This is a genomic window from Evansella halocellulosilytica (assembly GCF_002335745.1).
GTDB classification, from domain to species: Bacteria; Bacillota; Bacilli; order Bacillales; family Salisediminibacteriaceae; genus Bacillus_CA; species Bacillus_CA halocellulosilytica.
Genome location: NZ_NIST01000001.1, coordinates 3,468,025 through 3,525,695 on the forward strand (window position 1 = coordinate 3,468,025; position 57,671 = coordinate 3,525,695).

The 57,671-nt window shown below is 37.0% G+C and carries 49 protein-coding genes and 2 riboswitches (1 of these 51 running past the window's edge); of the genes, 34 read left to right on the plus strand and 15 right to left on the minus strand.

Annotated elements, in window-relative coordinates; translation table 11 throughout:
- Together CD001_RS16620 and CD001_RS16625 are read left to right on the plus strand one after the other, a co-directional pair.
- A protein-coding gene (locus CD001_RS16620) for an AAA family ATPase (RefSeq protein ID WP_096188759.1) crosses the window boundary here: on the plus strand, positions 1-596 show its 3' portion. Its footprint begins 2,794 nt before the window's first position; only the last 596 of its 3,390 coding nucleotides appear in the window; the start codon falls outside the window, past its left edge; the stop codon is at positions 594-596.
- Positions 596-1,117 carry a DinB family protein gene (locus CD001_RS16625; protein WP_096188760.1) on the plus strand — a complete coding sequence of 174 codons (522 nt, stop codon included), beginning with the start codon at positions 596-598 and terminating at the stop codon, positions 1,115-1,117. The genes CD001_RS16620 and CD001_RS16625 overlap by 1 nt, the downstream gene beginning before the upstream one ends.
- Before the next feature lie 74 nt (positions 1,118-1,191).
- Here the strand turns inward: CD001_RS16625 and CD001_RS16630 are convergent, their stop codons facing one another.
- Positions 1,192-2,790 (minus strand): ABC-F family ATP-binding cassette domain-containing protein, encoded by a 1,599-nt coding sequence (locus tag CD001_RS16630; RefSeq protein WP_096188761.1) that lies wholly within the window; start codon positions 2,788-2,790, stop codon positions 1,192-1,194.
- Between the two features lie 229 nt (positions 2,791-3,019).
- Here CD001_RS16630 and CD001_RS26045 point away from each other — a divergent pair, with 229 nt between their 5' ends.
- Entirely contained in the window at positions 3,020-3,304 is a 285-nt protein-coding gene (locus CD001_RS26045) for a hypothetical protein (protein ID WP_142303603.1), read from the plus strand.
- 77 nt (positions 3,305-3,381) lie between these two features.
- Here CD001_RS26045 and pepF read toward each other — a convergent pair whose 3' ends face one another.
- The gene (gene pepF, locus CD001_RS16635; RefSeq protein ID WP_096188762.1) at positions 3,382-5,187 is read right to left on the minus strand and encodes an oligoendopeptidase F; all 1,806 of its coding nucleotides are present in this window, start codon (positions 5,185-5,187) and stop codon (positions 3,382-3,384) included.
- 255 nt (positions 5,188-5,442) lie between these two features.
- On the opposite strand from pepF, the gene CD001_RS16640 reads away from it, so the two are divergent.
- The 7 genes from CD001_RS16640 (at position 5,443) to CD001_RS16670 (ending at position 11,187) form a co-directional block, all read left to right on the plus strand.
- Positions 5,443-6,288: an ABC transporter ATP-binding protein gene (locus CD001_RS16640; RefSeq protein WP_096188763.1), complete on the plus strand. Its 846-nt coding sequence runs from the start codon at positions 5,443-5,445 to the stop codon at positions 6,286-6,288.
- Complete coding sequence (locus CD001_RS16645) at positions 6,221-6,985, plus strand: ABC transporter permease (RefSeq protein WP_096188764.1); 765 nt, start codon at positions 6,221-6,223, stop codon at positions 6,983-6,985. Before CD001_RS16640 ends, CD001_RS16645 begins: the two co-directional genes overlap by 68 nt.
- An 18-nt stretch (positions 6,986-7,003) precedes the next feature.
- The gene (locus CD001_RS16650) at positions 7,004-8,035 is read left to right on the plus strand and encodes an aliphatic sulfonate ABC transporter substrate-binding protein (RefSeq protein ID WP_096188765.1); all 1,032 of its coding nucleotides are present in this window, start codon (positions 7,004-7,006) and stop codon (positions 8,033-8,035) included.
- A 199-nt stretch (positions 8,036-8,234) separates the two neighbouring features.
- Positions 8,235-8,822, plus strand: coding sequence for a TetR family transcriptional regulator (locus tag CD001_RS16655; protein WP_096188766.1), 588 nt, complete (start codon positions 8,235-8,237; stop codon positions 8,820-8,822).
- A 73-nt stretch (positions 8,823-8,895) separates the two neighbouring features.
- Entirely contained in the window at positions 8,896-9,804 is a 909-nt protein-coding gene (locus CD001_RS16660; RefSeq protein ID WP_096188767.1) for a cation diffusion facilitator family transporter, read from the plus strand.
- A gap of 18 nt (positions 9,805-9,822) precedes the next feature.
- On the plus strand, positions 9,823-10,722 hold the full coding sequence (locus CD001_RS16665; protein WP_096188768.1) for a gamma-glutamylcyclotransferase: 900 nt from the start codon (positions 9,823-9,825) through the stop codon (positions 10,720-10,722).
- Between the two features lie 114 nt (positions 10,723-10,836).
- On the plus strand, positions 10,837-11,187 hold the full coding sequence (locus CD001_RS16670) for a hypothetical protein (protein ID WP_142303604.1): 351 nt from the start codon (positions 10,837-10,839) through the stop codon (positions 11,185-11,187).
- Positions 11,188-11,189: 2 nt separating this feature from the next.
- Here CD001_RS16670 and CD001_RS16675 read toward each other — a convergent pair whose 3' ends face one another.
- Positions 11,190-11,714 (minus strand): hypothetical protein, encoded by a 525-nt coding sequence (locus CD001_RS16675; protein WP_096188770.1) that lies wholly within the window; start codon positions 11,712-11,714, stop codon positions 11,190-11,192.
- Between the two features lie 361 nt (positions 11,715-12,075).
- Positions 12,076-12,270, plus strand: a riboswitch (cobalamin riboswitch).
- 138 nt (positions 12,271-12,408) lie between these two features.
- Between CD001_RS16675 and CD001_RS16680 the strand changes: the two genes are divergently transcribed.
- From CD001_RS16680 to CD001_RS16690, 3 genes are all read left to right on the plus strand, one after another.
- Positions 12,409-14,619 (plus strand): ribonucleoside-diphosphate reductase subunit alpha, encoded by a 2,211-nt coding sequence (locus CD001_RS16680; protein ID WP_096188771.1) that lies wholly within the window; start codon positions 12,409-12,411, stop codon positions 14,617-14,619.
- Between the two features lie 21 nt (positions 14,620-14,640).
- Entirely contained in the window at positions 14,641-15,678 is a 1,038-nt protein-coding gene (locus CD001_RS16685) for a ribonucleotide-diphosphate reductase subunit beta (RefSeq protein WP_096188772.1), read from the plus strand.
- A gap of 646 nt (positions 15,679-16,324) precedes the next feature.
- Positions 16,325-25,462 (plus strand): carboxypeptidase regulatory-like domain-containing protein, encoded by a 9,138-nt coding sequence (locus tag CD001_RS16690; RefSeq protein WP_179298790.1) that lies wholly within the window; start codon positions 16,325-16,327, stop codon positions 25,460-25,462.
- A 102-nt stretch (positions 25,463-25,564) separates the two neighbouring features.
- Here CD001_RS16690 and CD001_RS16695 read toward each other — a convergent pair whose 3' ends face one another.
- Positions 25,565-26,188, minus strand: coding sequence for a CGNR zinc finger domain-containing protein (locus CD001_RS16695; protein WP_096188774.1), 624 nt, complete (start codon positions 26,186-26,188; stop codon positions 25,565-25,567).
- Between the two features lie 429 nt (positions 26,189-26,617).
- On the opposite strand from CD001_RS16695, the gene CD001_RS16700 reads away from it, so the two are divergent.
- The 4 genes from CD001_RS16700 (at position 26,618) to CD001_RS16715 (ending at position 29,250) form a co-directional block, all read left to right on the plus strand.
- A complete protein-coding gene (locus tag CD001_RS16700) occupies positions 26,618-27,082 on the plus strand; it encodes a hypothetical protein (RefSeq protein ID WP_096188775.1) in 465 nt (154 codons plus the stop codon).
- A 233-nt stretch (positions 27,083-27,315) separates the two neighbouring features.
- The gene (locus tag CD001_RS16705) at positions 27,316-27,735 is read left to right on the plus strand and encodes an organic hydroperoxide resistance protein (RefSeq protein WP_096188776.1); all 420 of its coding nucleotides are present in this window, start codon (positions 27,316-27,318) and stop codon (positions 27,733-27,735) included.
- Positions 27,736-27,918: 183 nt separating this feature from the next.
- Entirely contained in the window at positions 27,919-28,338 is a 420-nt protein-coding gene (locus CD001_RS16710; protein ID WP_096190652.1) for a DUF4395 domain-containing protein, read from the plus strand.
- 21 nt (positions 28,339-28,359) lie between these two features.
- Entirely contained in the window at positions 28,360-29,250 is an 891-nt protein-coding gene (locus CD001_RS16715) for a serine hydrolase domain-containing protein (protein WP_096188777.1), read from the plus strand.
- A 29-nt stretch (positions 29,251-29,279) separates the two neighbouring features.
- Here the strand turns inward: CD001_RS16715 and CD001_RS16720 are convergent, their stop codons facing one another.
- The 4 genes from CD001_RS16720 to CD001_RS16730 form a co-directional block, all read right to left on the minus strand.
- The gene (locus tag CD001_RS16720) at positions 29,280-30,083 is read right to left on the minus strand and encodes a LysM peptidoglycan-binding domain-containing protein (RefSeq protein ID WP_096188778.1); all 804 of its coding nucleotides are present in this window, start codon (positions 30,081-30,083) and stop codon (positions 29,280-29,282) included.
- Between the two features lie 157 nt (positions 30,084-30,240).
- Positions 30,241-30,399, minus strand: coding sequence for a hypothetical protein (locus CD001_RS26505; protein WP_179298791.1), 159 nt, complete (start codon positions 30,397-30,399; stop codon positions 30,241-30,243).
- A 158-nt stretch (positions 30,400-30,557) separates the two neighbouring features.
- Positions 30,558-31,199, minus strand: a complete 642-nt coding sequence (locus tag CD001_RS16725; protein WP_096188779.1) for a response regulator — start codon at positions 31,197-31,199, stop codon at positions 30,558-30,560.
- A 14-nt stretch (positions 31,200-31,213) separates the two neighbouring features.
- Positions 31,214-32,320, minus strand: coding sequence for a GAF domain-containing sensor histidine kinase (locus tag CD001_RS16730; protein ID WP_096188780.1), 1,107 nt, complete (start codon positions 32,318-32,320; stop codon positions 31,214-31,216).
- A 253-nt stretch (positions 32,321-32,573) separates the two neighbouring features.
- Between CD001_RS16730 and CD001_RS16735 the strand changes: the two genes are divergently transcribed.
- Positions 32,574-33,455, plus strand: a complete 882-nt coding sequence (locus CD001_RS16735) for a 5'-3' exonuclease (protein WP_096188781.1) — start codon at positions 32,574-32,576, stop codon at positions 33,453-33,455.
- A gap of 131 nt (positions 33,456-33,586) precedes the next feature.
- Positions 33,587-33,859, plus strand: coding sequence for a YqhV family protein (locus CD001_RS16740; protein ID WP_096188782.1), 273 nt, complete (start codon positions 33,587-33,589; stop codon positions 33,857-33,859).
- Between the two features lie 119 nt (positions 33,860-33,978).
- On the opposite strand, the gene CD001_RS16745 is transcribed toward CD001_RS16740, so the two are convergent.
- Positions 33,979-34,158 (minus strand): hypothetical protein, encoded by a 180-nt coding sequence (locus CD001_RS16745; protein ID WP_096188783.1) that lies wholly within the window; start codon positions 34,156-34,158, stop codon positions 33,979-33,981.
- 85 nt (positions 34,159-34,243) lie between these two features.
- Here CD001_RS16745 and CD001_RS16750 point away from each other — a divergent pair, with 85 nt between their 5' ends.
- The 3 genes from CD001_RS16750 to CD001_RS16760 all read left to right on the plus strand — a co-directional run bounded on the left by CD001_RS16750 (position 34,244) and on the right by CD001_RS16760 (position 36,905).
- Entirely contained in the window at positions 34,244-35,080 is an 837-nt protein-coding gene (locus CD001_RS16750; RefSeq protein WP_096188784.1) for a cobalamin-binding protein, read from the plus strand.
- A gap of 52 nt (positions 35,081-35,132) precedes the next feature.
- Positions 35,133-36,098 carry a UV DNA damage repair endonuclease UvsE gene (gene uvsE / locus CD001_RS16755; RefSeq protein WP_096188785.1) on the plus strand — a complete coding sequence of 322 codons (966 nt, stop codon included), beginning with the start codon at positions 35,133-35,135 and terminating at the stop codon, positions 36,096-36,098.
- Between the two features lie 93 nt (positions 36,099-36,191).
- Positions 36,192-36,905, plus strand: a complete 714-nt coding sequence (locus tag CD001_RS16760) for a TraR/DksA C4-type zinc finger protein (RefSeq protein WP_096188786.1) — start codon at positions 36,192-36,194, stop codon at positions 36,903-36,905.
- Positions 36,906-37,022: 117 nt separating this feature from the next.
- Here the strand turns inward: CD001_RS16760 and typA are convergent, their stop codons facing one another.
- Complete coding sequence (gene typA / locus CD001_RS16765) at positions 37,023-38,867, minus strand: translational GTPase TypA (protein WP_096188787.1); 1,845 nt, start codon at positions 38,865-38,867, stop codon at positions 37,023-37,025.
- A gap of 553 nt (positions 38,868-39,420) precedes the next feature.
- Here typA and CD001_RS16770 point away from each other — a divergent pair.
- Together CD001_RS16770 and CD001_RS16775 are read left to right on the plus strand one after the other, a co-directional pair.
- On the plus strand, positions 39,421-39,618 hold the full coding sequence (locus CD001_RS16770; protein ID WP_096188788.1) for a cold-shock protein: 198 nt from the start codon (positions 39,421-39,423) through the stop codon (positions 39,616-39,618).
- A 259-nt stretch (positions 39,619-39,877) separates the two neighbouring features.
- On the plus strand, positions 39,878-40,978 hold the full coding sequence (locus CD001_RS16775; protein WP_257009839.1) for a serine hydrolase domain-containing protein: 1,101 nt from the start codon (positions 39,878-39,880) through the stop codon (positions 40,976-40,978).
- Between the two features lie 78 nt (positions 40,979-41,056).
- Here CD001_RS16775 and CD001_RS16780 read toward each other — a convergent pair whose 3' ends face one another.
- Positions 41,057-42,160: an acyltransferase family protein gene (locus CD001_RS16780; protein ID WP_096188789.1), complete on the minus strand. Its 1,104-nt coding sequence runs from the start codon at positions 42,158-42,160 to the stop codon at positions 41,057-41,059.
- A 634-nt stretch (positions 42,161-42,794) separates the two neighbouring features.
- Between CD001_RS16780 and CD001_RS16785 the strand changes: the two genes are divergently transcribed.
- The 9 genes from CD001_RS16785 to CD001_RS16820 all read left to right on the plus strand — a co-directional run bounded on the left by CD001_RS16785 (position 42,795) and on the right by CD001_RS16820 (position 51,706).
- Positions 42,795-44,078 carry a helix-turn-helix transcriptional regulator gene (locus tag CD001_RS16785; protein WP_096188790.1) on the plus strand — a complete coding sequence of 428 codons (1,284 nt, stop codon included), beginning with the start codon at positions 42,795-42,797 and terminating at the stop codon, positions 44,076-44,078.
- Positions 44,071-44,202: a hypothetical protein gene (locus tag CD001_RS26950; protein ID WP_257009840.1), complete on the plus strand. Its 132-nt coding sequence runs from the start codon at positions 44,071-44,073 to the stop codon at positions 44,200-44,202. Before CD001_RS16785 ends, CD001_RS26950 begins: the two co-directional genes overlap by 8 nt.
- A gap of 222 nt (positions 44,203-44,424) precedes the next feature.
- On the plus strand, positions 44,425-45,564 hold the full coding sequence (locus tag CD001_RS16790) for a S8 family peptidase (protein ID WP_096188791.1): 1,140 nt from the start codon (positions 44,425-44,427) through the stop codon (positions 45,562-45,564).
- Positions 45,565-45,867: 303 nt separating this feature from the next.
- A complete protein-coding gene (gene kynA, locus CD001_RS16795; protein ID WP_096188792.1) occupies positions 45,868-46,695 on the plus strand; it encodes a tryptophan 2,3-dioxygenase in 828 nt (275 codons plus the stop codon).
- A 107-nt stretch (positions 46,696-46,802) separates the two neighbouring features.
- A riboswitch (purine riboswitch) is annotated at positions 46,803-46,904 on the plus strand.
- Positions 46,905-47,089: 185 nt separating this feature from the next.
- Positions 47,090-47,983 carry a phosphate/phosphite/phosphonate ABC transporter substrate-binding protein gene (locus CD001_RS16800; protein ID WP_257009841.1) on the plus strand — a complete coding sequence of 298 codons (894 nt, stop codon included), beginning with the start codon at positions 47,090-47,092 and terminating at the stop codon, positions 47,981-47,983.
- 376 nt (positions 47,984-48,359) lie between these two features.
- Complete coding sequence (gene phnC, locus CD001_RS16805) at positions 48,360-49,130, plus strand: phosphonate ABC transporter ATP-binding protein (RefSeq protein WP_096188793.1); 771 nt, start codon at positions 48,360-48,362, stop codon at positions 49,128-49,130.
- 2 nt (positions 49,131-49,132) lie between these two features.
- Positions 49,133-49,951 carry a phosphonate ABC transporter, permease protein PhnE gene (gene phnE / locus CD001_RS16810; RefSeq protein WP_096188794.1) on the plus strand — a complete coding sequence of 273 codons (819 nt, stop codon included), beginning with the start codon at positions 49,133-49,135 and terminating at the stop codon, positions 49,949-49,951.
- Complete coding sequence (gene phnE, locus CD001_RS16815) at positions 49,948-50,754, plus strand: phosphonate ABC transporter, permease protein PhnE (RefSeq protein ID WP_096188795.1); 807 nt, start codon at positions 49,948-49,950, stop codon at positions 50,752-50,754. Before phnE (CD001_RS16810) ends, phnE (CD001_RS16815) begins: the two co-directional genes overlap by 4 nt.
- Before the next feature lie 154 nt (positions 50,755-50,908).
- Positions 50,909-51,706 (plus strand): inositol monophosphatase family protein, encoded by a 798-nt coding sequence (locus tag CD001_RS16820; protein WP_096188796.1) that lies wholly within the window; start codon positions 50,909-50,911, stop codon positions 51,704-51,706.
- A gap of 48 nt (positions 51,707-51,754) precedes the next feature.
- On the opposite strand, the gene CD001_RS16825 is transcribed toward CD001_RS16820, so the two are convergent.
- The gene (locus CD001_RS16825; protein ID WP_096188797.1) at positions 51,755-52,570 is read right to left on the minus strand and encodes a UTP--glucose-1-phosphate uridylyltransferase; all 816 of its coding nucleotides are present in this window, start codon (positions 52,568-52,570) and stop codon (positions 51,755-51,757) included.
- A 273-nt stretch (positions 52,571-52,843) separates the two neighbouring features.
- Here CD001_RS16825 and CD001_RS16830 point away from each other — a divergent pair, with 273 nt between their 5' ends.
- The gene (locus tag CD001_RS16830; RefSeq protein WP_096188798.1) at positions 52,844-53,986 is read left to right on the plus strand and encodes a glycosyltransferase family 4 protein; all 1,143 of its coding nucleotides are present in this window, start codon (positions 52,844-52,846) and stop codon (positions 53,984-53,986) included.
- A gap of 221 nt (positions 53,987-54,207) precedes the next feature.
- On the opposite strand, the gene CD001_RS16835 is transcribed toward CD001_RS16830, so the two are convergent.
- From CD001_RS16835 to CD001_RS16845, 3 genes are all read right to left on the minus strand, one after another.
- Positions 54,208-55,674 carry a glycosyltransferase family 4 protein gene (locus CD001_RS16835; protein ID WP_096188799.1) on the minus strand — a complete coding sequence of 489 codons (1,467 nt, stop codon included), beginning with the start codon at positions 55,672-55,674 and terminating at the stop codon, positions 54,208-54,210.
- Positions 55,671-56,771, minus strand: coding sequence for a CotS family spore coat protein (locus CD001_RS16840; RefSeq protein WP_096188800.1), 1,101 nt, complete (start codon positions 56,769-56,771; stop codon positions 55,671-55,673). Before CD001_RS16840 ends, CD001_RS16835 begins: the two co-directional genes overlap by 4 nt.
- Before the next feature lie 236 nt (positions 56,772-57,007).
- The gene (locus CD001_RS16845) at positions 57,008-57,418 is read right to left on the minus strand and encodes a hypothetical protein (RefSeq protein ID WP_096188801.1); all 411 of its coding nucleotides are present in this window, start codon (positions 57,416-57,418) and stop codon (positions 57,008-57,010) included.
- Between the last annotated feature and the right edge of the window lie 253 nt (positions 57,419-57,671).

The following is a 57,671-nucleotide window of genomic DNA, read 5'->3' on the forward strand; positions in this document are numbered from 1 at the left end:
GTTATGAAACGAGTGTCATCGAAATGAAACATCGTGCAGCAAGGTATGAGGAATTAGAGAAGAAACGAACAAAGTTAAGTGAAGACCATTCAAAATTAGTAAAATTAGACGGAGTCTTTCGTGGAAAAGCATTTGTAGAGTTCATTGCAGAAGAACAGCTTAACCAAGTAAGCCGTCTTGCATCTAAGCGACTTCATCATTTAACGAGAGGCAGGTATGCAATTGAAGTTGATTCAAATGGCGGATTTATTATTCGTGATGATGCCAATGGCGGAGTGAAAAGACCAGTGTCGACATTATCTGGAGGAGAAACCTTCCTCACTTCACTTGCACTAGCATTATCTTTGTCAACTTCGATTCAGCTGAAAGGAGAACATCCATTAGAGTTTTTCTTTTTAGATGAAGGATTTGGTACCCTTGACCAAGAATTATTAGAGACAGTCATAACATCACTTGAAAAGCTCCATTCTGAACAATTATCTGTCGGTGTCATTAGTCATGTCCCAGAGCTCCGTGAAAGATTACCAAGAAAGTTAATCGTAACACCTTCTGAACCTGGTGGAAAAGGAAGCTGCATTCATATGGAGGAGATGTAGTGGAAGAGATTTTACTTTTTCATGATGGAGAAGAAGAGCTTAAAAGGAGGAAGAATATGATGTCCGGAAGTTTAAAACTTTTTCAGTTTTGGAGAAATGTAGCTATTAAGACGATTGAAAAGTCAAGTGTAGAACAAGCAGTGATCATTCCAGACGGTTTTAATAATAATATTCATTGGAATTCTGGTCATATCGTGGCGAACATGGATGAAAAGTTGCATGTATACGTCGGACAAGATCGCGAATTGGACGAGCGCTATTATAATGCGTTTTTAAATGGAACATCACCCAATCAATGGCAAAACAAAAATGTACCTTCGCTTCATGAAGTCATTCAAAAGCTTAATAAGCAAGAACAAACGATCCAATCGAATTTTGAAAAAATTTGTAACGAACCGTTAACTGCAGATTTTCGCGGAATCGAATCTGGAGAAGAACTACTGCAATTTTTAGTCGTTCACGAAAGTTTGCATATAGGTGTCATTAAAGGGATACAGTATGCACTTAATGATAAAAAATAAAAAGTAACGAAGAAGTGGCTCTCACCAACGGTGAGGGCCACTCTATTTTACTGGGGTTTCCCATTACCTTATAGCTATTTCGCTGTTGTTTTTAACTCAACGTACTCATCATATGTGATTTCTTTATCAAATACTCCATCTTCTTGAATTTCGATAATGCGATTAGCAATCGATTGGTTAAACTGATGGTCATGAGAGCTGAAGATAATCGAGCCTTTGAAATTGATAAGGCCATTATTCAGTGCTGTAATCGATTCTAAGTCTAAGTGGTTAGTCGGCTCGTCCAATAGCAAAACATTTGCACCAGACAACATCATTTTTGAAAGCATACAACGAACTTTTTCACCACCAGATAGGACATTTGCTTTTTTCTTCGCTTCCTCTCCTGAAAACAGCATTCGGCCGAGGAAGCCACGTAAAAACGTTTCCGTTTGATCTTCTGGAGAGTATTGACGGAGCCAATCAACTAAATCTAAGTTTCCGTTTTCAAAGTACTTAGAGTTATCTTTCGGGAAGTAGGCTTGTGACGTCGTAATTCCCCATTTGAATGTCCCATTGTCTGGTTCGATTTCACCCATTAATATTTTCATTAATGTTGTTTTCGCAATTTCATTAACACCGACAAGTGCGACTTTATCGTCTTTATTTAACGTAAAGCTTACGTTATTTAACACTTTTACTCCATCTACTGTTTTAGACAGTCCTTCAACTTGAAGTAGGTCGTTACCAATTTCACGGTTAGGCTTAAAATGAACGAACGGGTAACGCCGGGAAGATGGCTTAATATCATCTAGTTCAATTTTATCAAGCATTTTTTTTCGAGAGGTTGCCTGTTTTGATTTTGATGCATTTGCACTGAACCTTGCAACAAAGTTTTGCAGCTCTTTTATTTTTTCTTCCTTCTTTTTGTTTTGTTCCTGAGCCATTTTTAGTGCAAGCTGGCTTGATTCATACCAGAAATCATAGTTTCCGACATAAATTTGAATTTTCCCAAAGTCTAAGTCTGCAATATGTGTACAAACTTTATTTAAGAAGTAACGATCATGGGAAACGACGATGACCGTATTTTCAAAGTTAATTAAAAACTCTTCAAGCCATTGAATTGCTTCGATATCCAAGTGGTTAGTCGGCTCATCAAGAAGTAAAACATCAGGATTTCCAAAAAGTGCTTGAGCTAAAAGCACTTTTACTTTTTCTCCACCTGTAAGCTCTTCCATTTTTTTATGATGAAGATCTTCATTAATTCCTAATCCTTTCAATAAGACGGCAGCATCAGATTCGGCTTCATAGCCATTCATTTCAGCAAATTCACCTTCTAACTCTGCTGCTTTCATACCATCTTCATCAGAGAAATCAGGTTTCATATAAATAGCATCTTTTTCTTTCATGACATCGTACAAACGTTGATGCCCCATAATAACGACGTCAATCACTTGTTCTTGTTCATATTCAAAGTGATTTTGTTTTAATACCGCCATTCTATGATCGGGAGGTAAAGAAACATCGCCTGTCTGTGCCTCGATTTCACCAGATAAAATGTTGAGAAATGTTGATTTACCAGCTCCGTTTGCTCCTATTAAACCGTAACAGTTCCCAGGAGTAAATTTAATGTTCACATCTTCAAACAACTTGCGATCTCCAAATCGTAAGCTGACGTTTGATACAGTTATCATTTTCACTTCATCCTCTTCATTTAAAGTCTAGGAAATTATAACATTTTCAAAGGGAAAAGACGAGTTTTGAAAAAAACTAATCAGATTATAGAACAGAATAAAAAGAAGGGCTGTCTCAAGTCTAACTTTGAGAATAACCCTTCTTTTATTTTATTATATTCTTTGTAAACCACAGGCTCTGCCTGTGTGAAAATAAACCTTCGTGAGATTTCTTTAAAGTAACGAATAGTTGGAAGGTATACTGTGCTTCTTTCTCTGTAAGGTTAATCGAAGAAGAGAATGCGTCGAAGCAGCTCGTAGAGAATTCAGCGAAGAGTCGCTCGTTGCTCCTGCGGTTACTCGTCGCAGAAAAACAGTGCTCCTGCGGTTACTCGTCGCAGAAAAACAGTGCTCCTGCGGTTACTCGTCGCAGAAAAACAGTGCTCCTGCGGTTACTCGTCGCAGAAAAACAGTGCTCCTGCGGTTACTCGTAGCAAAAGCATTTGCTTGCTTTCACCCCAGGGCACAAGTGTAAGATCTACTCATACTGGATTTCGTTGGCTTCCGCTATGTCTTCTTTGCCGCGGACAACGTTTCGACTATCAGTTTCATTTATTCATAGCTTTCTTCAAGTTGGTCAATAAGTGAGCCAACATATGCGACAGCTTGTCTTATGGTATCTTTATTCTCCATATCAACACCAGCATGTTTCATTAATTCCAACGGTTTCATTGTTCCTCCGGCTTTCAATACTTCTAACCAGCGATCGACAACAGGCTGACCTTCTTCAACGATTTTCTTTGATACAATTGTAGATGCGGTCAACCCAGCCGAATACGTGTAAGGATACAATCCCATATAATAATGAGGCTGTCTCATCCAAGTTAATCCTGCATCATCATCCAAGACAACGGCATCTTGCCAAAAACCTGCAAGAACATCATGCTTGATTTTTGTTAATGTGTTAGCAGTATGCGGTTTACCTTGTTCAGCATGGTCGTATACTCGTCTTTGGAATTCTCCTTCAAGCAAATGAGTCACAAAGTTATGATAATAAGTACCTAATAGCTGTAATATAACCCACCTCTTCATTCTAGGGTCTGTCGTTTCACTTAGTAAATGGTGGCTTAAGAGCATTTCATTCATCGTAGATGGGGCTTCAACAAAATATGTTGATGGTCTCGTATCACCGATTCGCTGGTGTTTGTTGGCCAAATAGAAATGCCCTGCATGACCAAGTTCATGTGCTAATATAAATGCACCTCGCATTGTTCCTTTCCAAGTCATAAGAATATACGGATGCGCCCCATACGGACTTGCGCAAAAAGCACCTGTCATCTTCCCGACATTATCCGCTCTGTCAACCCATCGTTCTGTTAATCCTTTCTTCATGATTTCTACATACTCAGGACCCATTATCTCTAAAGATTTTAATATATGCTCAGAAACTTTTTCGTAAGAAGTTTCGGGTTGAAATTCCGTGTCTAAAGGAGCCTTCAGATCGCAAAACTTCATTTCATCTAAGTTTAGTACTCTCTTTTTCAGTTTGGCAAGGCGTTGCATATGTGGTGCTAGTTCATGATAAATAATGTCTAGCTGATTATGATACATTTCTCTCGTGACTTTCTGTGGGTGTAATAACATGTCAGTAACTGAATCATAATTTCGAGCTTTTGCGATAGTGACATGTTTTATCACCTCTGTCGAGTAGGTGGCAGCATATGTATTTTTATATTTATTTAATGTTTCCACAAAAGACTTATATGAGTTACGTCGTTCTCCAGAATGTGGAGACAATTCATACTGATCTTCAAATAAAGCAAAAGATAAAGGCTTTTCGACACCGTTATGATCAATAAATGTTGAAAAACTCATATCTGATAATTTACTCGTAGAATAAATTTTGTAAGGAGCAGAATGTACTTCACCTAAAGAGGCTAACACTTGTTCCGTTTCAGGTGAAAGTGAGTAGGGCTTCTTTTCTAATATTTGATCGATTTGTCGTTTGTAGTTTTTAAGTTCAGTTTCCTGTTCAAAATATACGTTAACCTTAGTATCGGGTAAAGACAAAATCTCTGATTCTATAAAAGACGTTTCTGCTTCAAGATTAGTTTGAATTTGTCTTACTTTGGCAAAATTCGATTGGGATAGAGGATTTGTACCATCTTCAGCTAACTTTAAATTTGCATAAGCAAACAAAAGGATTAATTTTTCTTGTAGTTGTTCTTTTAGCTTTAAGCATGATAATAAATAAGAGGGGCCTTCATGTAACTTACCTTTATAAGACGTAATTTCAGGTAACATTTTGTCAATGTCATTCAATTCGGAATGCCATTCCTGTTCTGTCGTATACAAATCTTCAAGTTGCCATGTTTCTTCAATATTTACTTCGTCACGTTTTGTTAACTCAATTGCCATATTTTCATCTCCTTTAAATTATTTCGCTTAACGAATTAATATTTTTATTGTACAACATAAAGTAATAGAAAAGTATGATATTTCAGAAATCAACTATAAAAGTAACAAATATGTGTAGTAAGAATACAAAAAAAGGATTTCTTTTATGGCACGAAAGAATTGTTGACACTTATATATAAGGCATCATATACTAAAACATATTAATCCGACAAAAATAATATGATTTATAGAAAATGATCATTAAGGGGGAGTTGTATGGAACGCGTTTCGATAAAAGACGTTGAAAAAACGTTCGTTAATAAAAAGGAGAAATATTCCTTTACCGTTTTTGAAAATCTCTCTCTCTCAATTGAAGATAGTGAATTTGTATCACTGTTGGGACCGTCAGGCTGTGGCAAATCAACGTTGCTCAATATCGTAGCTGGATTAGATGAAGCAACAAACGGTGACGTTTACATTGATGGTAAACGAATCAAAGGCCCAGGTTCTGATAGGGGAGTCGTTTTTCAAGAGGCTGCACTAATGCCATGGCAGAATGTATTAGAAAACGTCATGTTTGCATTACGGAAGAAAATGAACAAATCGGAAGCAAGTGAACGTGCGAAAAAGTATATAAAATTAGTTCATTTAAGTAAATTTTTACATTCATATCCACATGAATTATCAGGTGGAATGAAACAGCGTGTTGCAATTGCAAGAGCGTTAGCGATGGATCCACAAGTCTTATTAATGGATGAACCATTCGGTGCATTAGATGAGCAAACAAGAACAATGCTCCATCAAGAAGTACATTACATTTGGGAAGAGACGAAAAAGACGATTTTATTTGTTACTCATAACATTCGTGAATCTATTATGCTATCAGATCGTATTGTTCTGATGGGAACAAGACCAGGCGGAATTAGGGAGATTTTTCATGTGAATCTTCCGAGACCGAGAGTTCCTTCTTCTCCTGAATTTATTAAACTTGAACAGGATATTATGTCTATATTAGGTGGAGAAATTGAAAAAGTGATGAGGGAGGAGATGGGCGATGATTTCAATTCTAAGAAGGCTAGCCTTCTTTACGGTACTCATCGTAATTTGGGAGATCATATTTAGAATTTATTCACAAGAAACAACACTATTTCCCTCTCCGTTAGGTGCAATAGAACAACTGTATATCGGATTCTTTGAAACAGGTATTCTCACTGTTGCATTAGGTGAAAGTTTACAACGGATTGCGATTGGTTTTGCATTAGCTGTGATCATTGGAGCTTTTCTAGGGATATTATTAGGAGTTTCTAAAATAGCTGACGAGACACTCGGTTCTCTAGTAATTGCCTTACAGTCAGTACCAAGTATTGTCTGGTTGCCGATAGCTCTTGTCGTTTTTCAAGGAGGTCCAGCAGCGATCTATTTTGTTGTTATTCTCGGTGGAACATGGGCGATGACCTTGAATATGAGGATGGGCATTAAAAATGTTCAGCCGATATTAATACGTGCTGCTAAAACGATGGGATACAATCATACAGAATTAATTTGGAAAGTGATGATTCCGGCATCTATCCCGTCTGCCTTAACAGGTGCAAGGCTAGCATGGGCCTTTGGATGGCGTGCTCTAATGGCAGCTGAACTTATTGGCAGTGGTGGATTAGGCCGAACATTAATGGATGCTCGTGATTTCTTTAATATGGATCTTGTCGTCGCGATTATGATTATCATTTCAGTTATAGGATTAATTGTTGAATATTTTATATTTAGCAAAATTGAAAAAACAGTTCTTTCACGTTGGGGACTATCAAAATCTGCATCGTAATAAAGAGGAGGAGCATAGATGAAAAAAATGTTAGGTGTATTATTAATAGCCGCAAGTACAGCCGTTTTTACTGCTTGTGGTGAAGGGGAGACATCAGGTGGTGAAGGTGCACAAAGCAATGAATCTGACGGGGAAATCAATATCGGATATTTCCCGAATTTAGATCATGCTGCAGGGATCATTGGGAAAGAAAAAGGTTATTTTGCAGATGAAATTGAAGGATATGACGTTGACTTTATTAATTATCCTAACGGCAATGATTTTGTAGATGCGTTAGATACGGGCGTCATTGATATGGGGTATGTGGGACCAGGACCTGCCATTAATTATTATTTATCTGGTGGTGATGTCGTCGTCGTTGGTTCTGCTGCTAACGGAGCGACATTAATCGTCTCCCGTGAAGATTCAGGAATTCATACGTTAGAAGACTTTGATGGAAGTTCATTTTGTACTCCAGGAAATGGATGTACACATAATGTCCAGTTAGAAATTATGTTACAAGAACTTGGACTAGAATCAAACCGTCTAGGTGGAACAGTTGAACATCAGTCACGCGTAAATCCAGCTAGTATGGTTGCGATGTTTGAACAAGGCCAAATTGATGCAGCAGCAGCACCTGAACCTTGGGGAACGTTGCTCGTTGAAGAGCATAATGCAAATGTTGTCACAGAATGGAATGAAGTATTTTTAGGGGAAGAACTTGCAAGTGTTGTGTTCGTAACGACGAGTGAATTTTTAGAGGAGAATCCTGAAGTAGTGGAGCAAGCGATGAAAGCTCACCAGCGTTCTGTTAAATTTGCACAAGAGAATGTAGATGATACGTTAGAAACAGTAAATGATTTAATTTATGATTTAACTCAATCTAGATTACCTGAGCATGTGTTAGAAAAAGCTTGGGAGCGTATGGTTATTACAACTGAAACACATGGTGATGCTCTACAAGCGTGGGCAACAGCGTCTTATGACCTACAATTTATGGATCAAGAGCCTGATTTAGACGGGTTTGTCGATACAACTATTCTTGATAAAGTTATAAATGAAGATGAGTAAAGTAGTAAAGAAGTCAAGATTTCCTTGGCTTCTTTACTTTTGTTATCGTGATCTTACTTTTCTCTATTACGAAAACTAGATGCAGTTCATCATATTCCCTCCCTTTTCGAGTCATACTTAAATACATCAAACATTTGACCTTTGCAATTAGGAATGATAAAATGACTGACAGTCAGTCACGAAAGTGAGGGGAGTACCATTGCAAAATAAGGAACGTAAATATGAACTGCTACTTGATTCAGCAATTAAGGTGATGACGGAGAAAGGCTTTGAGAAAACAGCTGTTTCCCAAATTGTAAAAGAGGCTGGTGTCGCTCAAGGGACGTTTTATTTGTACTTTTCTTCTAAAAGCGAAATCATACCTGCAATCGCAGAACGAATTTTTAATGAACAAATGAACGAAATTAAAAGTCGTAACAAATCAGAGCATACATTCCTTGAAACGTTAAACGTAATGATAGATGTCACATTTGAAATGACGTACAAATATAAAGAAGTGATTATTTTCTGTTATTCTGGAATTGCATTTTTCCATTCGTTTCATCGATGGGAAGAAATTTATAAACCGTATTACGATTGGGTGGAACAGCGTTTAACATCTTATATTGAAGAACATGGAATTTCGATTGATATTCACACATTTGATTACGTTAAAATGATTGTCAATGCGATTGAAAATACTGCTGAGAATTACTATTTCTCAAACAACGATGAACAAAATGAGGAGAAAGTATCTGAATTAAAAAGGCAAGTGTTTATCTTTTTAGAAAAAACACTGAAAGAATAAAGTTCCTCAATAGACAATGAGGAATTTTTTTAAGGTGAAAAATGACTGATAGTCATTCAGAGAGGTGTTCATAATGAAAAATAAAATGGAAGATTTATTTTTACTTTTATCTGTAGTAGGAGCTCTTATTTTTGCTGTAATCGGTCTGATTTGGGGGGGCCTTGCAAATTCACAAATGATCTTATTTGATGGAGTCTACTCCTTTATTAGTGTTTTACTATCTTTAATGACACTTTTAGCGGCGAAGTATATTCGTAAAAACGATCAAAAACGATTCCCGTATGGTAAATTAATGATTGAACCATTCGTTATTTTAATCAAATACTTTATTATTGCGATCATCGTTTTATCTGCTGGTATTATAGCAGTTATTGACCTGTTTTCAGGCGGGAGAGACGTTTCCCTCAATTCAGCAATCATATATTCGATATTTTCGACAATTGGTTGCTTCGTCTTCGTCATATATATTAAAGTAAAAAACAAACAGAAAATAACTGGATTTATAAGAGCTGAAATGAACCAATGGTTAATGGACGGTTATTTAAGCTTAGGAGTTTTTATCGGGTTCTTCGCAGCTCAATTACTTGCGGGTACAAACTATGCATACATCGTTCCATATATCGATCCTTTTATGGTATTTATTGTTGCAGCTATTTTCCTAAAAGTTCCATTAAGCTCTATCATTTCAAATACACGAGAAATTATCGGAATGGCTCCACCCGAAAGTATAAGTCAAGATATTCAATCAATCGTTAAAAATAGTGAAGCGAAGTATGGTTTTAATGAGTCATTCGTACGAATTACGAAAGCAGGCAGTGGGATGTATATTGATATCGATTTTATCGTGACGAAACATTCGAAAGTATCTCATGTTGCCGACCAAGACTGTGTTAGAGAAGAACTATTAGTTAAACTTCAATCTTTTCATCCTGATCCGTGGCTAACCATTACTTTTACAACTGATCGAAAATGGGCTCTATAAATAAAGGGGAGATTTTCAGTGGGGAATAAACATTTACTATTTGTCTACGGAACGTTAAGAAAACATTGCACGAATCATCACTTTCTAAAGGGAGCAACACTAGTTGCAGAGCAAGCTAGAACAAAGGGCGAGCTTTACGATACTGAATCGGGATATCCAGCTTTACGCTTTAATGGTCATGAAAATGTCTATGGTGAACTGTATGAAGTTGATGATATCCTTTTAGCTTCGATTGATATGTTAGAAGGCTATGAACAATGGAGAGACGAGAATTTATACGAAAGGACAATAAGCAGTATAAGGTCCGATCGAGGTGATTATAAAGCGATCGTTTACTATATGTCTGAAAAAAACGATGAGATGCTAAGGAATAAAATAGATAGTGGGGATTGGAAACGATATGAGTTTGAACGAAATAACACTCCTTATTTCTATTATTTTGCCTTTGGCTCATGTATGGACATGGAAAGGATGAAAATAGCCGAAGTTGATCATCTATTTTCGAATGTAACTGGGGCTGGAAAGCTTCCAAACTATGAAATCTGCTATCGAATCCACCGTCCTGATGGTGGTAGAGCGGATATATCTGAAACGGGGAAAGAGTTAGAAGGAATCGTCTATTATTTACCCTACGAAGCATTACAATATTTATATGAAAGGGAAGGGGTTTACACAGGGATGTATCGTCCGATATTCGTCGATATTACTATCGGTGAAAAACAGTTTATTAATGTATTATCATTTACTGTCATTAATAAGAAAAATGAATTAACCCCGCCTGATCATTATGCGATAGAAATTTTAAGAGGGGCTAAAGGCCGAGTATCAAAGGAATATTTTGCTTACCTCACTCAACACATGGAGAATCTAGGCGTCAATGTTCATCAATTATTAAAAAAAATAGAAGTACCTTCATAGCAAAATCCATGCTGATTTTGAACGTTAAATTGTTCTTTCATGAGTGAACTTTGCATGATCATGATGCATAGTGCCGCTTTAATTGGCGGCACTATTATAATATGACGTTTAAACATGTTCTGCTTCGTTCATACTGCAAAAAAGGCCGAAGTAGAGGTGAGTAAAATGTTTATTTTGTATTTATTGTTATCAGTTACATTTGTTCAAGCAGTCCTTATTTATTTCTCTAAAACTCAATTACCTGCTTCATATAAAACAAATTGGATTCCTTTATCGTTTTTGAGTACTGGGGGAATGAAGCTTATTGTTAGTTTATTGATTCCAAGCACTATTGGGATGGTTTTATTTATAACTGGTTTCATTTTTATCATTTCGTCATTTGCTATATTATTGTTAACAATAGTTGTAAAAATAGTTACGAATGCTAAAGCAAAAAAAGAATATCGCCGCGAATATTCCTTATAAGTTTAAACAGAAGGCTGCCAATAAATAAGGCCAGTTTGTGTTTCGTGTTCGATGGCCACATGAAAATGATGCTTTTCATAAAAATGAACTAACCGATCGAGGTGATCCCAATCGCGCTCAACGAGATCTCCTTTAATGCATGCGATATTTTGATTTAACGCATGCTCTTTTAGAAATTTCATACATATGGATCCGAACCCGCGGTTTTCTTCACCTCGTATGTCATCGATCTTTATATTCATTTGTTCATCATATTGAGCATGGATCGAAAAATCCCAGGAACCATTAAAGGGTGTTTCACAATTATGCAACATAATCTTGCAAATATGACCATCGTCTGCTGAATAGACGATTACCCATTTATCATCTTTTGTTTGGTCTATACCTAATATATTCCATTTTTTCGAGATTTTTTTCATATTTTCTTGCATTCGAAAGATTTGAAACTCAAGATCATCATATTCCTCAATGAGTGTTTCTTTCTTTTTATCTTCTTTTCTTTCAAATGCAGCTGCTGATAAAAACAAAGAAATTCTCCTTTCAAAAACATCATATTACATGTAGATCTCTCTAATGCTTCAATTACGAAATATACACAACATATTTCAGCTCACAAGTTTGCAATTTTACTAGAAAATGAACTAGAATGCAATGTTGTGATTACCGAAAAATACGACTAAGATAATTAGTAGTATGAATTACTATATAGAGTGGTTGTAAAATACAATACAGCTGTTTTATTGAGTGTCGGTTCTCTACTTTCATGAATATTTTTTTAACAGGAATGAAATTTTCCTATTGTAATTAAAAATAAAAAGATGTATGATAGAGTACAATATATAGATGTTAATTCCTTGAAATTACACTATATATAGTGTAACTACAATTCGATATTGAGGAAGAACAGGCGCCTATTCTAGGCATAATAGGGAATCCGGTGTAACTCCGGAGCTGTCCCCGCAACTGTAAATGTGGACGAAATGAATGACCACTGTATAAGTTTGTATAAAAGCAGCTTATACGGGAAGGTTCAGAGTAGTATGAAGCATAAGCCAGGAGACCTACCTGTTTTCCTAAAGTTTCTAGTCTTCGGGGGGTGAGATATTGAAACGGCGACACGATTAAAAAACATCCGTTTTTTACATTCTATTGCCGTATTCTCAACCTTCCATATAGTGGAAGGTTTTTTTATTAAAAATTTTAGTGAAGCAGGTGTTCAATATGTTAAAAACTATCAATCGAATAACTGAATTAACGAATGAATTAGCAAATCAGTATCCCTCACTTTCATGGGATCATTTTCACGAGCGGCTAAAAAATAAAAACATTGAACTAGCGAGTATTCATAACATTTCTGATCAAATCGTCATGACAGCATTAGATCAACTGACTGCTGAGGAGTCTGATTGGACGTTTGTTGCAGCACGATTATTTTTAACTCAACTTTATACTAATGTCGAAAATAGCCGTCGTATGAAAGCTTATGATGACTTTCACAGTTTATTAGTATATTTGACAGAAAAAAAATTATACAGTGATCAATTAATGTCATTATACAGTTCAGATGAAATCCGTACGTTAGGAAATCAATTAAATAGCGAAAAAGATCATTTGTTTACATATATCGGGCTAAAAACGATTGCTGATCGTTATTTATGTAAAGATCATGATGGAAATATTGTTGAGTTACCTCAAGAGCGTTTCCTCATCATCGCAATGACATTAATGATGAACGAAAAAAAAGATCAGCGTCTTGAATTAGTGAAAGAAGCTTATTGGGCTCTTTCGAATTTATACATGACAGTTGCAACACCAACGTTAGCAAATGCAGGTAAAACTCACGGGCAACTTTCCAGCTGCTTTATCGATACAGTTGATGATAGTCTCCGCGGAATTTTTGACAGTAATACTGATGCTGCAACAGTGAGTAAAAACGGGGGAGGTCTAGGAATTTATTTAGGGAAGGTCCGTGCAAAAGGGAGTTCGATTAAAGGGTTTAAAGGGAATTCATCCGGTGTACTCCCTTGGATGAAGCAATTAAATAACACCGCAGTCAGTGTCGATCAATTAGGGCAACGTCAAGGTGCAATCGCTGTTTATCTTGATGTGTGGCATAAAGATATATTCTCCTTTTTAGATGCAAAACTAAATAACGGTGATGAACGACAACGAACACATGATTTATTTACCGGTGTATGTTTGCCTGACCTCTTTATGGAAAAAGTGGAGTCAAGAGAGGATTGGTATTTATTTGACCCACATGAAGTGAGAGAAGTGATGGGCTTTTCACTAGAAGATTATTACGATGAAGAAAAAGGGAGTGGCAGCTTCAGAGAGAAGTATGAAGCATGTGTGTTATCTAATGAACTAACTTATGAAAAAGTCCCAGCGATTGACATTATGAAGAGAATAATGATCTCACAGCTTGAAACGGGTACACCTTATATGTTTTATCGTGATAACGTTAATCGGGCAAATCCAAATAAACATCAAGGAATGGTGTATGCTTCAAATTTATGTACAGAAATTATGCAAAATATGAGTGCAACAACTGTCATTGAAGAAACGATTGACAATGGAGAGATTATTACTCGTAAAAAACCAGGCGATTACGTTGTTTGTAATTTAAGTTCGATTGCTCTTGTAAGAACATTAAAAGCGAACGTATTAGAGCGATTAATCAACATTCAAGTAAGAATGCTTGATAATGTCATTGATATTAATTCGCTTGATGTACCTCAAGCACATTTAACAAATAACAGATATCGCGCGATTGGCTTAGGAACATTTGGGTGGCATCATTTGCTCGCTATAAATAATATAAAATGGGAGTCAGATGAAGCAGTCGCATATGCAGATGAACTATATGAGGAAATCGAATATTACACAATTAAAGCTAGTATGAAAATTGCAAAAGAAAAGGGAGCTTATTCGTATTTTAAAGGTTCTGATTGGGAGAACGGGACTTATTTTGAGCGTAAACATGACAAATCAGATAGATGGAAAGGACTTCAAGAGGAAATAAAAGTACACGGTTTAAGAAACGGCTATTTAATGGCAGTTGCACCTAATTCAAGTACGTCAATCATTGCGGGTTCTACCGCTTCGATTGATCCAATTTTCAATAAAGAATATGCGGAAGAAAAAAAGAACTACAAAATACCAGTAACTGCACCTGACTTATCGCCAGAAACAACATGGTATTATAAGCCAGCTCATCTAATTGACCAAGAGTGGAGCATAAAACAAAACGCAGCAAGACAGAAGCATATTGATCAATCTGTATCCTTTAATCTATACGTACAAAATACGATTAAAGCAAAAGAGCTGCTACATTTGCACTTAACAGCATGGAGTCACGAGCTAAAAACAACTTATTATGTTCGATCGACTTCAAGCAACCTTGAGGATTGCGAGAGTTGTTCAAGCTAAGTGACAAGAGGGGGATTTTCAATGGAAAAATTAAAAGAAAGAAAATTATACGATGTACATGCACCGAATGCGTCAACAAAAATTATCAACGGGGAAAGTTCGAACGTACTAAATTGGGACGATGTAAGGTTTACTTGGGCATATCCGTTATATAAAAATATGCTAGGCAACTTTTGGACACCGTTTGAAATAAATATGTCAACTGATGCGAAGCAATTTCTCACCCTATCTGATGAAGAGCAGGAATCTTTCAAAAAAATTATCGGTCTTCTTGCATTTCTAGATAGTATCCAGACTGACTACTCGATGCATGTCGCACGATATTTAACTGATTCTAGTTTATCGGCCTTAATGACAGTATTATCATTCCAAGAAGTTGTTCATAACCAAAGCTATTCTTACGTTTTATCAAGTCTAGTAAAGAAAAGCGAACAAGATGAAATTTTTGAATACTGGAAACATGATGAAGTTTTAAGAGAACGTAATGACTTCATAGCGGAAGGATACGAAAATTTTGTCCAAAATCCAACACCGAAGACATTTTTACAATCAATCGTATATGATGTCATATTAGAAGGATTAAATTTTTATTCTGGTTTCAGCTTTTTCTATCATTTGGCAAGAGAACAAAAAATGGTCTCTACTTCAACGATGATTAATTATATAAACAGAGATGAACAATTACATGTTTATTTGTTTGCTAATATCTTTAAAGAAGTTCGCAAAGAATTTCCAGAACTTCAAGGCGAAGAAATAGATAAGTTCGTTCAAAGCACGTTTATTAAAGCAGCAGAGCTCGAAACAAAATGGGCGAATTATATAATCGGTAATAAATTCCCTGGAATACCTCTTTCTGATTTAGAAAACTATATTAAATTTATGGCGAATAAACGGGTAAATGAACTAGGAGTTGAAAGACCATTCGATGGTTATCGATCTAATCCAATGCGTTGGATCAAAGTGTATGAAGATATGAACAGTGGAAAAACAGATTTCTTTGAGCAGAAATCAAGACAGTACACAAAAGTATCTGAAGACAATGGCTTTGACGATTTATAAGAAAAACGTAGCTTTCAAAATGATGAAAATGAACGTGCTTCTGGAAAAAACTAGTAAAGTAGAGAGGCTGTCCCAAAAGTGACAGTCTCGTCTTTTTGTCCCTTCATAAAGCTTGATATCACATTTCCTTCAACATATCGAATTTTGTACGCTAGCAAATTTCAACCTTAAATACTTGAATTCCTGTACGCTGAGGACATGGGCTATCTAGTTGAAAGATATGTTATGCTGCAGCTTCTGCCCCTTTGAAATCAGGGATTCTATCTTTCAAAGGGAAGGAAAACGGCCGACTTTTTCTTTCTCCATGTTTCCCCAAACTTCTTCGCGAATGACTTTCTTCGATTGGCTCACTTTGATCTACTCCTAAACAACTTATTTCTATAGTATAGCCCATTCATCGATTATTGGACAAACAGAGTGAATGCCAGCATAACTATGCTTTTAGACCCAGGTCTTTACTTATGCCTTTCGTTAAATGCCACCATTTCTTAAAATTCGACAGTTCCACCATTGCTTCGGGCTTATTTTTATCAGAAAAATCAGAATTTTAGAGGGGATCGTCGTTTTTTCCAGAATTTTTAAATGAATGATAATGAAGGGGGTTGCTTTTTTGCGAGAGGGAGCCGTGTTAAGGAAGTTGATCCTAGTGTTTTTTGTATGTCTACTAACGTTTTCTACGATATTTCCTAATTTAGCAGGAGCTGAGCAAGGAGAGATTGTAGATCTACAGGCTGAAGATGAGAGGGTTGAAAAAGAGCGGGAGGACACTTTTTTCGAGGGAAGTGATGAAGCAGATGCTGTTGAAGAGGATGAATTAGCTACAGTTTTATCAGGCCTTGAGTTGGAGACTCCGGACTTTGAAGACGTGGGTGTGTCGGAAAAGATAGAAAGTGAAGTAGCTGATGTGTTAAAAGAGAGCGAGACAGTGGATGTGATTGTCCGCTTAAAGGATGCCGAAGAGACTATGGTTGAAGGGTTATACGTGCAAGCCCGTGGGTTAGATTCGCGCTCGGAGCGGATCGAGTTTGTTCAGGAAAGGTTGAAAGATAATGCAAAAGCTTCTCAGCAGGGTATTAAGCAGACTTTTCAAAGGTTGGAAGAGCGCGGTCATGGTGAGGTGAAGCAGTCGTACTGGATTATTAACGGGATTGCTGCTTCTGTAACAGAGGATGGGTTAAAGGAATTGCAAAACCGCGAAGACGTGAAGAAGATTACGTTGGACCGGGAAATTGAATTACCGGAAATTACAGTTGAGGACTCCGAGCCGCGATTGCCAGAGTGGGGGTTAGAGAAAATAAATGCTCCACAAGTGTGGGGAGAGTATGGTCTTAAAGGTGACGGGATTGTCGTTGGGATAATGGATACGGGTGTTGAAGGGGATCATGAAGCATTAAAGCATAATTACCGTGGGCGAGATGGTGACCATACGTATTCGTGGGCGGATTTTTCTGGACAAGGGTATGGCACGCCTCAAGATGGTAATGGACATGGGACTCACGTAGCTGGCTCTGCTGTTGGAGGTGGTTCCGGAGAGCCTATTGGTGTTGCACCTGAAGCAGAATGGATTGCAGCAAAAATATTTAATGATGCAGGATCAACTACCACGTCTGCGATTCACGCAGCGTTTGAGTGGTTTATGGCACCTGGGGGAGACCCGGAGATGGCACCGCATGTGGTAAATAACTCATGGGGGAATGCGAATTCGTATAACACAGAGTTTTACGATGGTGTTCAAGCTTGGGTTGCTGCTGGGATATTCCCATTGTTTGCAGCAGGGAATAACGGACCAGGTTCGGAGACGATTGGTTCACCGGCAAGTTTTCCCGAATCATTTGCGATCGGAGCAACAGACGTAAATGATCAGATTGCTGGTTTTTCAAGTCGTGGACCGGTGTTTTGGGATGATGGAGACGGTGAACGGAAGCGTTACTTAAAGCCTGAGGTTTCTGCTCCGGGTCATGAAATATATTCAGCGTGGCCGACCGCTCGCGGAGAGGGGGCGTACAATACAATTAGTGGAACGTCAATGGCAACCCCGCATGTCGCAGGGGCGATTGCGCTTTTACTCCAAGCAAAGCCGGAGCTCTCACTCGATGAGGTAGTTGAGTTGTTAGAGGTTACAGCTCGTGGAGAGGGGCATATGGGGACACTACCGAATGACTTGTACGGTCACGGTATTATGAATATTTATCAAGCCGTTACCGAAGCTTCGTTTTCCGGACAATTAACAGGAACGCTGTCAGATGAAGAGGGGCATCCGCTTGAAGGGATTGTTCGTATTCCTGCGCAGTCTATGGAATATGAAGTAGGCGAAACAGGACAATTTTCCTTTAGTGTTCGTGAAGGAACCTACGATGTGCAGGTTGCGAGCTTTGGATATGAAACGTTAGAAACAGAAGTTACAATCGTTCAAGGTGAAGAAATGGACGTGGCGTTTACACTAGAAGCGTCACCTCGTCATACATTATCCGGTTCGGTTGCGACAATAGAAGGAGAGCCGGCTGCTTTTGCTTATATTAGGGTTGAAGATACACCTTTAACAGCAGTTAGAACCGATCAGTCTGGTCAATTTGAAATCACCGATTTACCTACAGATGACTACGTTCTTCATGTAAGTGGAGAAGGCATTTCTAGGAAAATAGTAGAAGTAACACTAGAAAGCGACGAGGAAATTGACATTATCGTTCATACGGAGCAGACTGCTGCCAAGCGGGATTGGAAAACCGCGAACAATAACTTGAATCGAAATGCCATATCTGCTAATGCGATTGATGTCGATCGTTTGTCTGAAACGTGGAGCTATGACGATCGTTCAAAAGGTCAGATTCTCTTTTCCACCCCGGCTGTTGGGGAAGGCAAGGTTGTGTTTGTGACTGACCGGGGCTGGATTACGACGTTAGATAAACGAACGGGCGATGAAGTATGGAGCGTGCGAATGGGCAACACCAACCGCTCCTCACCTACAATCGAGGAAGGCGTTGTTTATTTATCGGGCGGTAATAATGGTCAAATTTATGCATTAGAGCTTACGACAGGGCGTGTGCTGTGGAGCGTTGATGTAGGATCTCCCGCAATCTATGAATCTCCCTTGTATGATAATGGTACGGTTTATGTAAGCTCAGGACTATCTGATGATGCCGTGGTGACTGCGTTAGATGCAGAGAGTGGTGAGATAAGATGGCAGCAACCTTTAGGTTCCCCTACTTACTTTGGCGGAAGTATCGGAGAAGGTTATTTGTATATCGGAAGCTATGATAACCGGACACTTAGGGCACTATCTTTAGAGGATGGAGAAGAAGTGTGGCAAATCACTTTAGAAAATCAAGGATTTGCATCACGTCCTGTTTATGAAGACGGCAAACTCTATGTCGCTAGTACAAACTTTGGTAACGGACAAGGTACACTTCATGTCATTGATGCGGCTTCTGGTAATGCCATTTGGCAAAATAGTTCGGTCGGTGACACACAAGCGGGATCGCCGATTGTCTATGAGGATCTTGTTGTCATTGGTTCTGCGGCTCAACCGGTCGTTCGTGCATTTGACCGAGAAACAGGAGACGAAGTGTGGGTGAACCGTGATGTCGGGATGTCGTTGCATAATGGTGCAGTTACAGCCGATGGAACGTTATACATTACGAATACAAACGGTATTTTATACGGCTTAGATGTTCTCACCGGGGAACGTATGTATGATATGTCACTTTCTGATTATAGTACTTCGGGGATTGCTGTGACGTCTGGAAGGCTGATTGTTCCGCATCGTTCGGGTATTTATAGTTTTGACGCACCTGGTGTACTAACAGGAGAGATCACATCCTCATCTGGAGAACCAATTGAAGGGTTTACCCTTGTTACAGAAACTGGAAAGAAAGTCGAAGCTGATAAAGATGGAATGTTCCGTTTGGACCATGAGCCTGGAGAGTATACAGTTCGAGTTGGACAATATGGATATCAACAGCGTGAAGAAACAGTTACATTCATTTCAGGATATGAAGAAGAACGATCCTATGAACTTCCTAAAGCAGGTACAGGTTCGGTTATTGTTTCTGCAGTAGACGAACAGAATGGAAAGGCTCTTGAAGGGGTGAATCTCACGTTTAAGGATACGCCGGTTGAAGGAGTAAGCGATAAAGACGGAGAATTTGAAGTTAACAGTATGTATGAAGGAATCTATAAGCTCACAGGCTCGAATGGCGGGTATGTCACCTATGAAGAAGAGGTTGTCATTACCGCTGGTGAACAGACGGAGATTACGGTTTCTCTTGTACCGATCGATATTGCTGTTTTAAATGATTATGAGTCCGAGATGACAACGACGCTTAACGTGAACGGATATACAGCTGAAGAACGAGAGTGGGATGTCATTGATGAAATAGAAAAATATGAGATTTTACTTCTAAACGGTGCATACGGTTCTGGTGGGTGGCAACCGGATGAAGAGTTGTTTATAGATCTTGTAGATGCTGCGAAGGAACGAGATGTAAGCATTGTGTTTGCCGATGCTTGGGGAGGAAATTACGGGTCGATTCGTCAGCTTACAAATTATCTCGGCAACCCAAGAGAGATCGCTCACCATTTCGGGACGGGAAGTGTTCGTATTCAAGTCGATGAACAACACCCGATTTTTGAAGGCTATGAAAATGGCGATCGCTTCACAGTTTATGAGCGTACTGGTGACTTTGCCTGGTTTAATCACTATACAGGACGCCATTTAGCAAGTGTTGGCAGTACATCGCAAGGGTTTATGGGCTCGGGGGTTGCTTATCAAGCGGTTTCTGAAAATAGTGCCCATTTACTATTGGCAAGTCACGGTGCGGCACCGTGGATTTCACCTCTTCAAGGGTGGCTATCCCCACAACAGGATATTTTCTTTAATGGCATTGACTTCTTGTTAAATACTGAATTTGGTGAATTGACGGGTACAGTGGAAAATGAAACTGGGGAACCAGTAGAAGCTCAATTCGAAATTTTAGAAACTGGCGTCACTTTCTCACCAGAGGAAGCGGGCGATTTGATGCAGTTTAACGTCTTTCATGACGAGGGGGCCTATACACTTGAGACACGAGCACCTGGCTATGAGACGGTCACTCAGGAAGTAACTTTTTCTCATGGTGAGCCATCTGAGTTTGAAATCGTGTTAGGTGGCAGTGATGGAGGAACGATTACCGGAACGGTCGTCAATGGTCAAACGAATCAGGTGAATGAAGGAGTAGAAGTAACGTTAACCGATCTTGACGAAGAAGTGATAGAAGAAAGTGTGACCGGGTCGAATGGTCGCTTCACATTCTCTGAATTAACGGACGAACAATACACACTGACGTTTGAAAAAGAAGATTTCTTCAGCTATGAGGAAACGGTAGACCTTAATCGTTTAGATGGAGAACTATCGGTAAAGCTTTATCCGGTACCGGAGATGGCCGTCTTAGGAGATTATTTCTCTTCGGGGACGAACTTCCAAGCTGTTTTTGCTGAGCGCGGTGTTGAGGTCGATCATTTGACGATGAATGAAGCCATTGACGAAATTGGAAACTACGAAGTCATTTTCGTTAATGAAATCTCAGGAAATCCAGCACAAGAAAGGCTTAATGAGCTTTTAAAAAGAGCAGATGAATACGAAACGAGTCTCGTCTTTGGTGATACTTATTGGACACAGTCTGGTGTAAACCAACTGAAAGAACGTCGTGGAGATCCGGGTGTTCGGGAGCAGGTGTCAGATACGTCTTCTGCTGCAGGGTATGTAGTCCATGAAGAGCATCCAATCTTTAATGGAAGGGAAGCAGATGAATTCATTGAGTTGCTGCTTCCGTCGCAAAGCTCGGTTACTTATTTTGATGAGTACAGTGGATATCCGTTAGCTGATATCAAGCATGAAGACCAAGAGGAAGCGTACGGTTTAGGCATAGCTTACAAACCGAGAACCGCAAACAGTGTTGAAGTGTTAATGTCAGGACACGGCTTTTCCTTCACTCATCACGGAGGTCATTACACAGATAACGCGAAAGATCTGTTAGCTCAGACGATGATCTGGGCTGCATATGAACGGTTTAATACGATCCAAGGAACTGTTACTGATTCAGATGGTGAACCTCTCTTGGCATCTGTTGAAGTCGTTGGCGAAGGGTTTGGAACTGAAACCAATTCTGAAGCAGGTACATTTTCAATCGCGATTAACGAAGGAACGTACCACATTGAGGTTAGTGCGTATGGTTATGACACTGTTGTTCAAGAAGTGGAAGTAAGTGAAGAAACAGAGCCATTTACAATCGAGATGGTTGTTGATGCAGATGCTGCAAGTATTTCTGGCGTGATCGTTGATGAATCAAATGGTCAAGCCATTGACGGTGCACATATTGACATTATCAATATTCCACGTGAAACGACAAGTAATGAGAACGGCAGCTACGAACTATCACGAATGATGCCAGGTAACTATGATTTCGTTATTGAAGCAGATGGATACGTAGTAAAAGAATTGAGTGTGGAGCTTTCACCGTCTGAGGAAAAACAGCTCCAGCTCGAATTAAAACCATCGCCTACAGTAGGTGTCATAGTTGATACAACATCGTCAAATGCTGTTTCATTAGACGAATACCTTACAGACAGAGGTTATCTCGTTGAACATTTCTTCTATGATGAAACTGATCAATTGAATGAAGTGGATGTCGTAATCGCAAACTCTGACTATAATAACGATTTAATCCCTTCAGAGGAAGTTTTCAATTTGTTCCTAAGTGAACTTGATGCATCAAGAACGCCAGTGATATGGACAGGGCAGCATGGCGGACGGGGAAGTATTCGTTTCCTTGAGCAATATGAGGGTGATCCTAATGAAGTGACTGGGGGATCACAAGCAGGTATGCAAGGTATCGTTTTGGACGAACATCCTCTAGTTGAAGGTTTGACTGTGGAAGAAACCTTTGAATTGAATGCACGATCCAACTATTATTACACCTTTGACGGATACCGAGGTACGACGATTGCTGATGTATTGAATCGTTCTGATGAAAGAGTCGGAGCGATGGTTGGCTATAAAGGACGGACAATTGATTCTGTTGAAATTTTACTTGCCAATATGACCTTCAGTCATTCGTGGCATCCAGGTCTTGATGAATTTGATGAAAACAGAGAGACAATTTTTCAAAATGCGCTTACGTATGCCCTTGAGCAAGATGAAGCACTCGTCGGTGAGCTTCATGGATCGTTAATTAATGATCAGGAATTAGCTGTTTCAGGCGAGGTGTCAGTGAGTGAGACGGGGCAAACGATAATGACCGATGAAAATGGGGAGTTCTTTCTTGGACTTGAAGAAGGGACTTATGAGCTGACGTTATCAGCATATGGTCACGTTAATAAAACGGTATCAGTCACGGTAGATAATGGTGAACAGCATGAAGAGGCTTACGTTTTACAATCTGAAAATGCCGGTGTTCTATCCGGTCAAGTGTCAGCCGATTCATCCGGAGATACGCTTGAAGGAGCGAATGTGCAAGTGCTCGGAACCCCGAGACAGACAACGACCGATGAAAACGGCGACTTCAGCTTGTCTCTACCTGAAGGTGAATACAATGTAAGAATTACAGCAGCGGGCTACTCACCAGAGCAATTGAACGACATTACCGTTGTGGCAGGAGAGGAGACAGAGGTAACGGTTGCGCTAGGTAACCCAGAAGCGATTGCGATTTTGGCTACATCCTTGAACTACAATCGGTTGAGTGAGTTTTTAGAAGGCGAAGGGTATGAGCTTTCATTCTATGATAGAGGGGAGTATGCTGACCTACAAGAAAGCCTCGCTAACTATGCCCTCGTCATTTATAACGACAAGGACTTGTCAAAGTCAGATGATGAGTTAGAAGCTTTTGTAGAGGCAGCAGATGAAGCAGAAACGAGTATCCTATTCCCGTCTCAATTTGGCAGTGGCACGATCCGTTACCTTGTAAGTACATTTGGGGATCCTGAAAATGTTCGTCAAGGCTTTGAAAGTCAGGCGATTAATGTCACAGTAGAAGAAAGCCACCCTATTTTTAGTGGCTATCATGTTGGCGATGAAGTTGAAATTTTAAATAATGGAACGAGTAACCAGCAATATTCCGTTTATGACAACTACAGTGGAGCAACAATCGGGTCTTTGTCCCACACTGATAAAGGTGTCATTGGTGAAGGTATTGGTTACAGTTACCGGACAGCGAATAGTGTCCACATTTTAATGAGTGGATTTGCCGCCAGTACGTATGGTGCACCAGAAACTCGCTGGACGAATGACGCAAAACAACTTTACTTGAATGCGATTGACTGGGGAATTTCCGCGAGCTTAGGTGAGATAAGAGGGAAAGTAACGAATGAAGAAGGAGAGGCAGTTTCAAGTGCAACGGTCTCTATCTTAGAAAATAATATGGAAACAAATACAGGAAGCAACGGTCAATTTCGTTTTGGTGTCGGTGAAGGCACGTATACGCTTGAAATAAGACAACGAGGGTTTGAATCGACACAATTAGAAGTAACGGTTGAAAACGTCGGTGACACTGTAGAAGTCGATATCATTCTTAAAGCATTGGAAGGTGCAACACTTTCTGGACAAGTCGTGAATAATCAAACAGAAGACAACATAGCAGGAGCAAACGTAACTCTTCGCTCTGTAGCTGAAGATGAGATTGTCGATGAAATGGAAACAGATGAAAAAGGGAACTACCAGTTTGCTAATTTGTGGGACGGTGATTACGAGCTATTAATCGTACGTGAAGGCTATGCTGAAGTGAATGAAACCGTCACAATCGAGGGAGAGGATGTCCTAATGGATATAGGACTACACCCTTATGAGCTTGCGGTCATTGGTGATTTAAATGATGTGTTGGCAAACTTCCTAGCAGATCACGAATTATATGTTGAAGAGCGAGGTTGGGATGTAGCTAGTGATCTATCAGCATACAACACGATTGTTGTAAACTCGAACAAAGGATCTGAGGAAGAGATGGTGGCCTTAGTTGATGCAGCTGACGAAGCAGCAGTGAGCCTCATTTTCTTAGGTACTTACGGTGTTGCTGAAGGGTCAATTCCACTTTACAAAGACGTTTATGGCGCACCGTCTCTTAACCAGCACGGGTATGACGAAGGTGCCGTGTACTTAGATGTTGCTATAGATCACCCAATTTTTGAAGCTTTTGATGATGAAGTGATTCTCATTCATAGTGAGCGAAGTCCCTTTGCGACTTACTTGGGTATGCCAGGCGAAGTTATCGGACAGCTCGTTGTAGATGAAGCTGAAAAAGGAGATGCAATCTCTTATGAATTTAGAGGAGAAGATCATCTTCACGTATTCTTATCTAGCTTTGCAGTTACAAATATGATTGGCCCCGATTACGGCTGGACCGAGGACGGGCGTCAGTTGTTTGTAGAGGCTATTGAATGGACGATGGAAGCAGAAACAGAGATCGAAGAGCCAGAAGTTCCATCTGCACCGGTATGGGATGAGACAAAACGTCGTACAAATGAACGTCCGGTTGCTCTTACTGGAACAGCAGACCCGAATACAACTGTACATGTGTACGAGGAACGAGGACAAAACCGTACACGATTAGAAACGGTCGAATCCGATGAAGGAGGTAGGTTCGAAGCTATTCTCGATATGCAAAACGGGAATCACTTTTTGATTGCCGTAGCGGAAAATGAAGTTGGAAAGACTGAGAATGAAGAACGAATGCAGCTGATCATGACAGGAAAACCGCAAACAAAAGGAGATAGGGATCAAATAGAAGAGGGGAAAGGAGAAGAGGTTGATGAAGCAAGCTAGTGTTCATTAAATAAAGCCCGTCAAGATCGTTTGACTTTAGGCGATCTTGACGGCTTTTTGTGATTGTGAGCATCATATAAGAATACTTTTATACCTCAGCCGTCATTTTTTATTATGATAAAATCGCTTTGCTTTTGCACGATTCCCGCAGTCTGCCATCGAACACCAACGTCTGCTACGATTGCGGGTTGTATCCAAAAACAGCCAACCACACGGATCCCCTTCACACTTTTTCACTCTACTTAGTTCTTTTTCAGAAATAAGAATGTCTATAGCAGATTGAACAATCGGTGGAAGCATTCCGTCTAATGCTTCTTCACAATTCGAAAATTCCAATGAAAAATTTTTTTCACCAGGGACTACTCGCATCATCCCGTAAGCATTGCCTAAGGCTTCATTTAAAATAGAAAGATCTATAGAAGCTAGTGTTTCATTGTTTGATACTAGACTAAAAATTTCGTAAATCGATTCCCGCAGCTCAATAGCTTGTTGGAGCACATCTTTTGCCTTAGAAGGTTGATTTTCTGCTTTTTTTAGTAGTGAAAGCGATTGTTCTTCCTTAAGAATATTTGCATGCATACTCCAGTCAACCAGCTTCTCGTAACTCGTCAACAACTCCTGTGATTTCTCACTGCTATCGTGCCAACTTACTGTATTGGCAAAATCCAAACATAAGCGTCCACCGAGGAGAGCATGCTTGTGTACATCTTTATTTATATCAGACATGTGACTTCTCCTTGTCTTATCGTAAATATTTGAACAGTCCGGGCCATATTTCTTTGAATTTTCTCTTATAACCATTATAAAAGGTATTGACAGTTAGAATCAACTACTTCATAATATAACCATCAAAATAACTATAGAAGGTTATATAAAACGAGAAGCAATGTACTCATTTCACTGGAAAGTCGTTTTGCTAAAGTATCTTTGAAATCTGTTCGTAAAGGATATCGCCTACTAAAGGTAAATCAATTATTTTGAAGTTTTTGAATGAACGGCTAAAAATGAAATTTGACATCCATCCGTTGACTCCAGAACGATAGCATGGTGTCAGTAAACATGGAGCCTGTTAAGGTGTTGGTGTATGTACTGGCGAGAAAGACACAATTGGCAGTTGTATGTATGCATAACAAAATTTATTGGAGGGATTAAAAGATGAGTGAAGCATTAAGAAACTCGATTAAAGCGATGATAAAGGAAACATTCGAAGGCCCCCCGACTCCTGTAGAAGGAACTTGGTTCACAACCGTTGAACCGAATTCAGGAATTTTCGGTGTACTAGAGGGATTGTCTTGCGATCAAGCATCAATGTCAGTTCATGGAACAACATTGGCTGCACATACTGATCACGTCCGCTATCACATGTGGGGAACCAATGGCATCTTAAAAAAGGGGATACAACCGGAAATGGATTGGGGAAAGAGCTGGGATATTCATTCAGTAGATGAACAGCAATGGAACCGTATTCAAGGAGGATTACAAAATGAATACTTAACACTTTTGGAATCGATTGACACCATTGAATGGAATGAACAATCTGCCACCGTGGTAGCATCTTTGGCTCATTCAGCATATCATCTTGGAGCTATTCGACAAATGGTAAAAGTAGTCCAGGTGTAGCTTTGACATAAAGAAATACTTTTGGCAAAACCATCTGAATAAGGTCCCTTAAGGGACTCTGGTGCCGTTATAGGGCGAAATTAAAACGGCCCGTTTTACAGGCGGATAGTTATTAACCGAGTATCGTTACTAGTAGACGTAAAGTTATACCTGTCAAAAGCACATGGAATTCATTATTTGTATGAATACTAAAGATAACTGAAGTAAAAATAAATAAAGGTAGGAGTGAAAAAATGACAGATATTATATTGACAGCAAAAGCAAAGGCATCGGGAGGTAGAGAAGGAACCGTTAAATCTGATAACGGAGTCATTGATTTGCCGCTAGCTATGCCGAAAGGAGGAGTCATACGAGAAGATGCAACCAACCCGGAACAATTATTTGCTGCAGGGTATGCGGCATGTTTCGATGGTGCACTAAATGCGATGGCTGCAAAAGAAAAGAAGAAAATCACTTCTTCTATAGAAGCAGAAGTTAGTCTCGAAAATGATGACAGTGATTGCGGCTTTAAAATTAGTGTTGTACTTCACGCTCAAATACAAGGTGTATCACATGTAGAAGCTGAAGATTTAATGAAGAAAGCACACGATTTTTGCCCTTATTCAAAAGCAACGAGAGGTAATATAGACGTTGAATTACATGTGAAAAAGTGAATGAAATGCTTTTAAAGAAAGCCTTGCTTTACACACTTTGGGTGAGAAGCTTGGCTTTTTTTATTGGTCAACCATCACTAATTAAAAGGATCGGAATAGAATATTATTTAGAAGCAGACGTTTTCTGTTATATTTGTAATATAAAATATTTAATGATCTTTAGATGGGAGGTTATATGTGTCTATGAAGGAAATCCCGCAAACATTAGTGAGAGCGAATCAATGGATGATGGTCATTTTAACGTTGCTCGCAATTATTTTTCAAAGCATTTGGCTACTTGTAATCACTGCCATTTTCATTTATACATCGTTAGCATTTGGACCGAAGGCGAATGTAGCATTTATCATTACAAAACAACTGACAACGATAGACCTGTCAAAAGATGACACAGAATCCGCAGTATTAACTCGATTTAATCAATCAATTGCTGCTTCACTCATTACAATTGCCATCATTTTATACATTTTTACAAATCATTGGTTGACATGGGTCATAACGGGCATGGTAACAGTTGCAGCAACAGTTGCACTGTTAGGGTTTTGTGTCGGATGTTTTTTATATTACCAATTTAAAAAACAATCATATCTCCTAAGATCAAAGTAAATAGAGAAGGATAGGATAAGAATGCCGTATGAAAAATTGAATCAAGTCTTAACGAACAGCCAAGTAAAAACGTGTATCATTCATCAGCATGACGAGACTTTATTTGAATTCAATCAAAGCATGATAAATCAAATCCAGAAAGTAAATTCGATTACAAAAAGCGTTATATCTATGTTATATGGAATCGCCTTAAATAGAGGAGACATAAGTCATTTAAGCAACTCGATTGATCACTACTTCCCGAGCGTCGACCAAGAGAAAAAAGACATAACACTTGAACATTTATTAACGATGCGCTCTGGGTTATACTGGTCAGGCAATGCAAAAATGAAAAACAGTGATCACTGGATAAACTATATTTTAAATCTTCCGATAGTACAAATACCTGGTAAAGAAATGAAATATTGCTGTGCGAATTCACATCTATTAAGTGCAATCCTCCAAATGGAAACAGGCATGAAAACAGCTGATTACGCAAGGGAATTTTTATTTCAACCAATGGGGATCAAAGACTTTAGATGGGATGAAGATCCTCAAGGAATAACGACTGGAGGATTTGGTCTGCATATGAAGCCTGTTGATTTATTAGCATTAGGGAAGCTTTATTTAGATGGCGGGAATTGGAATGGAGAAGAAATTTTACCTACGTTTTGGATATATGAATCGACACAACCTTATACTGAAACGAATATAGGTAGTCAACAATATGGCTATCATTGGTGGTACAGTCCAGCTTTAAAAGAAAAACAGCCTTATTTTTATTATGCTGCAGGGAATGGCGGGCAGTATATTTTTGTCGCGCCAACTGAACAGCTTATTACGATTTTCACTGGGGAGTTTTCTCGAAAGGAAAGTGTTAAGCCTTTCCAGTGGTTTGTACGGTATATTTTAGCCAAAAAACAGACTTACTGAATAAAGCAGTCTGTTTTTTGGCTGGATGGTTAATTAAAATAAATTTTAATTTGTGTTAAATCTTGTATACTGCCATCTTTTGCACTTCGAGTATATACTTGTAAGTACCCAAAAGTCGTTTCTGGTTCTTGTTCAATTTGGAGATCCGTACGAAAAGGAGCAAAGGCAGGACCTGCATAAGCTGCTGTTGTAAATTGTTCTCCAGTTAGAGAATTTCCCCTAGCATCGACAATTTGTAACAGAACATTCGCTTCGAACGCACGTGCATACCCTTCTACATTAACAGTTTGTTGGACGTTATCCCCAGGCAAAGGGGAAAACACAGCAATATTTTCAGAAGTAGGTAGAGGAATTATGAGCTTAATCCCTTCATAAATTAAGTCTGGAGAAATACTAGGACGTCCTTCATTTACTGCTATCATATCGTTAACTGAAACGTCCGTCCTTTCAGAAATATGATTTAGTGTGTCTCCTTCCTGTATGAAATAAATCATAACAGGTACTCTTACTTGTTGATTAGGGAAGATAAAGTTTGCATTTTGTATGCCAGAAGAGATCCCTGCTATAAGGTCAGGATAACTTTGAAACTTATTGGCAATTTGATATATTGTATCTTCTCTTTGAACTACATAAAGAACTTCATTCCTATTTAAATGTGCTACAGAGATTACTAATAAATGTCCAGGATAAATAAGACCAGGATCTGTAAAAGGCGGATAAATGCCATTTGAACGAACAATATCATCAACACTACTATTGTACCTTGTTGCTAATGAATATAATGTATCACCGGTTTGTACAGTATGCAAAATGTGAGTTCCTGGTAAGTTCACTACACAATTCTCCCTTTTTGTTCAAACTAATAATCATGGTTATCAGTACAGTTTATGCTGATCACCATATTCAGTGAGTTTTTCTTAGGATTCTAGGATGTAGAAATTAAAAGGGGAGAAGCTGTCTCGTCAATAAGTAAGGGACAGCCTTTTATGATTAAAGTCGGTATATATTTCTTATAAATATATTGGGATGCTTATCACGAGGGTGAATTCTTTCAGTGTGCTTTCTGTTTTTTTTATCGAAAAAAGGTACATCTGCCATCAACTGTTTCACTTTTCTATGTGAGCCACAAATAGCTAATATTGTTTTCATGTTTTTCCACCTTTCTTTATTTCTTACACATAGTGTAATGAAAGAAAGGTTGCAAATCGTCAGTTTATAAGTGTATTTTTGATCATTCCATCGGTTGAACATTTTTACAACTTAAGTCTGAAATACTTGAATAGATCACGTGAAAAACGGGCAGAAATTTATTTGATTTGATGTTTCACCGCAAATAAAGCAGCTTGAGTACGGTCATGAACAGGTAATTTAGAGAAGATATTTGTTATATGAGTTTTAACGGTTTTTTCGGTAATATATAAACATTCTGCTATTTCTCTATTGTTTTTTCCGCTGGCAATTTCAATTAACACTTCACGTTCACGCCTCGTCAAGCTTTCGATCGCTAAAACTTCTTCATCAGACGGTTTTTGAACATGTTTTAAAAGGTGGGAAGCCACTTTAGGGTCAATATTTTTCTTCCCTTCATAAACGTTTTCAATGGCTGTTACTAAATCTTCAGGAGTAGTATCCTTTATACAATACCCGTCAGCACCAGCTTGAATAGCAGGGATGACATGTTCCTCTCCTTCAAAACTTGTTAAAATGAGAATCGAAATTTCCGGATACTGTGCTTTTAATTTCTTTGTTGTTAAAGTTCCGTCTAAAATTGGCATCGATAAATCTAGTAAAATAACATCTGGCGTCTCACATTCTTCTAAAAGTCCGAGTAATTCTTTGCCATTACTGGCTTCACCAACAATCGAGAAATGACTATTTTTTTCAAGAAAAAAGATGAGGCCTTGTCGAACAACATGATGGTCATCTACTACAATTAATTTTATGTTCAAATTTCTCACCTACTTCATTTTTTAAAGGGAACGATTACTGTAACAGTTGTTCCAGCATTTTCTTTACTTGTAATCTTACATGTTCCTCCAATAGAGGCTGCCCTTTCTTTCATACTTAAAAATCCTAATCCACTATTATTTTCCGATGCGAATCCAACTCCGTAGTCTTTGATGACCATAATCAGCTGAAGTTTTGTTTCTCTTAAGGAGATCAATCCGGTTAAACATTGACTATGTTTTTTTATATTATTTAAGGATTCTTGAGCAATACGGTATAACACTATTTGAATATATTCTGGCAGTGGATCCCGGTATTCAGTCTTGCATTGTATGCTCACACCAATTTTTGAGGCATATGTTTTAATTGATTTTTCAAATCCATCTTTCGATAGATCGGCTTTTAAATTCCAAATAAGTGATTTCATCTCTGTTAATGCATCTTGTGACATCTGTTGAATTTTTCCTAAGCTATGTAAAATATCGTCATTTGATGTTAATGATTTCGTTCCATTAGCAATATACATAATCGAAAAAAGAAGTTGATTCACTTGATCATGCAAGTCACGGGCTAACCGATTCCGTTCTTCGATTAAATGTAGTTTTTTTTCGTTCTCAAATAGTTCCAACCGTTGAATCGCACTACCAACTTGAAAAGCGACTGATTCAAGGACAGCTAATTCTTTATTTGTAAATGTCAGCTTGTTTGGCGAGGCTACGTTTAATATTCCGTACATTTTTTCTCCTGCCTTTAATGGAATAGAGGCATGGTGAGTGATACCTTCTGTGTCACCTCTGTTAAACTTTTCTGCTTCTTCAATTCGCTTACATTCAATAATGTTTGTCGCTTTATTTAACCGTCCACTATTATATTGTTCAACACAGCGGCAACCTCCTTCACACATATAACGTTTATTTTCATAACAAAGTGCCTCAGGAAGGTGAACCGATGATGAAAGTTCCATCTTTCCAAATTGGTCAAAAGTAAAAATCCATCCAGTCTCTAAATGAGTGAGAGAAAGTAAATGTTCAAGTACAGAATGGAGCATCTTTTGACGGTCGGTTTCTTTGTTCAAAATTTCTGATATTTCCTTCAATAAATCCAGCTCTTTAAGTTTTTCCATACGACCTATCACCTCTATTACTTCTGACTGCTACGGACAATTTATAAGTATAATATGAGATTTCTTTTAATAGTACATGTGAAAAAATGGCTTAATACATTTATTTTCATACTAACAGAAGTTGAACCATTCGTTAATATAAATATGAGGGCTCATGACGTATTAGTAGCAAACAATTAAATGATATGCTTGAGATATCATGGTATGATTAAGAAGACTAAAAATAGATATGTAAATGAAGGAGTTAAATTGAATGGAACGACAGACTTTATTATTAATTGATGGCTTTAATTTACTAAGTAGGGGATACTTCGCTACATCTTATGGGAAAAATGATGATGACCTTCAAAAAAATAGTGATGGGAAATATATAAACGGATTAAGAGTATTCTTTCAAAAATTATTTAATTTAATTTCTGAGCACGAAGCGACCCATGTGGCAGTGGCATGGGACGTAAAAAGAAATGAAACAAAACGAAGTCAAATGCACGAATTTTATAAAGCGCAGCGAAATGATTTACCTGAACCTCTAATCGAACAATATCATACATGTACTGAAGTCTTAGATAAGGTTGGAATTACACAATTAACGGTTCCTTCTTATGAGGCAGATGATGTAATTGGAGCCATCTCTTCAAAATGGTGCAATGAAATGACAGGAGCATGCTATATCTATAGTAATGATAAAGACTTGTTTCAACTATTAAAACCAAATGTTTCACAAATACTTTCATTAAAAAAGCAAGAAACGGTTTATACAATTGACCACTTTAAAGAAGAGTATGGAATAAATGCTAATCAATGGATAGATGTTAAAGCTCTTTTAGGAGATAGAAGTGATAATATACCGGGGTGCCCTGGTGTTGGAGAAAAATCTGCCTTACCGCTTATCCAACAATACGGCTCAATAGAGCGCGTATTTGAACAAATTGAAGAATTGGACCAAAAATATAGTCGTTATAAGAAGAAACTTAACGATGGGAAAGAATCGACATTTATAAGTAAAGAATTAGCAAAAATTATTTGCGAAATTGAAGAAATTGAACAATTACTCTTTGATGAATTACATTTTCACAATGATGAATCCATTATACGTCAAGGGTTAAACGACATCCAATTAAATATTCGTCTGTAGCTAATGAATGTGTCTTTAATTATGAAGGCACATTTTTATATGGATCATGACGGAGTAAATGGAATTGAAGCTCTTTTGTCGGCATAAAATGTACAAGCTCTAAATTCAAATGACTATCCAGGAGGGATCGGATGTTTATTTTAATAGATAAAATCATTCTCATTATGGCAGGGTTGCGCTTATTTTCAGGAACGTTAGAAATCCTTGCAGGTTTCTTAATACTAAAATTTAATAGCATCGAAAAAGCTTTAATGGTAAATGCAATACTCGCTATAGCTGGACCGATAATTTTTATTAGCAGTATGACAATAGGGATCATTCATATTGCAGATAAATTATCATTCTCGAAACTTCTCTTTATCGGGCTCGGGGTCGGATTCGTTTTAATTGGTTTAAAAAAATAATTCTAATAATTTGCTAATGTGCTCAAATAGTGACTAAGTAAATATTTAGTATGTTAAACTAATTTATATGAGGGAAGTTAGCTAACGAGTATTTTTTTAATGAGTCGTTCAACGAATATTTAATCATTATTTTTATCTTTATTTATTAACTTTATGACATTTTCTTTTGGGGCCCAACAATTAAATTTGTAAGCTGGTTTCGTTTCGTACCCTAAACGAATACAAAAGTAGTTCATCCCATCTTTCTTTTTTTCTGCATGGAAATGAATACAAGTAGCGCAACAATGATAATTTTTCATAACAAATTCCCCCTTCCTTCATGTATTATAAAAATGATAAAACGAGCTGTAAACATCTTTTTCAAAATAGGGAGGATACTTAAGAATGAATATCATTTCAATCTGCCCAAGTAATACAGAACTCCTTGCATATTTAGGTTTAACTAAATCACTTATTGGTGTTGATGATTATTCCGATTGGCCGAAGGAAATACATGATTTGCCAAGACTCGGTCCAGATTTGAATATTAATATGGATCGTGTCGAATCGCTCAAGCCAGACCTCGTATTAGCATCATTAACTGTACCCGGAATGGAAAAAAACATTGAGAAACTGAAGGAACGTCACATTCCTTATAAAATTGTTCCAAATCCTACAACATTCGAAGAGATCGGAAATCAATTGAAGCTTATAGGTAAATGGACGAATCATGAAGAAAAAGCTAATAAAATTCATGAAAAGTACCTTCGTATTCTTGAAAGATACCGCAAGTTAAGTAAGCAAGTGAAGGAAGTCCGTTCTATCTATTGGGAGTGGTGGCCAAAGCCTGTATTTACTCCTGGCAAAGGAAATTGGCTGACTGAAATGAGTGAATTAGCAGGCGCAAAAAATGCCTTTACAGATTATCAAGAAGCGAATGTTCAAACGAATTGGGATGATGTTAAGCAAAGAGACCCAGACGTCATTTCATTAGTATGGGTTGGTGTACAACAAAATAAAGTGAAGCCTAGTGTAGTCATGAAGCGACCAGGATGGAGTGAAATGAATGCAATAAAAAACAATCAATTGTATGTATTAGAAGAACCGTTTTTTTGCAGACCATCACCACGCCTTATTATAGGCTTAAAAAAAATAGCCCATATTTTACATCCGGATATTTATCCGCCGTTTCATGAAAAAGAAAAAGACCCACTAATAGATCGTCACGTAAATCATACATAAAACTTCCCATTTAAGAAAATGACTATTGATAAAACAGGGGAGAATGATTTTTATGACCTTAGTTAGGCTCGGATATGTAGCTATGAGCGTTGAACTTAAAAACAGTTCACCATCACAAACAATGACTTATACACATTATAAAAAGTATAATGATCTTGACGCTGCACGAAGGAAACTTGAACGGATTGCATTATCAAATTTAGAAAATTGTTTACGTCTTTTAAAACATAATAAAGCACACGATATTACTTTTTTTCGCTTTAGTTCGAAAATCGTTCCACTCGCTACACATCCTGAGTTAAATGGATGGGACTATATAAATCCACTACAAGATAAATTAATGGAAATCGGCGATTTTATAAAACAAAATAAAATGCGAATCGATTTTCACCCTGACCACTTCGTCCTTTTAAACTCACCAAAGAAAGAAGTGCTTGTTGAGTCGCTAAAAACACTAAAACTCCATATACAATTATTAAATGGAATGAACATTGATCTGAAGCACCGATGTGTTATGCATGTTGGCGGCAGATATAATAATAAAGCCTTAGCATTGGAGCGTTTTATTGAAAACTGGCAAACAGTACCAAAAAATATTCAACAAACACTCATGTTGGAAAATGATGATAAAACATTTAATTTGAACGATACACTTTTTTTATGTGAAAAGTTAAATATACCATTAGTATTTGATTATCACCACCACTTGGCAAATCATATGGATGAAAATTGGCAAAAAGAATGGGAGCGTGTTATATCTACTTGGAAATATTCTCCATTGCCACTTAAAATGCATATATCAAGCCCAAAGACAGAAAAACAATTCCGGCATCATGCAGATTTCATTGACATTGACATGTTTATTAATTTTTTAAATGAAATTAATGGAACTGTCCCACGGATCGACTGCATGATCGAGGCAAAACGAAAAGATCATGCCTTATTCCAACTAATGAATGAGATTAAAGAGAAAACTGATTTCGAACTTGTTAATCAATCATGTTTTCAAATGAAATAAGTTTTGGCTTTAAAATGAAAAACTTCCATTATCTATTTAGGGAGAAACTTTAACACCTCCATATACTATGACTGTATTGGAGGTGTTATTGTTTTGTTAAACGAAGAACAGTTTAATGATATAAAAAAGGGATTGATTCAGGAACGTGATTCATTATTGCAAAGATTAAACGAGGACCATTACGATCTCAACCGTGCTCATATACAGGAGTCAGTAGGGGAATTATCGAATTATGATAACCATCCAGCTGATGGTGGTACGGAATTGTATGAAAGAGAAAAGGATATTTCATTAGAAGAGCACGCCGAAACGTATTTACAACAAATCAATGATACGTTGGCAAGAATGGAAAAAGGGGAGTTTGGTGTTTGTGAAGTCTGCGGGGCTGATATCTCTCCCGAAAGATTAGAGACGATTCCAACGACGACACGTTGTATTGAACATGCTGAACACCGCAATTCTCATGATCGACCTGTTGAGGAGGAGGCATTGACACCTCCGTTTGGGAAATATGATTATGATGAGAGTGAAAAAGGTCAAACATTTTATGATGCAGAAGATACGTGGCAAGAAGTAAGTCAGTACGGGACATCAGAAACGCCACAAGAGATGGTTGAATCTGAAAAAAGCTATAATGAAATGTATGTAGAATCTGATGAGCGTATTGGATATGTTGAAGATGTCGAAAATATTCTTACTTCAGATATTCACGGGAATTACAGCGGTGTATCAGTTGGTCATGAGAAATACGAAGATTATTTAGACGAGAATAATGTCCCTTCATTAATCGAACCTGATGAAGACTAAAATTTTCATGATAAAAGTTGGACGAACAAATAAGAAGTAAGTAGATCGTATTATGGTCGATATAGAAAAAAAGCTTAGCGATTTAACAGCTAAGCTTTTCAATATGAACAGTATGATCTAATGAGCGTTTTGTTTTGCTAACTTTTTTCGTTTTTCTTCACGTTCTCTGAAGCTTTTTTCCAATATTTTCTTTCTCAACCTGATTGAATGAGGTGTTACTTCACAATATTCATCGTCATTTAAGTATTCTAACGCTTCTTCAAGCGTTAAAATCTTTGGACGTTTCATTGTAACTGTATTCTCTTTCGTTGCTGAACGAATGTTTGTTTGTTGTTTCATCTTCGTAATATTGACAGTTAAATCATTGTCACGATTATGTTCACCAACAATCATCCCTTCATATATTTCCGTACCTGGTTCAACAAATAGTGTACCTCGATCTTCCACTTGTAACATTCCATAAGGAGTAGCCTTACCTGTTTCCATAGAAACGAGCACCCCTTGACGTCTGCCGCCCACATAGCCTTCAGCTACAGGTCTGTATCCATCAAAACTATGATTTAATATTCCATAACCTTTCGTTTGAGCCATAAATTCAGTTGAATAACCGATTAAACCTCTTGAAGGGACGATAAAGTCCATGCGAACTTGACCATCCCCTTTATTAACCATGTCAATCATTTCGCCTTTTCGTTCACCTAACGACTCCATAATTGCACCTGTATACTCATCTGGGACATCAACTTGTGCTCTTTCCACTGGCTCGCAAAGGACTCCGTCAACTTCTTTTGTAATAACTTCAGGTTTAGATACTTGTAACTCATAACCTTCTCTTCGAAGGTTCTCGATTAAAATTGACAGGTGAAGTTCTCCACGACCGGATACTTTCCATACATCTGGTGAGCTAGTATTTTCGACTCTTAAGCTTACATCAGTTTCAAGTTGTGTTTTTAAGCGCTCTTCAATTTTACGACTCGTCACATAGTCACCTTCACGGCCAGCAAACGGACTGTTATTAACTAAAAATGTCATTTGTAAAGTTGGTTCATCGATTCGTACAGGCTCTAGAGCTTCTTGGTGATCCACAGGGCAGATCGTATCCCCAACCATAATATCATCGATACCAGTTATAGCAATTAAATCACCAGCAGACGCTTCGTCAATCTCCAATTTTTTCAACCCTAAGAAACCGAACAATTTATTAATACGGAATTTCTTAATTGTCCCATCCGATTTAATAAGAGCCGCTTGATCTCCAGTACGGATCGTACCTCGAAACACACGACCTACTCCAATTCTGCCAAGGTAATCATTATAGTCTAACATTGTAACTTGGAATTGGAATGGCTCTTGACTATTATCGACTGGGGCAGGGACATTTTTAACAATAGCTTCAAATAAAACAGTCATATCTTCGTCTTGCTTGTATGGATCTTCACTTGCAGTCCCTTTGATTGCCGAAGCATAAACAACAGGGAAATCAAGTTGATCTTCATCCGCACCAAGTTCAATAAACAAGTCTAATACTTCATCAACAACTTCTTCAGGACGGGCCATTTCCCGATCAATTTTATTTAATACGACGACAGGGGTGAGCTTTTGTTCTAATGCTTTCTTCAAAACAAAGCGTGTTTGTGGCATACAGCCTTCATAAGCATCCACAACTAAAAGAACACCATCAACCATTTTTAAAATACGTTCCACTTCACCGCCAAAATCGGCATGACCAGGTGTATCCATAATATTTATTCTTGTTTTCTTATACTTTACTGCAGTATTTTTTGCTAATATCGTAATACCACGTTCTTTTTCTATATCGTTATTATCCATTGCACGTTCATCCACTTGTTCGTTTTCACGAAATGTTCCTGACTGCTTTAATAGCTGATCAACTAATGTTGTTTTACCGTGATCAACGTGTGCAATAATCGCGATATTTCTTAAATCTAATCGATTAATCATGATCTATTTTTCTCTCCTATCTCACGACTTCCAAATTATTCTTCAACTCGTCAATTATAGCATAAATGAAGAAAAGAAACATACAACAATTACATTCGCAATTATTTATCATTGTTCCCGAGTGAATTTAAATTATTGATTTTCCCTTGAATAGTACGGTTTAACACCATCAATATAAACATCTGCTTGGAGGGGTTATCAGGTTATGAACATTGAATATCTTGAGATTGATTGTTCAAAAAACGTATGCTTTCCCGCAAGCAGAGCGTGAGGTTTATAATGAATGTATCAACAATTTTAAAAAAAGATGTATAATCTTGAAGGGGCTGTTAATACTAGAAGTAAAGCATATGCACGAGTGCGAGGTAAAAGTTATTTTGCAAAAGGTGGTATCTTTTTATGTTTGCATATGCTATACTGAGTTTAATTATTTATGTTCGGATATGAGTGAAGGAAGAAATGGCTTTTTATGAGTGAGTTTCATCTTGAATGAGTATGAGAGCAAAAATAGTAATAAATATGCGGGAAAAACCCGTGCAGGAGGAAATAAGTTATGACTCAAGGTACAGTTAAATGGTTTAATGCAGAAAAAGGTTTTGGATTTATTGAAGTTGAAGGGCAAGACGATGTATTCGTACATTTCTCAGCTATTCAAGGTGACGGTTTCAAAACACTAGAAGAAGGTCAAACAGTAAGTTTTGACATCGAACAAGGTCAGCGTGGACCTCAAGCTGCAAACGTTCAAAAATAATTGTAACTCCAATTAAGACCCTTTCATAAAATTGAAAGGGTCTTATTTTATTCACTGATTGAACTAACTTAATTGCGTATAACCTTTTGGTCTATGAGACCTGACAAGGCCAATCATCAGGATAATTCTTCAAGTTATCAATACTTACACGATATATATCGTTCTTGTTTAAAACCTTATAATTGTGTTACGTTAAATATTCATACATTAATAAAAATCTTTATTTAATGCTTTTTAAACACCCTTTAGTGTAAGAAATATGAAAAGCGATATGATTGAGGAAGGGTTTTTCTTTGTGACTAGAAAGGGACTAACGGCTGTCATATTCGGAATATTGATCCTTATTATTGGAGTGTATATCATTATGATCCAATCACCTCAAATTATGTTGTTCTCAAGCTGGGAGTCCTACGATTCACCAGAAGATGCAGGTTGGTCATCTGAAAAGCTTGATGATGCAAAGGATTATTATCAGTCAATCAACTCTACTTCTGCAATGGCTATTTATAAAGGAAAAGTATTGTTTACATGGGGAAACGTCGCAAAAAATACGAATGCGCATTCTGTCAGGAAAAGTTTTCTCAGCTCCCTGTATGGGATATATGAAAGCAGGGGAGACATCCATTTACAATCCACATTAGATGAATTAAATATTGATGATCGAAATTCTTTAACAGCATTAGAAAGAACGGCAATCATCACCGATTTGCTTTCTTCTAGTTCCGGTGTGTATCATACTGCGGGGGAAGAGTCGTGGACGATGAGACGTGCTAGACCGCATCGTGGGAGCCATCCGCCAGGAACAAATTTTTATTATAATAATTGGGATTTTAACGTACTCGGCACGATTTTTAATGAGCAAACTGATAACGATTTGTTTCGTGTATTTTATGAAGAAATTGCTGATCCGCTTGAAATGGAAGATTTTTCCCTCAATAATACAAAGTATAAACATGAATTAAGAAGGTCTGTTCATCCATCTTATTTATTTCAAATCTCGACTAGGGATATGGCCCGTTTTGGTCAGCTTTATCTACAAGAAGGTGAATGGAATGGTGAACAAATTATTCCGAAAGAATGGATTCAAAAGAGCACGAAGCCTCAGGCAGAAGTAGCTTTTAATGATGTATATGACTACGGTTATATGTGGTGGCCAGCAACAGAAGGCTATTTTGCCGAGTTAGATATGTATTCTGCAATAGGGAGATATGGGCAATCTATCGATATTATTCCAGCTTTGGACTTAGTATTTGTTCATCGCGTAGATTCGAATTCAATGGCATTTGGTTTATTTAATCGCGGAGTAAGTCAAGATCAAAGACTAACGTTATTGAAGAAAGTAGTAGATGCAAAAAAATAAGAAATGAAAGAGATAAATTGTTGATTCCTAAACAAAAAACACCCTGTGATTATCATACACAAGGTGTTTTTTCATAATCTAGGATGTATACTTTAATCCTTCCTCTGCTGTTACATTTTGCTGAGAGGCTGTTTCTTTATTTCTATATTCAACACCAATTTTTCCGACCACATAATTGCCGAACCTCCATTTATTTAAATAAATGATTGTCACAATCGACAAAAATGTACTAAATGCAAATAAAATAATTATATAATTAAATCCTAACGAAACAGGGTAATAGCTGTAAATGAAATCAATGACAGAAATATAAAACATATGAAGCAAATAAATGCCAAATGAATATTGACTAATTTTTATAAGAAAATCTGGGATGCGCCTTAACTGGTGCGTTACATAAAACATAAAGAAAATTATTGCAGTCGTATGAAAAATAATATCTACCCGTTTAGAACTGTGAACCGCAAGTATCTCAGAGTGGTAAAAAAATAGCAATATTCCACTAGATAACACCGGTGCTAACAGGACAGAATAGCGATATTTCTTTAACAACCTGATAAATGACTCATAATAATGGCCACAATAATACCCTAAAGTAAAATAAAAAATCCATCCTAAAAACGGTACCCAATAAAATCGTGTCCAAATATACTCTCCGAATGGGATGTTTGGCGGAGTAGTAAAATTAAATATGGCTAAATATGCGATGTTTATAAACAAAGTAATCATGATCATGTTAATCGGCTTTTGATTCTTTAAGAAACGATGAAAGAGCAAATGAATACAGTAAAATTGAAAAATTATCAAGACAAAATAACCATGAAAATCTCCAATAACAGCGTTTAGAAAAAATTGGTGCCCTAAGTCAGTCACGGAACGAACATGGGGAATTGCATAAAACATCGCCATCAGTAAAAATGGAACAAAAATATATTTGAACCGTTTGTTTAAAAAGTGATGTGGAATCTCCTTATTACGATATGAATATGCAATAATCATTTCAGAAATAAAGATAAACAAAGGTGTTCCAAAATATAAAAATACATTTATAGAATCAAATAAATTGTAGGAAAAAACACTGATTTCAGCGGATGGGATTGTACTTAAACCAGTTGATATTGCATGCAGAAAAACGATGCACAAGCATGCGATACTCCTTAAAAAAAATACCTCTTTTATCATATTTTCCCCACCAATAATTTGTATTATAGATATTCCAATATCGAACTTCACTTAAAAAGGATTTAGAAGCAGCAAATTGGAATACAGTTTCCTATCATCCTATCGTATGAAGCATCAGAACATTTTTCAATTCACAAGCAAACATTTACATCGATTTACACATTTTTATGAAATTGATTGAGATTTCCAGCAGCTTTAAATTGATATTTGAGGAATATATTCGTTTGAGTTAGAAAACATCTCGCATTAGTTTGTTGTTTTTTGAGGAATGTTTGTCAAATAGCAAGCGGATACATGTTTCCTAACAATTCATGGGTATAGCAATTGTAGTTGTTGATTTTATAATGATTTAAAGGATTTTCATTATTTTATCATGAATGTATTAGCGACAATGGGCATACGAGTGAATAAATGTTCAAGATTATCTAGCTTAACACCACAATTAACAATTACTAAAAAATGGTTAATTTTAACATAAATATATGACTAATGATTGTTTTCGATTAGGAAATAGAAGGGCAATATTTATAGATTAAAGGAAAATACAGGATAACTCATAAAAAAGTAGAATAGTTTTCTACAAAGTATTCCTATTAGTTTACTTGAAAATAGTGAATAGGTGGGGGGCTATTATATGCATATTGGAAAACGTCTATTTTTACTAAGAAAAAGGAAAGGACTCTCTCAGGAAGGGATATCAAAAGGGATTATCTCAAGAGGTCATTACAGTAATATAGAATCTGGAAGATATAAAGCCTCTGACGACATTATCGAATTGCTTGCTGCAGAGTTAAATGTTCCATTCGAATATTTGTATGGTACGAAAGATAAACAGTCTAATCTTGCTGAAAATCTTAGAGTCTTGTACCAGTTTATTCAAGACAGAGAGTATGATCACGCAAGGAGAGTCATTTCGAACATTCGAACCAACTTTCCATACATCTTTTCTTATGAACAAGAACTGCACTTTAATATTCTTATCTGTTATTTTTTGATCCAGACGAAGCAACATAAAACGTGTACGAATGTGATGGAAGAATTAAATGTATACGTTGACGATCCTTCTCAATTAACGGCAGAACTTGCTTTTATCTATCATTATGTAATGGGGCTTTGGTATTATTGTCAATCAGTTTTTCCATTAAGCTATGAATCATTTCAGTACTGTCTAAATGAATGTGATAATGAAATCGAAAAAGGTAATATTTATTACAATTTAGCTCTTGCATCATATGGTTGCCTTCAAAATTATCAGGCGATCAATTTTGCGAAACGTTCCCTGCAAATACAGTTGACAGAACATAAATGGTTTGAAGCAACGAAATCTTATTTATTATTAGGAATAAACTATTGGGAAATGAGCAATATTGAAGATGCAAAAAATAACATGAAAAAAGCTTTAGACCTTGGAAACGCTCACGATTATGAAGAACTAAAAGGTAGTATTTACCACAACCTAGCATTGATATATCAATCGGAAAATAACTATGATTACTGTATTCATTTTTTAGAAAAAAGTATCGAAGCAAAATTAAATACAAATTATGAATCAGTTATAATTACTTACTGTAATTTAATAGATCTTTACTTGGAAATTGATCAAATTGACCAAGCTAAAGGAGTATTAATCGGTGCCAGAAATTATGTGAAAAAAGAGGAGGACTCTAAGAATCTAGATATATATGATGCGAAAATCTTATATTTAGAAAACCAATTTTGCGAATATGAGGAACTAATGAACGAGTTGATTCATTATTACACAACGTTAAGAAGTTGGAGGAAAGTAAAAGATTTGACCGAGGAATACTCGCAATATTTAGGTAACAATTTAAAATATAAACTTGCTTTTAACTATTCACAATTAGCGTTAAAGGCAAACCAATATTTATATGAGAAAGGGGGATTATTAAATGATTAAACTGTTTGCGATTTTGATGACTGCAAGTTTACTTGTTATTTCATTAAATTTTTTAGCTTTAAGTGATGAAGCACGACCGTATCCGGATGTGCCAGAACCGACTTCGATTGAGATAGAGTTATAGAATCATCGTATTTTGAAAGAAGTGACCAAAATTCCTTTGTTTGTTTCCGGACAAGCAAAGGAATTTTTTTATAATAAAATTCAACATTTTTAGATCCCTTGCTGAACTTCGTCAATTTTAAAGGTTTCTCGATTGGAAAATACGAAATATGTAAGTAAATCTTTGGCCAAAGATTGGGCACCAAGATACACACGACAAAAAAATACTAAGGAGGAGTTTAAAGTGAAGAGAATTTTGTTTAGTTTTGCTTCTTTATTGATTGTTAGTTTGTTGTTCATTCCAGGTGTTTTTGCTCAAGATTCGACAGACAAACAAAGTGAACGTTATTTAGTAATGTTCGATGGTCCTGCTGAAGCAGGTATTTTAAATGCCTTCGGAGTCAAAGAGAGTGATATTTTACATGAATTTGACTTGTTGCCTGTCATGCACTTAGATTTATCAACTGAACAAGCAAAAGGACTAAAAAACCACCCGCAAATCAAATTTGTGGAAGAAGATGCACGAGCAGAAGCTTTCTCACAAACTACTCCATGGGGAATTACTAGAGTACAAGCACCAGATGCACACCAGATGGGATATAGTGGAAATGGTGTAAAAGTAGCCATTTTAGATACTGGAATCGATGCTTCCCACCCAGACTTGCAAGCGAATGTCCAAGGTGGATACTCAGTTTTTTCAGATAGTGCAAATAATAATCCGTTTTACGATGGAGATGGTCATGGCACACACGTTGCAGGAACGGTAGCTGCAGCAAATAATGGTGGTGGTGTATTAGGCGTTTCTCACCAAGCAGATTTATACGCTGTTAAAGTACTAGATAATAATGGCGGAGGTTCTTATTCTGGTATCGCTCAAGGGATTGAATGGTCAATAAATAACGACATGGATATTATAAATATGAGCCTTGGCGGATCAGCTCATAGTTCTATATTAGAAGCTTATTCTAATTTAGCATACAATGAAGGAATTCTTGTCGTTGCTGCTGCAGGAAACAGTGGGAATGCTTGGGGGATCGGTGATACTGTTGCTTATCCAGCAAAATATGATTCAGTCATTGCAGTTGCAGCGACAGATCAAAACAATAACCGCGCTTCTTTCTCTAGTCATGGACCAGCAGTTGAATTGTCAGCACCAGGAGTAAATGTTTTAAGTACTGTCCCTGGTAACGGTCACCAATCGTATAACGGGACATCGATGGCTTCGCCGCACGTTGCTGGAGTAGCTGCGCTTACGTGGCAAGCTAAACCTTATTTATCAAACAGTCAACTTAGACAAACATTGCAAAATACAGCTCTAAATTTAGGCAATAGTAATTTTTATGGTCATGGACTCGTCCGATCTGTCAATGCTATTCAAAACTAACGAATAATTTTGAATCAATGACTTTCAATAAATATCCGCCCGTATAACGGGCGGTTTTAATTTCGCCCTATAAGGAAATCTCATAGAAGAAAATGAGTTTGGGAAGTTGTATTGTATTTCAATAAATCTTGAATCCGCGGAGCATATGGTGTTCATACGTGAGTAACGGGGAGACGAGTCAACTCAGAGATACTAAAGTAGTTTTCCTGGACTTTTTGAACATTCTCTTAAAGGGTTTTTATTTTGATAATTATCAGTTAAATTAATAGTGTAACCTAATTAAAGGCTTAGGAGGCGCTATTTGTGAAGGAGAATAATGAAAATGGAATACATACCGATTTTACAAACAATATGACTTACGGAGAATATTTAAAGCTAGATCAAATCTTATCTGGACAACAAAGGTTGTCAGATCACCATGATGAAATGTTATTTATTATCATCCATCAAGTAAGTGAACTATGGATGAAGCTAATTTTACACGAGTTACATGCTGCTGTTGATTCTATTGATAAAGGGGATTTTCAAACTTCATTTAAACAATTGGCACGTGTTTCAAAAACGCAATCGCAAATCATTCAAGCGTGGGATGTTTTGTCTACCTTGACTCCATCAGAATACATGGAGTTTAGAGATAAACTTGGACAAGCTTCAGGATTTCAGTCTTATCAATATAGAATGATTGAATTCGCTCTCGGGTATAAAACAGATCACGTTTTAAAAATTTATCAGAAAGATCCCGTATTATTAGAACAATTAACAGAAGCTTATAAGAGACCAGGCTTATATGATGTCGCAATCAATTCATTAGCAAACACTGGATTCGCAATAAACCCAGACCTCGTTAATCGGGATTATACACAAACATATACTGCAGACGAATCTGTAAAAAAAGCTTGGTTAACTGTTTATCATAACATTGAAAAATATTGGGATTTGTACCAGTTAGCCGAAAAGCTTGTAGATATTGAAGATTGGCTTCAGCAATGGAGATTTAGACATATGAAAACTGTCGAAAGAATTATCGGCTTTAAACGAGGTACAGGTGGTTCATCCGGTGTAGGCTACTTGAAAGGTGTTTTGGAACACCGCTTTTTTCCGGAACTATGGGACATACGAACCGAGCTGTAGCTTTAATAAAAGTGTAACATTAACTAGATTTATGTTATATTTTCGTTGGAATTTGTAAAAGTATGTTGACAATTTATGAATAAAGATTAATAATTTGGATAGTAACTTCATAGATGTATTAACCCCGTCGTATATATTTGGGAATACGGCCCAACTGTTTCTACAAAACTACCATAAATAGTTTTTCTACGAGGGGAGGACGATCATTTATAGGTCAGACTATACATAATCCTATAAACAAAATTCGACTCTCACTCCAGGCACCTAAGTTATATACTTTATACGGGCCTGGATATTTTTTGGCCTAAAATACATCTGTAACCATTATGTCACGGCGTTCAGTAACATCTGAAGTTACAAAATAAAAAAATAACAATTTTTTGGAGGGGTCATTTTGTTTAGACGTATCTTTTTAAGTTCAATTTTTGTATTAGGTTTAACGACAATGGTAGCATGCGGTTCTGGCTCGGGAGATGGAGAGCAAGAAGAATTGACAATGGGTTTCATCCCGTCACAAGATGCGAGTGAGATTGCAACGACTGCTGAGCCATTAGCAGAAAAGTTGTCCGAAGAGCTTGGAATTGAAGTAAAAGCAGAAGTCATGACAGACTTTGTTGGACTTGTGGAAGCAATGAGAACACAACAAGTTGATATCGGATTTTTAAATCCATTTGGCTTTGTCCAAGCTGAAGATCGTGCTGATGTTGAAGTTATTTTGAAAGCTGAACGTGATGGTGAGACGTCATATGTAGCCCAATACAATGTAGCAGCTGATTCTGATATCGAAAGCATTGAAGATTTAGTAGAAATGGAAGACCTTGTCTGGGCTTATTCTGATGACTTATCTACTTCCGGATATTTATTCCCAGCTTCTCAATTAAGAGCGATGGGCGTAGAAGATCTTGAAAATCACTTCACACGTACGACTGTCGGAGGACACGATAACGCAATGATCGCAGTATTAGACGGCGCTGCAGACTTTGCAACAACATTTGAAGATGCTCGTGATGCAGTTGCAGATGAATTCCCAGATGTTTATGATGATATCCGAGTCATCGGTTATACAGATCCAATTCCGAATGATACGATCTCTTTACGTAGTGATCTTTCTGATGAATTAAAAGAAGATATTAAACAAGCTTTCTTAAGCTTTAATGATGATGAAGAAATGTTAGAAGTATTACACGACATTTACACTTGGACAGGTATCGCTGAAGCTACATCAGAGGAATACGATATCGTTCGTGACGTTTTCGCTGAGTTTGAAGACGAATTAGCAGAAGAATAAATTCATTTTAAACTTACAAAAACGAAGATATAAAAATCTTAAAGTGTGTGTTCAAAATGAGGATAAAAAGAGGCGAGTAGATCAAGGCGCGGCGAAGTTTTGTGTAGCATAGCGTATGGTGTTCATACGTGAGTAACAGAAAAAACGAGTCAACGCAGAGATACGAAAGCTATTGTTCTCTCGCTTTTTGAACAGCCTCTTAAAAGAAGTTATCTATACATTTACTGTACCCAAGGAGATTTATTACACACTAGGATAAAAGCTTTATATTTACACAAAACCTAGCTGTAATATCCTTGGGTATAGTCATGGTTAGATAATCTTTTTTTATGAACAATATCCGTTCAAGTAATCAAAGTTCAGGAAGGTGAACAGAATGATTGAGTTTAAAAATGTGTCATTAACGTATCCGAATGGCCATCAAGGATTAAAAAACATCAACTTAACGATTAATGACGGTGAATTTATCGTCGTAGTTGGATTATCAGGTGCTGGTAAATCAACTTTAATTCGCAGTATTAACCGATTAGTTACACCAACAGAAGGTGAGTTATTAGTAGATGGTGAAGACATTTTAAAATATAACGAACGAAAATTAAGAAAACTCCGGACGAAAGCGGGCATGATTTTTCAAAATTACAACCTTGTAAACAGGATGTCTGTCCTTCGTAATGTTTTAGCAGGAAGATTAGGTCATACAGGAACTATCCGCAGTATGTTAGGGATGTTCCCTCAAGAAGATGTGAAGCTAGCATTAGACAACTTAGATCGTGTCGGTATTATGAATAAAGCGTATGAACGTGCGGATCGTTTAAGCGGCGGTCAGCAGCAGAGAGTAAGTATTGCACGTGTAGTTACACAAAAACCGTCGGTTATTCTCGCTGATGAACCTGTTGCAAGTCTTGACCCACCCACGTCACACGTCGTTATGAAAGACTTAAAAAGAATAAGCAGAGAAGATAATTTAACGACTCTTGTTAATCTCCATTTCATTGATATGGCCCAAGAATACGCGGATCGTATTATCGGTTTAAGGGACGGGGAAGTCGTTTTCGACGGTCCGGCAGATCAAGTAACCGAAAAAACGTTCGAAGATATTTACGGTAGACCGATTAAAGAAGATGATTTACTCGGAGGAGATGAATAAGGATGACCAAAGAGAATAATCTGGTGAAAGGAAATAATGGGCGGATTCCAGTTACTCCTAAAGGGTTGAAGTGGTATTTATCTTCAATTCTCTTTTTAGTAGTAGCTTTATACATAATAGCCGCTTATCAGACAGAAGCATTTCCTGATCGAGTAATTGAAGGCTTTCCAATTATTTATTACTTCGTCGTAGATGATTTAATTCCACCAAATTGGAATTACTTGCCTACTGTTGCCTTAAGTTTGCTTGAAACATGGAATATCGCATTATTAAGTACGACTTTTGCAGCGATACTTTCATTGCCTTTTAGTTTTTTAGCTGCAGCAAATTTAAATAAAAATAAATATTTTTATCAATTTATTCGTAGTTTCTTGAATTTTTTACGTACGATTCCTGAAATTATTTTAGCAGTTCTATTCGTAGCGGTCGTTGGTTTAGGAGCTGTTTCAGGTATCCTTGCCTTAACTGTTTTTTCTTTAGGGATTTTAGCAAAATTGATTAGTGAAACAGTAGAATCTATTGATCCAGGTCCAATTGAAGCAATTCGGGCTTCTGGCGGTAATGTTTTTCAAGTTATTGCTTTTGGGGTGATGCCACAAATATTACCACAATATGCTTCGTATACGTTATATGTGTTAGAAATTAATGTAAAAGCTTCCGTTGTTTTAGGTTTTGTTGGAGCTGGGGGTATCGGACTTATTTTACGCCAGCAATTAAATATGTTTAACTTTGCTAATGTATCAACGATTATTATTATGATTTTTATAACGATTACAATTATTGACTTCATAAGTAATCGCGTAAGGGAGCGGTTAGAATGAATAATAATACAACTAAGTTACCTGTACAGAAACCGAAAAACACCAAGTTACGTATTAGATTTTTGCTCGTATTATTGTTCTTAAGTGGTTTATATATCGTTGCGTTAATTTCTACAGATTTTGATGTCCGTGCATCATCTGCTTCATCTTTAGAAACGTTAAAAAGAATGTTTATAGATCCGATAATTGATCCGTCTTTGTATAGTGAATATCCAATGTATATTGGTTACATGTTGGAGACAATCGCGATTGCTTATGCAGGTTTAAGTATTGCAGCAATTCTTGCGATACCAGTCGGTTTTTTAGCGGCTAGAAACATGGCAAAAAAGTATTCCTATATTGGAAAAGCAATATTAAATGCTATTCGGGCAATCCCTGAACTTATCTTTGCGATTATATTTGTAGCAGCAGTAGGGATGGGGCCATATGCCGGTGTTTTAGCGATTAGTATTAATTCAATTGGTATGCTAGGTAAATTATATGCTGAAGTTATTGAATCGATTGACATGCAAAAAGTTGATGCGATTAAAGCAAGTGGAGGGAATCGTATCCAAGCAATGTGGTACGGTGTTTTACCTCAAGTATTGCCTGAATTTTCATCATATGCAATTTATCGATTTGAAATTGATGTACGTGCTTCAACTGTATTAGGGATTGTTGGAGCTGGTGGAATTGGAGCTCCATTACTGTTGGCGACGAATCAGCGTAACTGGGAAGATGTAGGTATGATTCTTATTGTTGTCATCATTTTTGTTAGTCTCATCGATTATATAAGTGGTTATATTCGTAAGCGAATCGTATAGGCTAACAGTTTGTTCAATTTGCAAAAAAGGAGACTTCTTCAAACATGTCAGTGTGAATCATCACACTTGAAGGACGTTTGCTGAAGTTCTCCTGTTTTTTATTCTATTTCAATAGCTGGCATTATTATAGAAATGAACGAGAGGGGATTGTCTCATGAATAAATACAATGAAGAGATCTATCGCTGTGCGAAAATGTGGGTATTAGAAGCTGGAAAAATGCTAAAGAAAACATTATCTGACTCATTACATGTTGAATACAAAACGTCTGCAGCAGATCTAGTGACAGAGAAAGACCGTCAAATTGAAAAATTTTTCGTTGAAAAAATAAATGATACCTTCCCAGACCATTTTATTTTAGGAGAAGAAGGAACAGCTTCTGAGCAACGGAACTATGATCCGAATAAAGAAGTAGTATGGATGATTGATCCGATTGATGGCACAACAAATTTTGTACATCAAAAGCGTAATTTCACTATTTCTGTAGGTATATTTGATGAAGGAAATCCTCTAATCGGAATTATTTATGATCCAATAGCGGATGAATGCTTTCATACACTAAGTGGAAATGGAGCATTTTTAAACGACGAGATGCTCGAACGATTAAATGTAAGCACCATTGAAGAAACATTGATCAGTATGAATTCTTTATGGTTAGTACCTAATGAATATGTAGATCATAAAAAGTTACAATGTATGGTCAGTGAAGTGCGTGGTGTTCGCTGTATAGGCTCGGCGGCATTGGAATTAGCATATGTTGCTTGCGGAAGGTTAGATGCTTCTCTTGCGGTCGGCTTAGGTCCTTGGGATTTTGCAGCAGGTTACGTCTTGTTAAATGAAGTAGGGGGGATTACGACGACAATAGCCAATACATTTATAGATCCATTTAATCATTCCTCTGTATTTTCTGCTAAGCCTCGTTTGCATCGTGAACTTTTTAATAAATTTTTATAATAAAAAGACACCACCGAAACTTACTAATCGGTGGTCGTTTTTACGTTCTCAATTGATTTCATCATAATTGTGCATCTCGTTAATTAATTGAAAATAATCTTCCTCTTTGCCAATATCATACCTTTTCCCTTCAATTTGAACGCCAAAACAACCTTCATCACTTAATATATATTGAATCGCATCGGTTAACTGTATTTCACCACCTATTGAAGGTGAAAGGTTTTTTAAATGTTTATAAATGCTTGGCGTAAATACATAACGACCACAAACTGCTAAATTTGATGGTGGAGACGTTTTAGGCTTTTCTATGATGTCTAAAATCTTTGACACATGATTATTCACTTGATTTGCTTTGATGACACCATATTGATGAAGCTCTTCTTGTTTAACTTCTTGGACAGCAATTGTCGTTGATTTCGTTAATTCAAATGATTCAATTAATTGAGATAATGCTGTCCTGTTTTGAACCGAGAATAAATCATCTGGAAGTAGCACCGCAAAAGGTTCATCCTTTGTAAACAATTCCCCTTGAAGAATCGCATCACCTAGTCCATTTGCAAAAGCTTGCCGTACATATTGAATATGGACATCTTTAAAATCTAACTTATTTAACAAATGCTGTTTATTTTTTAGTTCTAGAAATGTTTCTAGTTCAATCGACCGATCAAAATAGTCTAAAATCATATTTTTATTTCTGGAAACGACGATTAATATTTCTTCCACCCCTGATGATACTGCTTCTTCAACAATATAATGAATAGCAGGTTTCCCGGCTATCGGAAACATCTCCTTCGGTAATACTTTTGTAATAGGGAGGTTCCGTGTTCCATAACCTGCAGCTGGAATAATGGCTTTTTTTATCATAATATATACCCCTTTCATCCCTTACTTTTATTTATTCTATAAAGGAGTACAACGTAGTTTGTCCGGACAAAAAAGGGCTATGTAACGGTGATTTTTCATACTATTATCTGACTTTAACTGGTGGTAAAACACCCAATTTTGGTATAAGTGACTACTTCAGCATCACACAAGATTTATGAATCAAATAAACTATTATGAGCAAAATCAGCAAAAGAAAAATCGTCAACAAATCTGAAATATCATTTATAACAAGCGTTAGAGGGAGGTATTCGTTTGAAAATCGCCATGATCTGTACTGAAAGCCTTCCAGCTCCTGCAATTAACGGAGGAGCTATTCAAATCATGATCGACGGTGTATCTAAATTTGTAGCTGAAGCATTTCAATTAACTGTATTTTCGATTACAGATCCTGAATTAGCAGAACATGAATGGGTAGACAGGGTAGAATATATTCGTTTTCCTAAGGATCAGTATGAAATAAAAGTTTACCATTCTATTCAAGAGACATATTATGACTTAATCCACGTTTTTAACAGACCACATAATGTATTAGCATACAAGCAAGCTTCACCGGAAAGTAAATTTGTACTAGGATTACACAATGACATGCTATCAGATGAAAAAATTAGCATTCATAAAGGTACAGAAGTCATTCAAATTGTTGATCACATCGTTACGATCAGTCATTTTATTAAACAAAAAGTTGTCACACGTTTTTCAGAAGCAGTTCATAAAACGACCGTCGTTTACAGTGGAGTTGACCTCGAAAAACATCATCCTTCATGGGACAATACTGGAAGAGAAGTGAGAGAGTGCTATCGTAAAAAATATAACCTTACAGGGAAGAAAGTCTTACTATTTGTCGGAAGGTTAACAAAAACCAAAGGACCACACCTCCTTATAAAAGCAATGAAATACGTGTTGAAAAAGTATTCGAATGCTATATTAGTAATTGTAGGTGGGAAGTGGTTTAGCGATGATGGATTGAACCAGTATGTAAAATCATTGTATTCGTTAGCAAAGCCACTGCAAGATAAAATTATCTTTACGAAATACGTTCCACCAGATGAAATTCCTTCCTTATTATTAATGGCTGATGTATTTATATGCTCTTCACAATGGGAGGAGCCTTTAGCTAGGGTTCATTATGAAGCGATGGCTAGCGGTACTCCAATTATTACAACAAATCGTGGTGGAAATGCTGAGGTCATCACACATAAAATGAATGGATATATTGTAGACGATTATAAAAAGCCTCTGTCATATGCAAAAGCCATCGATTTTTATTTTTCACAACCAGAAATGACGAGCTGGATTATTAGAAAAGGCCGGGAATTCGTTGAAGCAAATTTTCAATTTAAGCATGTATCAAGAAGATTGACAGATGTCTATGAAACATGTTTCCATAAAAATTAATATAACGTATTTTCAATTGTATATATATTAAGGTTATATAGTAGTCGTCATATTTATGAGCTTTAATATTGTTGATTACAAATTTGAAAGGAGCACTTAGAACAATACAATAGAAGTATCGTTCAGAGCATCAAGATATAGAAAGAGGCTGCCATTATGTGGTAGCCTCATCATCTGCAACTGTTTTTTAGATTTTCAAATACCTCTTCTTTTATAACTTATCATCTTCTTCTTACAAGACGTTTTTTTTTCTTTTTATACGAACGAATCATTAAGAAAGGAGAGGTTGGAGGATTGTTTTCATACTGATAAGTTCTTTCTGGAATCGTTTCCTCATTCATTGGTTCATTCAATTCCATGCCTCCATTATGATTATTTGCTAACTCTAAATTAACTTCTAATTCATCTTTAACTGAAGACTCTTCATCCAATGACGATTGTAGCATAGTGTCTGAATTAATTTCTTGTTCATTAATTTTATTTGCTTGAGAACCTTCTTCTAGTGTAACAGTACCTCCTCCAAGTGGCGAATTGTTCGCAATATTAGACTCGACTTCATTCCATACTTCCATTATATCATTCACGACACGACTCCAATGAAATTGTTGTTCTGCAAGTGACCGCCCATATTTACCCATTTTTGTTCGAAAGGAATCATCGGATAATAGAGGCGATAAATGGTCGACAAAGCTTTGTGGGTCTTCAGGATTATCAACTATAAATCCGTTTTTTCCATTTTCAATTACTTCTGGATTACCTCCTCTAGCTGTCGTGATAATCGGTAGCCCTGCTGCCATTGCTTCGTAATGCACTCTAGCAAGTGGTTCTTGCCATTGGGAAGGGCAAACAAATATATCTGCTGCCGCAAACCATTTATGAATTTCTTCTGGTGATACAAAACCAGTAGTAATTACCGGTAACGGCATTCTTTCTGCAAGTGCCCTTACATATGCAACATAGTCAGTTACTTTATCATCACTGAACCATTTACTACCTACTAAAACTACGGCAAGATCGGGGTGTTTTTTTGATAAATCCGGAAGTGCTTGAATAAGAATATCTGCACCTTTATTTGCAGAAAGACGGCCAGCAAATAAAATAACTTTTTTATTTAGCAAGTCATGGGCAGAACGGATTTCATTCCTTATTTTCTTACCTGTCGACGTATAAGCCGGTACGAATTTATCTAAATCAACACCAGAATAAATTGTTTTCGTTTTTCCTTCAGCTTCTGGAAACAAACTTACAATCGTCTCACCAATATAGTTGCTAATCGTAATAATTTTCTCAACTTCTTGAACTGCACGTGCACCTTCTTCTTGACTAATTTTCTCTCGTTTAAACATATCGTTATGCATGCTTAATATAAGCCGAGATGTTGGTGCGACTTCCCTTATCGGACCGACTAAACGAGGACGATTAAATATGTGAATAACGTCAAATTGTTCATTTTGAATATATTTTACTACACCTTGTTGATACGTCTCCAGAAGACCTCCTTGAACACGTACATAGTTAATTCCATCAACTGTTTCATTATTAGGTAAAGATTCATCCGACCTTCCTAAAACAGTAATCTCGTGATTTTTACTTAAAGTGGGGAGGGCACCAGCAATATACGTTTGTATGGCTCCACCACGAATCGGTGGGACTGGTAATTTTTCCGTACAAACTATTAAAACTTTCATTCAAATGTGCCTCCTTTAAATGACTGCTTTAACTCTTCAATAGCAGGCCACTTTGTTTTATCAGATTCTACGATACGGTTACAGAGTGCATCAAGTTCTCCATCCATAAATATTGTTGGTTCAAATAAAATTTCTTTTACATTTTTATAAAATAAGTTAGGCAATGTCATATCAACAATTAATACTTCAAACAAGTCGGCGTCGATTGGATTTGCTTCATGATAAGCTTTAATCATTTCTTTCATCCATGTCACATCCCATGTCCCTAAGTCATCCATAGTTCCTGTAATCAATTTTCGTAAATCTCTTATTCCTAAATCATAAGCAACACCATCTAAATCAATAATCCATACTCCACCTGGTCCCATTTGACCATTTGACCACCCATAATCTTGATGTACTAACCCCCACTCAACATTTCCTATACTAATAAGTTTTTCGTAAGGGGAGTTTTCAAGATTTTGTAGAGCTTCAATTGCTTGTAATTCAAACATATCAATGACTGAGAGTATTGTTTTGCTTGCAGGCATTTCAGAATAGGCATTCGCAATATTCCTGAACCACTCCATCTTATTTACTACTTTTTTATAAGTTTTCGGCCATCGGTAAAGCCTACTTGCATTTTCAGCACCAGCAGGAGGGATATACCCTTTTGTCAATACATGAAATTCTCCAATTGCATGACAAAGTTGCTTTGCCCCTTCTAAATCTTTTGAAACGGGATTTAATGGTTCAATCCATTCAGCAACAAACCAAAGCTTTCCACCCATTTCAACATGGTTCTTCCCGTCTCTCGTCTTAATGATTGGTGGTACTCTAGCGCCTTTTTCTTCCACTAAATAATCTTGTGCTCCTAAGCTAAATAAACTTCTCGTCGGTCGGCGATGCAATAACTTTAAACTGTAAGGTCCTTGGTCCGTTTCTACCTTCCAAATAGCACCGCCTTTGTCTGCTTTCGTAGTTACTACCTCCATTGATTTAGCATTTAGATCATAGTTTTCTAATACTTGATGTGTCATTTGTTCAATATATTCAGGTATAAAAAATTCACCTAATGACCCATCTAAATCCCATGGAGTAATCAATTCTGTCGTCATAAAGTCCCTCCTTTGATCCATGTTCTCCTTCCAATGTATTCACACCTCGAGATAATGACTAGATAGATAACCTGTAAATATAAAAAAAACTAGATTATTGACAATGTCATCAAATACCTAAATAACAAGTTAGAATTAAAAAATGCCAGACCTCTCCTATGATACCGAATCAACATAACAAAAATCATCCGGCATCACGAAAAAAAGCCTAGCATATAAAGTCCTATGGTTAAAGTCTATTCTTCTTCTCTTATGAATATTGGTTGATCAACTCCGGCAACATCTTCATTTACGTCGTCATTATCATCTTCGTCGTTTTCATCATCATCTTCACCAAATTCACTTTGTTTTTCAAAATCGTACACTATTTCACTGCCATCTTCTAGTTCAAATTGAACTTCAATGTTAAGAAAGTCCAATGAACCGATTGCTTTTTGGACTGAATCAAGGATGTCCTCTTCACTCATATCAGCATGAAAATTTAATTCATCAAACATGCTGTAATTAATAAGATCTTCAGAAAGTTCCTCATCACCTTGATCGGTTTTCTTTACAAAGTTGACTTCATTTTCTGTAATACTGTGTTCAAACTCAAGCTCTTCCCCATTAACTAATTCAACTTCAATTTTCACTTCATGAATATTCAATATTATTCCTCCTTTAAAGTTTTTTGCATGATTAAAATATGCATAAAAGAAACAACGGTATGGACAAAGTACCGAGGTGATTAGCTGAATTTTAATTTTGTGCTAATTTCATTCTTTAAACCACAGGCTTTGGCTGTGTGAAAAAACTTTTAAGGGTTGTAATCATCGGAACTATTTAAAAGGGGCGAATAGTTCGAAGCAACTCGTAGAGAATTCAGCGAAGAATCGCTCGTTGCTCCTGCGATTACTCGTC

Coding starts and splice junctions, on each gene's coding strand:
- CD001_RS16705 (WP_096188776.1), top strand. CDS start 27,316: ATGACAGATATTATATTGACAGCAAAAGCAAAGGCATCGGGAGGTAGA.
- CD001_RS16645 (WP_096188764.1), top strand. CDS start 6,221: ATGATTTCAATTCTAAGAAGGCTAGCCTTCTTTACGGTACTCATCGTA.
- phnE (WP_096188795.1), top strand. CDS start 49,948: ATGAATAATAATACAACTAAGTTACCTGTACAGAAACCGAAAAACACC.
- typA (WP_096188787.1), bottom strand. CDS start 38,867: ATGATTAATCGATTAGATTTAAGAAATATCGCGATTATTGCACACGTT.
- CD001_RS16820 (WP_096188796.1), top strand. CDS start 50,909: ATGAATAAATACAATGAAGAGATCTATCGCTGTGCGAAAATGTGGGTA.
- CD001_RS16745 (WP_096188783.1), bottom strand. CDS start 34,158: ATGAAAAATTATCATTGTTGCGCTACTTGTATTCATTTCCATGCAGAA.
- CD001_RS16835 (WP_096188799.1), bottom strand. CDS start 55,674: ATGAAAGTTTTAATAGTTTGTACGGAAAAATTACCAGTCCCACCGATT.
- CD001_RS16780 (WP_096188789.1), bottom strand. CDS start 42,160: ATGATAAAAGAGGTATTTTTTTTAAGGAGTATCGCATGCTTGTGCATC.
- CD001_RS16730 (WP_096188780.1), bottom strand. CDS start 32,320: ATGGAAAAACTTAAAGAGCTGGATTTATTGAAGGAAATATCAGAAATT.
- CD001_RS16695 (WP_096188774.1), bottom strand. CDS start 26,188: ATGTCTGATATAAATAAAGATGTACACAAGCATGCTCTCCTCGGTGGA.
- CD001_RS16685 (WP_096188772.1), top strand. CDS start 14,641: ATGGAAAAATTAAAAGAAAGAAAATTATACGATGTACATGCACCGAAT.
- CD001_RS16710 (WP_096190652.1), top strand. CDS start 27,919: ATGAAGGAAATCCCGCAAACATTAGTGAGAGCGAATCAATGGATGATG.
- uvsE (WP_096188785.1), top strand. CDS start 35,133: ATGACCTTAGTTAGGCTCGGATATGTAGCTATGAGCGTTGAACTTAAA.
- CD001_RS16650 (WP_096188765.1), top strand. CDS start 7,004: ATGAAAAAAATGTTAGGTGTATTATTAATAGCCGCAAGTACAGCCGTT.
- CD001_RS16715 (WP_096188777.1), top strand. CDS start 28,360: ATGCCGTATGAAAAATTGAATCAAGTCTTAACGAACAGCCAAGTAAAA.
- CD001_RS16770 (WP_096188788.1), top strand. CDS start 39,421: ATGACTCAAGGTACAGTTAAATGGTTTAATGCAGAAAAAGGTTTTGGA.
- phnE (WP_096188794.1), top strand. CDS start 49,133: ATGACCAAAGAGAATAATCTGGTGAAAGGAAATAATGGGCGGATTCCA.
- CD001_RS16785 (WP_096188790.1), top strand. CDS start 42,795: ATGCATATTGGAAAACGTCTATTTTTACTAAGAAAAAGGAAAGGACTC.
- phnC (WP_096188793.1), top strand. CDS start 48,360: ATGATTGAGTTTAAAAATGTGTCATTAACGTATCCGAATGGCCATCAA.
- CD001_RS16670 (WP_142303604.1), top strand. CDS start 10,837: ATGTTCTGCTTCGTTCATACTGCAAAAAAGGCCGAAGTAGAGGTGAGT.
- CD001_RS16640 (WP_096188763.1), top strand. CDS start 5,443: ATGGAACGCGTTTCGATAAAAGACGTTGAAAAAACGTTCGTTAATAAA.
- CD001_RS16750 (WP_096188784.1), top strand. CDS start 34,244: ATGAATATCATTTCAATCTGCCCAAGTAATACAGAACTCCTTGCATAT.
- CD001_RS26950 (WP_257009840.1), top strand. CDS start 44,071: ATGATTAAACTGTTTGCGATTTTGATGACTGCAAGTTTACTTGTTATT.
- pepF (WP_096188762.1), bottom strand. CDS start 5,187: ATGGCAATTGAGTTAACAAAACGTGACGAAGTAAATATTGAAGAAACA.
- CD001_RS16660 (WP_096188767.1), top strand. CDS start 8,896: ATGAAAAATAAAATGGAAGATTTATTTTTACTTTTATCTGTAGTAGGA.
- CD001_RS16700 (WP_096188775.1), top strand. CDS start 26,618: ATGAGTGAAGCATTAAGAAACTCGATTAAAGCGATGATAAAGGAAACA.
- CD001_RS16680 (WP_096188771.1), top strand. CDS start 12,409: ATGTTAAAAACTATCAATCGAATAACTGAATTAACGAATGAATTAGCA.
- CD001_RS16630 (WP_096188761.1), bottom strand. CDS start 2,790: ATGATAACTGTATCAAACGTCAGCTTACGATTTGGAGATCGCAAGTTG.
- CD001_RS26505 (WP_179298791.1), bottom strand. CDS start 30,399: ATGAAAACAATATTAGCTATTTGTGGCTCACATAGAAAAGTGAAACAG.
- CD001_RS16775 (WP_257009839.1), top strand. CDS start 39,878: ATGAAAAGCGATATGATTGAGGAAGGGTTTTTCTTTGTGACTAGAAAG.
- CD001_RS16740 (WP_096188782.1), top strand. CDS start 33,587: ATGTTTATTTTAATAGATAAAATCATTCTCATTATGGCAGGGTTGCGC.
- CD001_RS16825 (WP_096188797.1), bottom strand. CDS start 52,570: ATGATAAAAAAAGCCATTATTCCAGCTGCAGGTTATGGAACACGGAAC.
- CD001_RS16840 (WP_096188800.1), bottom strand. CDS start 56,771: ATGACGACAGAATTGATTACTCCATGGGATTTAGATGGGTCATTAGGT.
- CD001_RS16735 (WP_096188781.1), top strand. CDS start 32,574: ATGGAACGACAGACTTTATTATTAATTGATGGCTTTAATTTACTAAGT.